This window comes from Lutimaribacter saemankumensis (assembly GCF_900100005.1).
Lineage (GTDB): Bacteria > Pseudomonadota > Alphaproteobacteria > Rhodobacterales > Rhodobacteraceae > Lutimaribacter > Lutimaribacter saemankumensis.
Map to the genome: position 1 here is coordinate 282,375 of NZ_FNEB01000002.1, position 54,141 is coordinate 336,515.

The following is a 54,141-nucleotide window of genomic DNA, read 5'->3' on the forward strand; positions in this document are numbered from 1 at the left end:
TGCCGTGGCCCAGCATGAATTCCCACACCACCACCCATGTGGGCGTCAGATAGGTATAGGCCATCACCTTGGCCGAGGGCAGGCGCAGCGTCGCGTATTGCAGCAGCACGAAAGTAGCGGATGACGCGAACACCGCCAGGTAGGCCAGCGCCACCCAGACCAGCGGCGGCAGCGCCATCCAGTCGGTTGCGCGTATGTCCTGCCACCCGACCACCCCGACCAGCAGACCGCCGGCCAGCAGCATGCCAAGGGTAAAGACGACCGCGGGTTCGCCACGGTTCAGAAGACGCACCAGCGGGGTATAGACCGCGTGCGCCACGCAGCCCGCGAAATAGATCATTTCGCCCCGGCCGACATGGAATTGCATGAGCAGATCCATGTCCGCACGAAAGATGACCCACAGCGCCCCGGCGGCGCCGATCACAAGCGCCAGCGCCATGCGCGGGGTCGTGACCTGGCGCAAAAGGAACCAGCCCGCGATCGCCGCGATGATCGGCGTCAGCGTGAACACGGCCGAGGCCGACACCGCGGGCGCGGTTTTCAAACCTTCGAACATCAGCACGAAATACGCGGCGAAAATCCCACCCAGCACCAGGTAGCGCCACGGTGCACGAAAGGCGCTGCGCGGGATGCCATGGGTGACAACCGCGGCCGTGCCGACGATCACCGCGGCCAGCGCGAAGCGCAACGCATTGAGCGCGGTCGGCGCGATGTCGTTCGCCACCAGAACGCCCAGGGAAAAAGAGCCGGCGACAAGCGCCGAGAACAACAGCATGGCCAGGTGGCCGCGGGCGGCCTCGCTCATGCGTGGAGACCCTCGCCGCCCCACGCGCGGGCCTTTTCCTTCAGATGCGTCAGAAGGGTCTGCACCTTGACCGTGCGATGCAGGTCGACATGGGTCACCAGCCACATCTGAACCACCCAATCGTCAAGCGGCGGCATCACCTCCAGAAGGTCGTCGTGCCTTGCGGCCTCCCATAGCGGCAGGAACCCGATTCCGGCGCCTTCCAGCACGGCAAGCTCCAGCGCGCGGGATTCGCTGCTGCGGAACCGGATCGAATCTTCGTCGACTGTCTGGCGCAGCCACTTGTTGAAAGGGGCGCGCATCGAAGGATCATCCGGGCCGACAAAGGCATGGCCCGCGAAATCGTCGGGGCCATCGGGCAGGCCCATCCGGTCGGCATAGGATTTGACGGCATAAAGCCCATAGGCCTGCTGAAAGAAGGGTTGCACGACATTGTCGGGCTCTTCCGGCGCGGCGCCGGCGCGGATGGCGACATGCGCCTCGCCGTATTCCAGGCGGAACAGGCGGTCCCCGGTCAGGTAGCGCAGAATCAAGTCTGGATGTTCCTGCTGAAACGCGGTCAGAGCCGGCGACAAAAGCGGCGCAAGCCCGGCAAGCGAGGTAATCACCAACTCGCCCGTCATGTCGTTGCCGCGTCCCTTGATGCGGCCTGCAAGCTGCTGGAACTGTTCGTCGGTGGCCTGCGCCACGCGCAACAGGTCTTCGCCGGCTTCGGTAGGGGTGTATCCGCGCGCGTGACGTTGGAACAGCTTGATTCCCAACCGCCCTTCGAGCGCGTCGATATGGCGGATCACCGTGGCATGGTGCACGCCAAGCACGTCCGCGGCCCCGCTGACCGTGCCGAGCCGCGCCACCTGATAGGCGGTGCGAATTTCGTCCCAGTTGTCCATGCGACCCTCCGATAGCCGACGCAGGGCGACTATGCTTGGCGCGGCGGCGAATTGCCAGAGCGCACGCTCAGTATCCCGCCACGAAATCCTCGAACGCTTTTTGCATGGGCACGAGGGCGTCAAGCGCCGCGTGGGCGCGGGCCAAATCGCCGCCCTTGGCGGCGGACTGGCAATCGCGCAGCTGCATGCCGATGGCGGTCAGGCCCAGCACGTCGGCGGCACCGGCGACATTGTGGGATTCCTTCTCCAGTTCCGCAGGCTCCAGCGTCCGCGCGTCCCTGAGAAAGTCGCTGAGTTGCCCGGACAGCTTCTCGAACTGCATCCGAAGAATGTCGGGGCCAAGGAGCTCTTCCAGTTCGTCAAGCGTTGCCTTCGCAGGGCGGCCTGCCGCGTGTGGTTGCCCGTCGGTCATCTGCGTATCACCCCAATTGGCGTTCAGCCGGTTTATGCCGGCAGCCCGGAATGCCGGCACGCAACGGGAGGGACAGGCCAGACCCTTTGCTCCCTTCTGGAAAGATGCACCGATCAAATGGCCGAAAACGATACCGCCCGCATGATGTCGCAGGCCCGCCCGGTCCGCAAGGCCGATGGCGCCACCGCAAGGCCTGTAGGGGGACGGCATGGGTTGACTCGGCGCGGCGCGCGGCCTAAACGCGGGCAACATCCCGGAAGGCCTGTGTTCTTCCGGTCCTTGGCCAAAAGGCAAGGATCGCCCCCCGTCAGCGCGTTGCGCCCACGGGGGCGCTTCTCGTTTCGCGGTCCAGGGGTTTGGAAATGACGCGCGCGCCCCCATCTGGGCAGGGAACGGAACAACGGCCGAAAAGGAGCCGACAGCATGTTTGAAAATCTGTCCGAACGCCTGTCCGGTGTATTCGACCGCCTGACCAAGCAGGGTGCGCTGTCCGAAGACGACGTCAAAACCGCCCTGCGCGAGGTGCGTGTCGCCCTGCTCGAGGCCGATGTGTCGTTGCCGGTCGCGCGCGAGTTCGTCAAGAAAGTGCAGGATCAGGCCACCGGCCAGGCGGTGACGCGTTCGGTCACGCCCGGCCAGCAGGTCGTCAAGATCGTGCATGACGCGCTGGTCGATACCCTGACCGGCGAAGAAGACCCCGGCAAGCTCAAGATCGACAACCCGCCCGCGCCCGTCCTGATGGTGGGCCTGCAGGGTGGCGGCAAGACGACCACCACCGCCAAGCTGGCCAAGCGCCTGAAAGAGAAAGAGGGCAAGCGGGTTCTCATGGCCTCGCTCGACGTCTACCGCCCGGCGGCCATGGATCAGCTTGCCGTCCTTGGCGCGCAGATCGGCGTCGATACCCTGCCGATCGTGCCGGGCCAGAAACCTGTCGATATCGCGAAACGCGCCAAGCAGCAGGCGACGATGGGCGGCTATGACGTCTACATGCTGGACACCGCCGGCCGTCTGCAGATCGACGAAGTGCTGATGCAGGAGGTCGAGGATGTCCGCGACGTCGTCAAGCCGCGCGAGACCCTGCTGGTCGTCGATGGCCTGACCGGCCAGGTCGCTGTCGAAGTCGCCGAAGAGTTCGACCGAAAGATCGGCATTTCCGGTGTCGTGCTGACCCGGATGGACGGCGACGGACGCGGCGGTGCGGCGCTGTCGATGCGCGCCGTGACGGGCAAGCCCATCCGCTTTGTCGGCCTGGGCGAAAAGATGGACGCGCTCGAAACCTTCGAGCCCGAGCGCATCGCCGGCCGTATCCTCGGCATGGGCGATATCGTCAGCCTGGTCGAAAAGGCGCAGGAAACCATCGAGGCCGAACAGGCCGAGCGCATGATGCGCCGGTTCAAGAAGGGTCAGTTCAACATGAACGACCTGAAGATGCAGCTTGAACAGATGATGAAGATGGGCGGGATGGAATCCATCATGTCCATGATGCCCGGCATGGGAAAGATGGCCAAGCAGGTGCAAGAGGCCGGTTTCGACGACAAGGTGATCCGCCAGCAGGTCGCGCTGATCAACTCGATGACGAAAAAAGAGCGCGCCAATCCCCAGATCCTGCAGGCCAGCCGCAAGAAACGGATCGCGGCAGGCGCCGGGATGGAGGTTTCCGACCTCAACAAGCTGCTCAAGATGCAGCGCCAGATGTCCGACGTGATGAAGAAAATGGGCAAGATGGGCAAGGGCGGCATGCTGAAACAGGCCATGCGCGGCATGTTCGGCAAGGGCGGCATGCCCGACATGAACGACCCCAAGGCGATGGAAGAGGCCGCAAAGGCGATGGGTGGCAAGCTGCCCGGCGGCATGGGCGGCCTGGGCGGTCCCGGCGGCATGCAGCTTCCCGGCGGGCTGAGCGGACTGGGCAAGAAAAAGTAATCCCATGCCGATGACCCCTGCCCCCACTCTTGAAACGCAGAACCTGATCCTGCGCAGTCACGAGAAACGCGACATCGAACCGATGATCACGTTCCTGACCGATCCGGTGCGCGCGGCCGGGTTCGGGGGCTATGGCAACCGCCACGACGCATGGCGCTGGTGCATGCTGTCGGTGGGTCACTGGCATTTCCACGGCTACGGCTACTTCACGATCGAGGACAAGGCCTCGGGCCAGCCTGCCGGCATCACCGGCATCTGGAACCCCGATGGCTGGCCCGAGCCGGAAATTGGCTGGGTCGTCTTCGACGGCTTCGAAGGCCGCGGCATCGCCTACGAGGCGGCGGCCCGTGCGCGCCAGTGGGCCTATGACGATCTGGGCATGACAACGCTTTGTTCGAACATCGTGCCGGGCAACACCCGTTCGATCGCGCTGGCCGAACGGCTGGGTGCCTGGTTCGAACGCGAATACACCAATGTCTACATGGGCGCCGAGCTGCTCTACCGGCATCCCGGCCCCGATGCGCTGGACAGCGATGGCAGCGTCGAGGCCTACGCATGACGCAGTACGCCTTCGATATCCCCACGGTCGATGCCGGACCGGTGATCCTGCGCGCCCCGCGCGAGGACGACTTGGACGCGCTGACCGCCTTCATGTCGGGCGAACGCAGCCATTTCGTCGGCGGCCCCGCCAGCCGCGCGGAATGCTGGGGCATCATCGCCCGCATCCTGGGCCACTGGGCGCTGCGCGGCTACGGCTATTGGTATATCGAAGACAAGCAAACCGGACAGCCGGTCGGCGGCTGCGGCTTCATCAACCGCGAAGGCTGGGAAGAACCGGAACTCGGCTGGCAGGTCTGGGACGGGTTCGAAGGCCGCGGCATCGCGCAGGCCGCTGCCCGCGCGGCCCGCACCCACGGCGCGCGCCATTTCGGCCTGAACGGCGTGATCTCTTATATCGTGCCGCAGAACACCCGCTCGATCGCGCTCGCCCGCCGGCTGGGTGCCAGCTTCGAACGCGAAAGCGTTCTGCTCGGTCACCAGTGCCACGTTTACCGGCACCCGCAAGAGGAGGCCGCCTGAGCCATGGCCACCCAGAACATTCCCACCCTCACCACCAAGCGCCTTGTCCTGCGCGGCCCCGAGCCGCAGGACTACCCCGATTTCAAGGCGACTTTTTCGTCCTACCGGTCGCGTTTCATGGGTGGTCCGCTCAACGCATACGAAGCCTGGATGCTCTATGCCGCCGAGATCGGCCACTGGCACATCCGCGGCTACGGCATGTGGATGATCCACGACCGGGCAACCGACAAGACCCTGGGCATGGCTGGTGGCTGGTTCCCGGCAAAATGGCCGGAACGCGAAATCGCATGGATCATCTGGCCGGACGTGGCCGGGCACGGCTATGCGCTCGAGGCGACGCATCGCGTGCGCCGCTATCTCTACGAGGAACAGGGCTGGGAAACGGCAGTCAGCTATATCGATCCGAAAAACCTCGACTCGATCCGCCTGGCCGAGCGCCTGGGCGCCAAGAAAGACCCCGAGGCCGCCACGATCGACGGCAACGACGCGGTCTATCGCCATCCGACGCCCGCGCAACTGCGCGGCACGCAACTGGCGCACGGGATCGAGATGGAAATCGCCAATTACGCCGATCCGCTTTTCAAACCGAAAGGGTTCGCCATTGACTGACGACACCACACAGCGCGCCGCCGAACTGCTCAAGGGGCACCGCGCCAGCATCGACCGGCTGGACGCAATCCTTGTCTACACGCTGGGCGAACGCTTCAAGCACACGCAGGCCGTGGGCAAGCTCAAGGCGCAGCACGACCTTCCCCCGTCCGATCCCGCGCGCGAGGCGCAGCAGATCGAACGGCTCGAAGACCTGGCAAAGCAGGCTGATCTCGATCCTGAATTCGCCAAGAAGTTTCTGAACTTCATCATCGCTGAAGTCATTCAGCACCACAGACAACACCAATCGTAGGGCGGGGTTCACCCCGCCGAACACCGCCATTCAAAGGAGAAACACAATGGCAATGAAAATCCGTCTGGCCCGTGGTGGCTCGAAGAAACGCCCCTTCTACCGCATCGTTGCCGCCGACTCGCGCATGCCGCGCGACGGCCGCTTCATCGAAAAGCTGGGCACCTACAACCCGCTTCTGCCCAAAGACAGCGAAGAGCGCGTCAAGATGGACATGGAGCGCGTTCAGTACTGGCTGGGCCAGGGCGCCACGCCGACCGACCGCGTAAGCCGCATGCTCGAAGCTGCCGGCGTTCTGGACAAGAAAGAGCGCAACAACCCCAACAAGGCGAAGCCGGGCAAGAAAGCCCAGGAACGCGCCGAGGAAAAGGCCGCCAAGGCAGCCGAGGCCAACGAAGCCCCGGCAGAAGCGCCCGCAGAAGAGGCCGCAGCCGAGGAGTAATCCCCGTCTGCGCGCGTGGCGGCCCCTTTCGCGGGGCCGCCGCCAACCCGACCCGCTTGCCAAGACCTGCGTGATCGGTGTTTTCTGACCCAAACCAACCCCTCTGCGTCAGGGAGGCAGGATGTCCGAACGGATCTGCGTCGGTGCCATCGCGGGCGCCTTTGGCGTGAAGGGCGAGGTGCGGCTGAAAAGCTTTACCTCCATTCCCGAAGATATCGCGCAATATGCGCCTCTCGAAACCGAGGACGGCGCCATGGAATTCGACGTGATCGTCGAGCGCGTGATCAAGAACGGCCTTGCCGTGCGCCTTTCGGGGATATCCACCAAGGAACAGGCCGATGCGCTGCGTGGCGTGCGCCTTTTCGTGCCGCGCGACCGTCTGCCCGCGCTGCCCGACGACGAGTTCTATCATGCCGACCTGATCGGCCTGCCGGTCTTTGATACCGGCGGCACCCAACTGGGCCGCGTCAAGGCCGTGCACGATCACGGCGCGGGCGATCTGCTGGAAATTCACGGTCCCGGCCTGAAGTCCACGGTCCTGCTGCCCTTCACGCGCGAGGTCGTGCCCACCGTCGATCTCGAGGCCGGCCGCATCGTCGCAGACCCGCCCGAAGGGCTGTTCTGATCCGATGCGCATCGTCGTGCATGCAGGGTTCCACAAGACCGGAACCACCAGCATCCAGCACATGATGCGCCGCAACGGCAAGCGCCTCGCCCGACACTTCCGCATCCTGACCCGCCGCCAGATCCCCGCCCTGTGCGAGGCCGCGCGCGCCTTTTCCCTGAAACAGGATCCGGCCGAGCTTGGCTTTTTCACCTATGAGGCCGCGCAGCTTTTCGAAACGCTCGACCCGGACGATCCCCGCCCGCTGGCCGTCAGCTCGGAAGATCTGTCGGGGCATATGCCGGGGCGCTTCGGGCTTACGGGCTATGACGCGGCGCCGCGCCTGATGGCGGTGCTGGAACAGGTCGCACGGGATTGCCTGCCCGACCCGCAGATCACGTTCTTCTTCACCACCCGTGACACAAAACCCTGGCTTCGCAGCACCTATGCCCAGCATGTGCGCGCCATCCGGTTCACCGAGGACCGCGAGGCATATCTTGCCCGAATGCAGCCCCACGGCGACCTGGCCGGGGCGGTCACCGCCATCGCCAACGCGGTGCGCGCGCCGGTCCGTCATGCCACGCTGGAAAGCTGCGCGGGCGATCCGCTGGGCCCGATGTCGCCGCTGCTCGACGTCATGCAGGCACCCGAAAAGCTGCGGGCACGCCTGACCGCGCTGCCGCCCTCGAACCCCTCCTTCCCGGATCATGTCCTCGACCGGATGCTGGCGCTCAACCGGTCGGACCTCGGCCATGACGCATGGGTTGCCGCGAAAAAGGCGGTGATGGAGGAATGGCGCGCGCAGGGCAGAAAATGACAGCCCCGATCGTCATCCATGCCGGTTTCCACAAAACCGGCACATCGACCGTGCAGGCATTCCTGAAAGCGAACCGGCCGCATCTCAAACCGCATATGGCCATCGTTCTGAAACCGCGCATCAGGGACGTCCTGCACGCCGCGCGCGGGTATTCGACATGGCGCGACCCTCTGACGCTGGCGAAATTCGCACACCGGATCGAAACCGTTTTCGCCGGGCTGCCAGGCGTCAGGCGGCGCGGCCTGATCCTGTCGGCCGAAGAGCTGTGCGGCCACATGCCGGGCCGGGACGGGATCGACGACTATTCCGCCGCACCCGTGCTGCTGACCGAGATCGCCCATGCGGCCGAACGGATCTGGGGTCGCCCGGATCTGCACTTCGTGCTGACGACCCGCGCGCGCGATGCCTGGCTGGAAAGCAGCTATTGGGAGCATGTCAAATCCTCGTCCATGACCGAAGATTTCGCCGACTATGCCGCCCGCATAGGCCCGGGCGCTGACCTGTCCGAAATCGCCGCGCGCGTGGCGCAGGCAGTAGCACCCTTCCCTGTCCACGACATCGCGCTGGACACAGGTCCGGCCGATCCGATCCTGGGCCTCTTCGATCTGCCCGACGCGACATGGGCGGCGTTGACGCCGGTCCCCGCGCGCAACGCGCGGCTCGCCCCGGAAACCCTGAAAAGGCTGCTTGAAATCAACCGCACGATCTCCGACCGCACGGCACGCAAACTGGCCAAACAGGCGCTACTGCAGCAAGGTTAGTTGCATGACGCGCAACTGGTTCCTGCTGATCGCGATCCTTCTGCCCTTCTATGGCGGGCCGGTGCTGGCCGGATGGGCGGGGCAGCCGCTTGCGACAATCCCGGTCTTCGCGGCCCTGTTTCTGGCGTTCCTGCTGGGCACCGGGCGCGACCTGCACAGCAAGGGCAACCTGCTTGCCGCCGGCGTGATCCAACTGGCACTCGCGGGCCTGTGCTATTGGCTGGGCCACTGGCTTGCCACGGCAGCAGAGCCACCGGCCCTGCCGATCTGGATGCCATTGCTTATTACCGCCTGCGCCACCGCCTGGGGCGTCTGGCGCTTGCGAGGTTGGGCCGCCCGCGCTCAACGGGTCGAGACCCTGTTGAACGAGGCACCGCACCGCATCGAGGATGCCGAACGGCGCGCACGCGACCGGAACGACGGCTGACACGCCCTCTGGCCCGCCCCCGGCTTTCATATTATAGCCACGCCCATGACCCAGACACCCCGATCCCACGGCCGGAAATCCATCGCCGCCTCGCTCAAGCCACGCGACCTGATGGAGGAAACCCGCCTCGCCCGCGCCTGGACGGCGCAGGTGATCACGCTTTTCCCGCAGGCATTTCCCGGCGTTCTGGGCGAAAGCCTGACCGGAAAGGCGCTGAAGGAAGGGATCTGGCAGCTCGAAACCGTCGATCTGCGCGACTTCGGAGAGGGCAAGCACCGCAATGTCGATGACACGCCCGCGGGCGGCGGGGCCGGCATGGTGTTGCGCCCGGACGTCATGGGCCGCGTGATCGACCATGCGCTGGGGCGCAATCCCGGACCGCTCGTCTATCTCTCGCCGCGCGGCCGCCGCTTCGACCAGCAGATGGCGCGCGACTGGGCGACGCTGCCGGGCGTCACGCTGATCTGCGGCCGCTTCGAAGGGCTCGATCAGCGCGTGCTCGATCATTACCGCATCGCCGAGGTGTCGCTTGGCGATTTCGTCCTGACCGGCGGTGAAATCGCGGCACAGGCGATGCTGGACGCCACCGTGCGCCTGCTGCCGGGCGTCCTGGGCAATGCCGACAGCACCGCCGAAGAAAGCCACTCCGACGGCCTGCTGGAACATCCGCAATACACCCGGCCCGCCGAATGGAAGGGGCTGCCGATCCCCGATGTGCTGATGTCCGGCCATCACGGCGAAATCGCGAAATGGCGGCGCCGCATGGCCGAGGATCTGACGCGCCAGCGCCGCCCCGATCTGTGGTCGGCCTACAAGGGCAGGACAGACGGAAAAAGCTGATCCACAGGCTTCATCTTGCCGGAAATACTCATTCCTGACGCGGCAAGGCAGAGCGCCGTCAGACAGGACCACTGCGCCCTCCACCCGCGGCCCGAGCCGGAGCCCGTAAGGGCGCAGGCGAGACAAGCCTGTGCGCGCTTGCGCGCTCATCCGCATCGGCCAAGCTTGACCCTTGCCAGACCGGGCCGCAGCCCCTATACACCGCCCGTCCGCGGCTCTTTCCGAGTCGCCGGGCATTTTTGCGTTTTGCGCCTGCTGTTTTCTTCGGCGGCGGGCTACGGCGCAGACAGACGAGACAAAGCAACGACGACCTGACCTCTGGCGGGCGGCACGGCCGGACCCGGAAGAAGACCAAGAGCTCTGAGGACGCGAGACACCTTTGCGGAACAAACCGCAAGCAGATCAGGAGACGGTCAGATGGATCTGATCAAGCAACTCGAGGCGGAACAGATCGCCTCGCTGGGGAAAACCATCCCCGACTTCAAGGCCGGCGACACCATTCGCGTCGGCTACAAGGTGACCGAAGGCACCCGTACCCGCGTTCAGAACTACGAAGGCGTCTGCATCAGCCGCAAGGGCGGCGAAGGCATCGACGCATCGTTCACCGTGCGCAAGATTTCCTTCGGCGAAGGCGTGGAACGTGTGTTCCCGCTCTATTCGACCAACATCGAACATATCGAGGTTGTGCGCCGTGGCCGTGTGCGCCGCGCCAAGCTCTACTACCTGCGTTCGCGCCGCGGCAAATCGGCCCGTATCGCGGAAGTTTCCAACTACAAGCCGAAGTCCGGCGCAGAAGCATAAGGATTGGCGAGATGAAAAAAGACACCCATCCCGACTACCACTTCATCGACGTCAAGATGACCGATGGCACCATCGTTCAGATGCGTTCGACCTGGGGCGCCGAAGGCGACACCCTGTCGCTCGACATCGACCCGTCGGTGCACCCGGCCTGGACCGGTGGCTCCTCGCGCCTGATGGATGCCGGCGGCCGCGTTTCCAAGTTCAAGAACAAGTACGCAGGCCTGGGCTTCTGATCCCGCGCCAAAGCGTGAAAACGAAAACGCCGCTCCTTTCGGGGCGGCGTTTTTCATTTCGGGGCCCGTCATGCGCATGCCCCCTTCCATATTTCTGCAACAGATGCGAAAGCAGCGCCAAGAACAGGCGATCCGTGCTTTGCAAAACGCTCCTTACACCATATCCTGTGGGGCAATTGCGACGCGCGGCAAGATAAGGGGCGAAGGCAGGCATGGCGCATATCATCGTGGTCGGCAACGAAAAGGGCGGCGCGGGAAAATCCACCGTGTCGATGCATGTGGCGACGGCGCTGGCGCGCCTGGGTCACAAGGTCGGCGCCCTGGATCTGGACCTGCGGCAGAAAACCTTTGGCCGCTATGCCCATAACCGCAAGAAATTCTGCGAAAGCGAGGGGCTCGATCTGCCGTCGGCCGAGTACCGCAACCTCCCCGAAGTCGACCAGGAAGCTCTGCGGCCGGGCGAGAACCCTTATGACCAGCGGCTTGCCGCGGCCGTGGCCAGCCTGGAACGTGACAAGGATTTCATCCTGATCGACTGCCCCGGCTCGCATACGCGGCTCAGCCAGGTGGCGCATTCGCTGGCCGACACGCTGATCACGCCGCTCAACGACAGCTTCATCGATTTCGACCTGCTGGCGCATGTCGACAGCGACGGGATGAAGATCATCGGCCCGTCGGTCTATTCCGAGATGGTGTGGAACGCCCGCCAGTTGCGCGCCCAGGCCGGGCTGCAGCCCATCGACTGGGTGGTGTTGCGCAACCGCGTGGGTGCGCAGCAGATGGTCAACAAGGAAAAGATGGGCAAGGCGCTCGACAACCTGGCCAAGCGTATCGGGTTCCGCGTCGCGCCGGGCTTCAACGAGCGGGTCATCTTCCGCGAGCTGTTCCCCCGCGGCCTGACCCTGCTCGACCTGCGCGATATCGGGGTAAAGCAGCTCAATATCTCGAACGTGGCCGCCCGGCAGGAATTGCGCGACCTGATGAAGGCGCTGAACCTGCCTGGCGTCAACGTCGACTTCTGATCCAGGCCCGGCTCTGGCCGGGGCGGGCATTGGGGGCGCTGCCCCCAAACCCCCGGAGTATTTCAGGCAAGATGAAGATCAGGCGCGTCGCCGCGTCAGAGCGATTGCGTTCGACACCGCCAGCGCACCGATCACCACCGCCCCGCCCAGCAGGGCATAGGGCCCCGGATCTTCGCCAATGACGGCCCAGGCCAAAAGCGGCGCCAGCACGGATTCCAGCAGAATCAGCAACCCCACCTCGGCCGACGGGATATAACGCGGCCCCAGCGCCAGGCCGATCGAACTGCCCGCGATGAACGCGCCGTGAAACAGCACGAGGTGCCACTGACCGTCGGCGATGCTCATCGGTGCGATGAAGGGCGACAGCAGCAGGCTTGCACCGAGATAACCGATGGGAACGGCCGCCACCATCGACACGTTGCGCACCTTGCGCGCGGCGGTCAGCCCGGCGGCAAACAGTGCCGCGACGCCCAGCGCGGTCACGTCGCCTGTCCAATGCGCACCTTTCGTTTCGCCAGAGCCGTAGGCCAGGATGCCAAGCCCCATCGCCACGGCGATCATCGTCAGCACCATCCGGCGCGAGATCCCTTCGCCCAGGAAAACCCAGGAATAGATCGCCGCGAAAACAGGAAGCGCGGCGATGATGAAGACGACATTCGCCACCGATGTCAGGCTGACCGCCAGCGGAAACATAACCCCCGCCCCGCCCACCGCGATCACGTAAATCAGCCCGTAGATACCGGTGCCCGGCAGCGCGCGGTAGGGCCGGGTGCCCTGCCAGATCAGAACGCCCAACAGGATCAGTATCCCCGACACCGCGTTGCGCCAGAAGGCGATGACCAGCGCATCGGCATCGATCAACCGCACGAAAAGGGAATCCGGCACGACCATGAGGACGCCCAGAGCGGTGATGATCAGGCCTTTGAGTTGGTCGGACATGGGCGCATCTGGCGTGGACGCCGTAAGAATGTAAAGCGGGTTTTCACCCCTGTTGCGCCAGCTTGCGCAACGCCTGCCGCAACACCGCGTTTTCCCGGTCGGTCAGTTTCTGCGACAAACCGGCATCGTATTGCATCGCGATCGCCCGCAGGTCGCGATAGGCCTTGCCGCCCTGTGTCGTCAGCTCGAGCCATTCCAGCCGCCGATCCTGATCGTCGGTCGTCCGGGTCAGAAATCGGCGTTCGGCCAGCTTCTGAACCGCGCGGCTGATCTTGGTCTTGTGCATCTTCGACCGCTGGCCGATTTCCTTGGCGCTCATCCGCCCGTAAATGCCCAGGTGGAACAGAACCCGCCATTCCGTGCGCAGCATGCCATAGCGATCCTTGTAGACTTGCTGAAACTCGAGGCTGCTGGCCTCGGCGGCCTGGTTCAGCAGGTAGGGCAGGAAGTCCTGCAGATCGAAATCGTCGTGTTGCATGTGCGCGCCTCCGCCTATCGGTTACACATACAACCATTTCAAGCGCAACGAAAGCGGACGGCTTCGATTCGTGTTAGAATGCGTCCAAGGATGCAGGCGAAAGACCTGCGATCACATCCTGCGGAGGGCGGTTGTTAGTTACAAAATCAACCATTAGCTCCGCAACGAAACAGGAGGACGCGCAATGAATCAGCAGACCAAATCCCATGGGCTGGTCCAGGCCCCGACGCCGGTCGGCACCACGCCCGGATACATGCCCGGCTTTGCCAACGACTTTGAAACCGAGGCGCTGCCCGGTGCCCTGCCACAGGGCATGAACAGCCCGCAGAAATGCAATTACGGCCTTTACGGCGAACAGCTTTCGGGTACGGCCTTCACGGCCAACCCGCCCGAACGCACCTGGACCTATCGCATCCGGCCCAGCGTCAAGCATTCGCACCGCTACCAGAAGATCGACCTGCCCTACTGGAAATCCGCGCCGCATGTGGACCCGGACGTGATTTCGCTTGGCCAGTACCGCTGGGATCCGGTGCCCCACACCGACGAGGGCCTGAACTGGCTGACGGGCATGCGCACCATGACCACGGCAGGCGACGTCAACACCCAGGTGGGCATGGCCAGCCATATCTACCTGGTGACCGAGTCGATGAAGGATGAATACTTCTTCTCGGCCGACAGCGAATTGCTGGTCGTCCCGCAGGAAGGCCGGCTGCGTTTCGCCACCGAGCTAGGGATCATCGACCTCGAGCCAAAGGAAATCGCCATCATCCCGCGCGGCCTCGTGTACCGTGTCGAGGTGCTCGAAGGGCCGTGCCGCGGGTTTGTCTGCGAAAACTACGGCCAGAAATTCGAGCTGCCCGGCCGTGGCCCGATCGGCGCCAACTGCCTGGCCAACCCGCGCGACTTCAAGGCCCCCGTTGCCGCCTACGAAGACCGCGAGGTGCCCTCGACCCTGACCGTCAAGTGGTGCGGGCAGTTCCATCGCACCGACATCCCGCAAAGCCCGCTGGACGTTGTCGCCTGGCACGGCAACTACGCGCCCTACAAGTACGACCTGCGCAACTACTGCCCGGTCGGCGCGATCCTGTTCGACCACCCCGATCCGTCGATCTTTACGGTGCTGACCGCGCCTTCGGGTGTGCCCGGCACGGCGAATATCGATTTCGTGCTGTTCCGCGAACGCTGGATGGTGGCCGAGGACACGTTCCGCCCGCCGTGGTACCACAAGAACATCATGTCCGAACTGATGGGCAACATTTATGGCCAGTACGACGCGAAACCGCAGGGCTTTGTTCCGGGCGGCATGTCGCTGCACAACATGATGCTGCCGCACGGGCCCGACAAGAACGCCTTCGAAGGTGCGTCGAACGCCGATCTCAAGGCGGAAAAGCTGGAAAACACGATGTCGTTCATGTTCGAAACCCGCTTCCCGCAGCACCTCACGGCATTTGCCGCGAACGAGGCGCCGCTGCAGGACGATTACATCGATTGCTGGACGGATCTCGAAAAGAAATTCGACGGCACCCCCGGCAAGAAATGAACGACAGCGCCATCGTCATCGTCGTCCTTGCGGTGATCGTCGCGGCCATCGCGATGCAGAACCGCAAGGGCCGGACGCGCCGCACCAGTCACCGCAGGGATGGCGACGGGTGGACGGGCGGCCGTTATGGGCATAGCGATGGGGATGGCGGCGGCCCTGCCGGACCGGATGGCGGGGACGGCGGCGACTGACCGCATATCCTGGGAGGATACATGAAACTTTACAGCTACTGGCGCTCGACCACCTCGGTGCGCGTCCGCATCGCGCTGAACCTAAAGGGCGTCGATTACGAGATCGAAACCATCGACCTGCCCAAGGGCGAGCAAAAGGCCGACAGCTATGCCGCGCTGAACCCGATGAAGGGCGTGCCGACTCTGGTTCTGGATGACGGCACCGCGCTGACGCAGTCGATGGCGATCCTCGATTACATCGACACGGTCTGGCCCGAACCGCCGCTCTATCCTGCCAACCCGAAAGAGCGTGCGCTGGTCGATGCGGCGGCCCACGCCATCGCGCTAGATATCCACCCGGTCAACAACCTCAAGGTTCTTGGCTATCTCAAGGGCACGCTGGGGCACAGCCAGGATGAAACCGTCGACTGGATGTGCCACTGGATGAACGAGGGCTTTACCGCCTTCCAGCAACTGATCCGGCCGGATACGCCCTTCTGTTTCGGTGACAGCATCGGCATGGCCGACCTTTGCCTGGTGGGGCAGATGGTCAACGCCCGCCGATGGGGGCTCGATCTGACGCCTTTCCAGCGGCTGGTCGAAATCGACGACCGCGCCCGCGAAATCGACGCGGCGCAGCGGGGCATGCCGGAAAACCAGCCCGACGCCCAACCCACCTGAAACGCGAACGCAGACATACAGACGAACAGGACACCATATGCCATTGATGAAAAGCTGGGTCGAAACGGCCAACGCGCCCGACCATCCCTTTCCGCTGAACAACCTGCCCTACGGCGTCTTTTCCGTGGGCGATGCCGACCCGCGCTGCGGGGTCGCGATCGGTGACATGATCCTCGACTGCCGCGAAGCCGAAGAGGCCGGCCTGATCGACATGGGCACAGGCCCGCTTTTCGACGTGCCGTTCTGGAACGAGGTGATGGAGGAAGGCCCGGAACTCTGGGCGAAACTGCGCGCCCGCCTGACAGAGCTGCTGGCCGAAGGTGCGGAAGAGCAGGCGCAGGTCGAACCGATGCTGGTCGCGGCAAAGGATGCCGTGATGCACCTGCCCTTCCTCGTGGCCGAATACACCGATTTCTACGCCGGGAAACATCACGCCTTCAATGTGGGCACGATGTTCCGCGGGCCGGAAAACGCGCTGCCGCCCAACTGGCTGCACATCCCGATCGGATATAACGGGCGCGCGTCTTCGGTGGTGGTTTCGGGCACGCCCGTGCGCCGCCCCTGGGGCCAGCTGAAATCGCCCGAGCACGAAAAACCCGCCTTCCTGCCCTGCCGCCGGTTCGATCTGGAGCTTGAAATGGGTGCCATCGTCGGCACTGGCAGCGATGGCCCGGTGACTGTGGACGAAGCCGACGACATGATCTTTGGCTACGTGCTGCTGAACGACTGGTCGGCGCGCGACATCCAGGCCTGGGAATACCAGCCGCTCGGCCCGTTCCAGGCCAAGGCGACCGCGACCACGATCAGCCCCTGGATCGTGACCAAGGCCGCGCTCGAACCGTTCCGCACGGATTGCCCCGAACGCGAGGTCGAGTTGCTGCCGCACCTGAAAGACACCGGGCCGATGCTGTATGACATCGACCTCTGGGTCAGCCTTGCCCCCGAGGGCAAGCCAGCCACGGTCATCTCGAACACCAACTATAACGAGATGTATTACAGCGCGGCCCAGCAACTCGCCCATCACACCACCAGCGGCTGCCCGATGAATCCCGGCGACCTTCTGGGGTCGGGCACCGTGTCGGGCCCCGAAAAGGGCAATCGCGGATCGCTGCTGGAACTCAGCTGGGGCGGCAAGGAGCCGCTGACGCTCGACAGCGGGGATCAGCGGTCATTCCTGGAAGACGGCGACACCCTGACCCTGCACGGCGCGGCGCGCGGCGAAGGCTACACGATCGGCTTCGGCGATTGCGTGGGCCAGATCCTGCCAGCACTGGAAAACCCCTACGAACGATGACGCGGGCGGCGGGGTGAACCCCGCCCTACCCACCGGCACACAAGGCCGGGCCATGGCCCGGCAGCGACGAAAAGGAACGAACACATGGCCAAGGCATTCGCATCGCAAGGCGACATGACCGAAAAGAACATCTCCTTCACCGAAGTCGGCGAGGGCCTCTGGGCCTTCACCGCCGAAGGCGACCCCAATTCCGGTGTCATCATCGGCGACGACAGCGTGATGATCGTCGAGGCACAGGCCACTCCGCGCCTTGCCAACAAGGTGATCGAAAAGGTGCGCGAGGTGACGGACAAGCCGATCAGCCACCTGGTGCTGACGCATTACCACGCCGTGCGCGTGCTGGGGGCCTCGGCCTATGGCGCCGAACAGGTCATCATGTCCGACACCGCCCGCGCGATGGTCGTCGAACGCGGGCAAGAGGACTGGGACAGCGAATTCCAGCGCTTCCCCCGCCTGTTCGAAGGCCATGAAAGCATCCCCGGCCTGACCTACCCGACCACGACGTTCTCCGACAGCATGACGGTCTATCTCGGCAACCGCCGCGTCGACATCATGCACCTGGGCCGCGCTCATACGGCGGGCGATGCGGTGATCCACGTCCCCGACCAGAACGTGATGTTCACCGGCGATATCGTGGAATACCACTCGGCCTGCTATTGCGGCGACGGGCATTTCGCCGATTGGGGCGACACGCTGGACGCGATCAAGTGGTTCGACGTGGATGCCATCGCACCGGGCCGCGGTGACGCACTGGTGGGCCGCGAGATGGTCAACGCCGCGATCAAGAACACCCGCGATTTCGTCGAAAGCACTTACAAGCCCGCCGCGCGCGTGGCGGCCAAGGGCGGTTCGCTCAAGGATGCGTGGGACGCGGTGCGCGAAGCCTGCGACCCCAAATTCGCCGACTATGCGATCTATGAACACTGCCTGCCCTTCAACGTCGCCCGCGCCTATGACGAGGCCCGCGGCATCGACACGCCCCGCATCTGGACCGCCCAGCGCGACCTGGAAATGTGGGAAGCGCTGCAAGGCTGAGCATGAGCAAGTACGGCCCCACACGCGGCGAATTGAAATTCCGCCTCGGCTTTTCCGCCGCGGGGCTGGTGCTGATGGCGGTCGCCCTTTCCCTGCACGGGGTCAAGGGCATCGCCTGGGCCGAAATCGTGATGATCGCCGGGGGGTTCTTCGGCGGCACCTTCATCTGGACGCTTTGGAAACTCATTCGGGAGGAGCCGGAATGAACAAGATCTTCGAAATCCCCCTTTACCCCTACACCCGCAGCCCCGACCAGGACGCGCAAACGCCTGCCCGCCGCAAGGTGGTGATCGTGGGCGCGGGTCCGATCGGGCTGGCCGCCGCCATCGACCTGGCCCAGCAGGGGATCGAGGCCATCGTTCTGGATGACAATGACAAGGTCAGCTTCGGCAGCCGCGCGATCTGCTTTGCCAAGCGTCCGCTGGAAATCCTCGACAGGCTCGGCTGCGGGCAGGAGATGGTCGACAAGGGCGTCGTGTGGAACCTCGGCAAGGTCTTTTTCGGTGATCGCAAGGTCTATGAGTTCAACCTCCTGCCCGAAGAAGGCCACCAGCGCCCCGCCTTCATCAACCTGCAGCAATACTATTTCGAGGAATACCTCGTGAACCGCGCCCGCGCGCTGGAATCCGAGGGCGCGCCGATCGAACTGCGCGGCCAGAACAAGGTGCTCAAGGTCACGGACCGCGGCGACCATACCGAGCTGCTGATCGACACGCCCGAAGGGCAATACACGCTGGAGGCCGACTGGCTGATCGCCTGCGACGGCGCAGGCAGCCCGATCCGCGCGATGATGGGGCTCGATTTCGTGGGCCGCGTGTTCGAAGACAACTTCCTGATCGCCGACGTGATCATGGACGCCGATTTCCCGACCGAACGCTGGTTCTGGTTCGACCCGCCCTTCAACAAGGGCCAGTCGGCGCTGCTGCACAAGCAGCCCGATGGCGTCTGGCGGATCGACCTGCAGCTTGGCTGGGACATCGACAAGGAAGAGGAAAAGAAACCCGAGAACGTCATCCCCCGCCTCAAGGCGATGCTGGGCGAGGACGTGAAATTCGATCTCGAATGGGTGTCGATCTACACGTTCCAGTGCCGCCGGATGGAGAAATTCCGCCATAACCGCGTGATCTTTGCCGGCGACAGCGCGCACCAGGTTTCGCCCTTCGGCGCGCGCGGCGCAAATTCGGGGCTGCAGGACACCGACAACCTCGTTTGGAAGCTGAAGATGGTGATCGACGGCACCGCCCCCGACAGCCTGCTGGACAGCTATGATGCCGAACGCGTCCACGGCGCCGACGAAAACATCCTCAACTCCTCGCGCTCGACCGATTTCATCACGCCGAAATCCGAAACCAGCCGGATCTTCCGCGATGCGGTGCTGGACTTGTCCGAGAAATACGAATTCGCCCGCCCGCTGGTAAACTCGGGGCGGCTGTCGGTGCCCTGCACCTATGACGGCTCGCCGCTGAACACGCCCGACGCGCTGCCGGGCGGTCCCGCGCGCACGCGCCCCGGCGCGCCCTGCCCCGATGCGCCGCTTGGCAACGGGTTCCTGCTGGGCGATCTGGGCGACCGGTTCACCCTGCTGACGATCGACGCCGAGGCCCCCGATACGCTGGACGAATCCGGCATCACCGTTATCCGCCTCGCCCTATCGGGCGCGGATGACGCCACGGGCGCGCTGGCTGCGCGCTACCTGGGCGACGCGAAATCGGCCGTCTACCTGATCCGCCCCGATCAGCACGTCGCCGCCCGCTGGGACAGCTTCGACGAAACCGCCACCCGCGCCGCGATCCGCCGCGCCACAGGGCAGGAGTAAGACCCATGGCAGACCTGATCCTGAAACCGAACCTTGCCCAGGCCGACGATGTCTATGCCGACCTGCTGGCCGCGCATGAAGGGCTGAGCAAGGAAGACAGCGACGCGCTCAACGCCCGGCTGATCCTGATCCTGGCGAACCATATCGGTGACCGCGCGGTTCTGCGTGCCGCGCTCGATGCCGCCAGGACCGCAGCGCCCGCCGGGTGACACGGGCGGTCAACAGGGGGGCTTTGCCCCCCGCCGCCGCAAGCGGCGACTCCCCCCAGGGATATTTGTGGAAAGAGAAAACACGCGCATGTCCGCGTGCACCCCGCGCTTGCCATCCCTAACCGCCTCGGCAAATCCTGTTGCCCGGAGCGGAAACATGATTTACTTACCATGTTAACAAAAGGGAGGGCGGGATGCGCTGGGGCGATTTTCCGAAATGGGGCCATTGGCTGGCCGACTGGGCCGCACAGTATCACGCAGGCTTGCGCGACCGTCCGGTGCGTGCACAGGTCAAACCGGGCAGCACCCTTGCCGCCTTGCCCGACGCGCCCCCCGACACCGCCCAACCGATCGAAGACGTGATCGCCGATTTCGAGCGGATCGTGATGCCGGGCATCACCCATTGGCAGCATCCCCGGTTCTTCGCCTATTTCCCGTCGAACGCCTCGCCCGCTGCGGTGCTGGCCGACCAGCTGGTCACGGTGATGGCGCCGCAATGCATGCTGTGGCAGACCTCGCCAGCCGCGACCGAGATGGAAACCAGGATGATGGACTGGCTGCGCCAGGCCATCGGCCTGCCGGGCGATTTCGCGGGCGTGATCCAGGACAGCGCGTCCTCGGCCACGCTGGCCGCCGTTCTGACGATGCGCGAACGCGCGCTGGACTGGGACGGCAACGCAAGCGGCCTGGCCGGCCAGAAGCCGCTGCGCATCTATTGCTCGGGCGAGGCGCATACCTCGATCGACCGCGCGATCTGGGTCGCGGGGATCGGGCAGGCCAACCTGGTGCGCATCCCGCTGGCGCCGGGGCCGATGCGGGGCATGGACCCCGCCGCGCTCGACGCCGCGATCCGCGCGGACCTCGAAGCCGGGTATCTGCCTGCGGGTGTCATCGCCTGCACCGGCGCGACCGGCATGGGCGCCTGCGACGACATCGCGGCGGTCTGCAAGGTTGCCCAGGCGCACGGGCTTTACACCCATGTCGACGCGGCCTGGGCCGGCAGCGCCATGATCTGCCCCGAATACCGCGACCTGTGGCGGGGGGTGGAGATGGCCGACAGCGTGGTCTTCAACCCGCATAAATGGCTGGGCACCCAGTTCGACCTGTCGGCGCATTTCATCCGCTCGCCCGAGGCGCTGACCCGGACCCTCGCGATCCAGCCGGAATACCTGAAAACCCATGGCGCTGACGGGATCATCAACTATTCGGAGTGGTCCGTGCCCCTGGGCCGGCGGTTCCGGGCACTGAAGCTGTGGTTCCTGATCCGCGCCTACGGGCTGGATGGGCTGCGCCAGATGATCCGCAACCATGTGGCATGGTCGCAAGCGCTGTGTGAGCGGTTGCGCGCCACCCCCGATTTCGAGATCGTGACGGACCCGATCCTGTCGCTTTTCACCTTCCGGTTCGTGCCGCCCGGACAAGACCCGGAACAGGCCACGCTGGACATGATCACCCGGATCAACGACGACGGGCGCATCTACCTGACACAGACCCGCGTCGACGGCACCTTCGTGATCCGGTTCCAGGCCGGGCAGTTCGATTGCACCGCCGACGATATCGACACCGCCTATGACGTGATCACCGAAATCGCAGACGATATCAGGAAAGGATAACCCGATGCCCGCGCCCACCAACACCTTCAAGCAGCGCCTCGCCCGTGGCGAGCGCGTGATCGGCTGCTGGGCCGGTTTCGCCGACCCTTACGCGACCGAGATTCTGGGCACCGCCGGTTTCGACTGGCTGGTGATCGACGGGGAACACGCCCCCAACGACCTGCGTTCGATCATGGCGCAGCTTGTCGCGCTCAAGGGCGCGCACAGCCATCCGGTGGTGCGCCTGCCGATGGGCGAGACTTGGGCGATCAAGCAGGTGCTCGACGCCGGCGCCCAGACATTGCTGATCCCGCTGATCGAAAGCGCGGACCAGGCCCGCGACCTCGTGCGCGCCATGCGGTATCCGCCCGAAGGCATCCGCGGCGCAGGTGCGGCACTGGCCCGCGCGTCCGAGTTTTCCGGCATCCCCGATTACGTCGCCACCGCCAACGACCAGATGTGCCTGCTGGTGCAGGTCGAAACCCGCGCGGGAATGGAAGCGCTGGACGAAATCCTGGCAGTCGAAGGCGTCGACGGCGTGTTCATCGGACCAGCCGACCTTGCAGCCGACATGGGGCACCCGGGCAATTCCGGTGCCCCCGAGGTGGTTGAGGCGATCCGTGACGGGCTGGGCCGCATCGCGGCTTCGGACAAGGCGGCGGGCATCCTGGCGGTCGACGACAAGGTGGCGCAGGACTATGCCGCCTGGGGGGCGCAGTTCCTGGCCGTGGGCATCGATGTCGTGATGCTGGCCAAGGCCGCGCGTCAGACGGTCAAGCTCTGGTCCGGGCGGGATTGAACGGGAACCGCGCGGTTTCCCCGGCAAACCGCGCGGATTTTGCATATTTTTGCAACTTTTAAATATACATACGGCTTTACAAATCGGCGAATTCCAGTCCAAATTCGGCCATGCCAAACCAGACCGACACCATCATCACCGCCATTCTCGACCAGATCGAAGCCGGCCGGTTGAGCCCCGGCGACCTGATCGACGAGGCCCCATTGATCCGCGACCACAACGTGTCGCGCACTCCTGTGCGCGAGGCGCTGATACAACTGGAAACGGCGGGGTTGATCAAGCGCCTGTCGCGCAAGGGCGCGGTGGTGTTCAAACCCACGCTGGAAGAATTCCTGGCCATTCTCGAAGTGCACGCCAAGCTGGAAGGCCAGGCCGCGGGGCTGGCGGCACGACGGCTTTCGACCTCTTTCGCCGCCAAGCTGGAACAGGTCACGAAGGCTTGCGAGGACCACGCTGCCACCCTGGGCGATGCGGAACCTGACCGGTATTACCAACTGAACATGGCCTATCACGCCCGCGTGGCCGAGGCAGCGGGCAACCCATTCCTGCTGGAAATGATAAAGACGAATGCGCGCAAACTGATGGCGTATTACCGCGCGCGCTATCACTACAAGGGGGCGATCGCCGACAGCGCCCGTGATCACCGGGCAATCACGACACTGATCCTGAACCGCGACGCCGAAGCCGCCGAGGCGGCCATGGCGCGGCATGTGCAGTTCGACCAGGTCACCGCGATGGATCTTCTGGCGGCCCTGGGTTAGGAGCGGGCCTGTTCGAAAAACCGGGCGATCGTTTCGGCAAAAGCCTTTTGATCCGGCAGCTTATCCAAGGAATGCCTGCCCCTGTCCACCACGTCGCCAGGCAGTTCGTCGGCCAGTTCGTCCAGCAGATCGGCCATGAATTCCGGCTCGATCTCGGGGTGATATTGCGTGGTGTAGACATGCCCGCCGATGGCGAAACCACCCACGGGGCAGCCCGGTGTTTGCGTCAGGATGCGCACCCCCGCGGGCGGCTCGATCACCTGTTCCTTGTGCGCGGCATAAAGGCCCATCTTTGCGGGCGCATCCTGCATCCATGGCGCGGGATCGACCACTTCGGTTTCGATGCGGCCCATTTCCCAACCGTCGGGATTGTAGCCGACCGTGCCGCCCAGCGCCTTTGCGATCGCCTGATGCCCAAAGCAGGCACCGAACACCGGGATACCGCGCCCGACCATCTGCCGGATCAGCTCTTCCAAACGCGCGATCCAGGGCTCTCCGTCGTGGACCGAGGCCGGGCTGCCGGTGATCATCACGCCATCGAAGCCATCGAGGCTTTCGGGGAATTCCCCGTCCTTCACGCTGAATGCCTCGACCGTCCAGTCGGGGCGGACCATCGCGATCAGCTTGGCGAACTTCACATCGTCCATGTCCCGTGCATGGGCGAAATCGCTTTCGTCGGTGTTGGTGACAAGCGTGGCCAGGCGCATGAGGAATCCTCTTTACATATTTATAAGCCCGTATAATATACCTAACAAGTTAAGGAAAGAGGTTTCCCCATGACCGTCTGGACCCCAACCGACAACGGCCACGCCGATTTGACGAGTCATGACACCTTTGTGCAGGGCGCACCCCACAACACGTTTGCACGTCTGCGTGCCGAAGATCCGGTTCACTGGACGGATTACGCCGACGGACAGGGGTTCTGGTCGATCACGCGGATGGCCGACATCGTGGAGATGAATCGTAACCCAAAGGTTTTCTCATCGGCCCGCGGTATCCGCATGGAAGATCAGACTTACGAGGAATACCTGGCCCGCCGCACGTTCCAGGAAACCGACCCGCCCGAACATATGCAGACGCGCATCAAGGTCGCAAAGGCGTTTTCCAAACCCGTGATCGCCGAGTTCGAAAACGATATCAAACTGCTGTGCGATGAAATCCTCGATGTCGCGGTCGAAAAGGGCACGTTCGACGCCACCAAGGAAATCGCCCGGCAACTGCCGATGCGGATGCTGGGCCGGATCATCGGCACGCCTGACGAAGACCTGCCCTGGCTGGTTGAAAAGGGCGACGCGCTGATTGCCAATACCGACCCGGATTTCACCGATCACGTCCTCGACAAGATGACGACCGATGAATTCCGCATGATGCCCTTCAACTCGCCCGCGGGGGCGGAGCTTTATCAATATGCCAAGGAACTGATGGCGAAAAAGGATGCCGCAGGCGACACGTCTGGTGTGCTGCACCTGATCCTGCAGCCGGGCAAGGATGGCAGCCGGATCACCGAGGAAGAGTTCAGGAACTTCTTTTGCCTGCTGGTCGCCGCGGGCAACGACACGACGCGCTATTCCATCGCCGCAGGGCTGCAGGCGCTGACCCACGACCCCAGGTTCCTGCACCAGATGCAGACCGAGGATGTCTGGGAAACCGCGCCTGATGAAATCATCCGCTGGGCCAGCCCGGCCATGTATTTCCGCCGCACCGCGACCGAGGATTTCGACCTGCACGGCAAGACGATCAAGGCGGGCGACAAGGTGCTTTATTGGTTCGTGTCCGCCAACCGGGACGACGCGGCATTCGACGAACCGTTCAGGTTCGACCTGCACCGCACGCCCAACCGGCACGTCGCGTTCGGGCAGGGCGGGCCGCATGTCTGCCTGGGGATGTGGCTGGCGCGGCTTGAAGTGCGGGTACTGTTCCAGGAACTGGCGAAACGCATAAAATCCATCGAACCCGCCGGAGAGCCGAAATTCCTCCGCTCGAATTTTGTCGGCGGGTACAAGAACTTGCCGGTGCACGTCGTGCCGGCCTGACCCTTCGGACCGGGGCGACAAAGACCCCGGCCGCCCCAACAGGAGAGACCCCGATGAACACCCGCCTGCGCGCGCTTTTCTGCGATCACCTGTCGATCATGCGGGGCAAGTACCTGCCCGGCTCAAAGATCGGCGACGGTTCGACCCGGTTCTGCCGGTCGAATTTCGGCGTGCATTACGACAAGGATCTGCTGGACGCGCCGGGCGCGATGATGATGCAGGGCCTGCCCGACATGGAACTGCACTGGGAAGGCGAACAGATCCGCGACAGCTGGGACCGGGCCACCAAGATCGTCGTGGGCGACCTGTACGATACCGAGGGCGCGCCGCTGGCAATGTGCGGACGTGGCGCGTTGAAACGCGCCGTGGCCGATTGGCAGGCGCGCGGGCTGACGCCGAAGGTCGGCATCGAGCTTGAGGCCTTTGCCCTGGTGTCGGATGAAAACGGACGGTTGGTACCTTACGACACACCCGGTGCGCATGTTTATGGCACGGGGCCGTTTTCCGATCCTCTGCGCTTCAACGATGCGATCTGGGAAAAGGCCGACGAGCTTGGGTTCCGGCTCGACATGATCACGACAGAATATGACAGCCCGCAGTTCGAATACACGCTGACCTTCGACGAGGCGGTGAAGGCGGTGGACGATATCGTGCTGTTCCGGCTGATGGCACGCGAGATCGCGCTGGAGCATGGGATTGTCCTGTCGTTCCTTCCCAAGCCGATCGCCGAGGCCGGCGGATCGGGCATGCATATCAATTTTTCCTTCGTCGATGGCGATGGCGGCAACGCGCTGTCATCCGGGCCACGGGGCGGCCCCGATCACATGAACGACCTGGCAAAGGGCTGTATCGCGGGGATGATCCGCCATCACCGCGGGTTGGCCGGGCTGATCGCGCCCACCGCCAATTCCTATCAGCGGCTGCAACCGGGGTCTTTGTCCGGGTTCCTTTGCAACTGGGGCGGCGATCATCGAAACGTGACCACCCGTATTTCGACCGAGGGCGGGCCAAAGGCACGCCTGGAACACCGGATGGCAGACGCCTCGTCCAACCCTTACGTGGCCGTGGCGGCGGTACTGCAGTCCGCAAGGCTGGGGGTCGAAAACGGATATACCCTGCCGCCGATGGAAACCGGGGACGGGTTCGAGAAATGGGATGCCAAGGACAGCACGGCGATTGACCTGAAAGGCGCGATTGCCGATCTCAAGGCGGATACCGCGCTTCAGGCGGCCGTGGGCCAGCTATTGTGCGACAACCACATCTTCATGAAGGAAAAAGAGGTCAAGAAAACCCGCGACCTCGAAGGCGACCAGCTGCGCGACTTCTACGTATGGTTCGTCTGACCCCGCCACAGCAAAGGAACCGGAAATGAAAGTCACTTGGAAATTGCCCGATGGCCAAGAGATCACCGCAGAGGTGGCAAATGGCGTGAACATGATGGAAGCTGCCGTTGCCAACAACGTGCCCAACGTGATCGGGGAATGCGGCGGCAACCTGTCTTGCGCCACCTGTCACGTCTATGTCGACGATGCCTGGGCGGACAGAACCGGCGAGGTGGACGATTTCGAAGACGCTATGCTGGATGTGGCCGAAGCCGAGCGCCGGGGCACCTCGCGTCTTTCGTGCCAGATCGAGGCCAGCGACGACCTGGACGGCCTTGTCCTGATTGTCCCCCAACCATAATCCGCCCCAATGGCGGAACCGGAAGGGTGCCGGCAAAGCAGGGCGCCTTTTTCATTTTAAATCAATAATTTAAATTGTCTCGCGACCTGCGATTTGACATCTGCGCTCAGCATGTCATCGTAAACGGGTAGCGATGATCGCGGGTTGAGGCGCCGACTTGGGCGCCTGCTTGCCCCAACGACATCGGTGTATGCGCGTGGTCGGATGACCCGTATGCACACCCGGGACGGACGCCAGAGCCACCCGGTAGAGAATCGAAGAGCTTTCACGTTTTCCGGCGCAATCCGCGCCGGCCAATTCGTGTGTTTTTGCAACCTGAAGGGGGTAACCTATGACATTTATGAAACGCATCCTTGCCGGAACCGCCGCCACCGTGGCGCTGGCCGCGAGCATGACCGCAGCGCAGGCCGATACGTGGCGCTATGCCTTCGAAGAGGCGATCACCGACGTGCAGGGTGTGTTCGCCACCAAGTTCAAGGAAGAGGTCGAGGCGAATTCCGACCACGAAATTCAGCTGTTCCCATACGGCACGCTGGGTGAATCCGCCGATATCATGGAGCAGACCCAGGCGGGCATTCTGCAGTTCGTGAACCAGTCGCCGGGCTTTACCGGTTCGCTGATCCCCGAAGCGCAGGTTTTCTTTGTGCCCTACCTGCTGCCGCAGGACGAAAAAGAGCTGAACGAGTTCTTCCGCACCTCGAAAGCCATCAACGAGATGTTCCCCGAGCTCTACGCGGAACAGGGTCTTGAATTGCTGACCATGTACCCCGAAGGCGAGGTCGTCATGACGACCAAGGAGCCCGTTGCCGGTCCTGCCGATCTGAACGAGGTGAAGTTCCGGGTGATGACGAACCCGCTGCTGGTCGAAAGCTACAAGGCATTCGGCGCGACGCCGACACCTCTGCCCTGGGGCGAGGTCTATGGCGGTCTGCAGACGAACATCATTCAGGGTCAGGAAAACCCGATGTTCTTCGTCGAGTCGACCAAGATGTACGAGGTAACCGATTACATCACCTTCGCCGGGCACAACAACTTCACCACGGCGATCATGGCCAACCAGGACTTCTTCGAAGGCCTGAGCGAGGAAGATCAGAAGATGATCAATGACGCGATCGACGTCGCGTTCGAATACATCCTCGACTACCAGCAGGGCCTGACCGAAGAGTCGCTGGCCGCCATCAAGGAAGCCAAGCCGTCGATCACCGTCACGCGCCTGAGCGACGAACAGCGCGCCCCCTTCATGGAGGCAGCCAAGGACGTCGAAGCGCAGTTCATCGAGATGACGGGCGATTCCGGCAAGGAGATCCTCGAGCAGATGAAGGCCGACCTGGCCAATGTAAGCGACTGATTTAACAGCGCCTATTTCCGGGATGCGCCCAAGCGGGGCGCATCCCCTTTTGTCCATTTTCATCCCAGAACGGGGACAGGTCGGTGTCAGAAGAAAAAGAACGCAGTCAGCTGCAATCCCAGACCGATACGACCGGCACGGACGACGCGCCGCTTCAAGATTACCAATCCTCGCTGCCCGGTTTCCTGGGCACGATAGACACCGCCATCAGCCGGATCGAAAGCGTACTGCTTGCGGCGGGCGTGCTGTTGATGGCCCTGAACACGATATCGAATGTCGTGGGGCGTTTCGTATTTCAAAGCTCGATCTTCTTTTCCGAAGAACTGAACCGGATATTGATCATCCTGATCACATTTGCCGGCATTTCCTATGCCGCCCGCCAGGGGCGTCACATCCGCATGTCCGCGATTTTCGACGCCTTGCCCCCCAGACCGCGCAAGGTTCTTATGGTGATCATCGCCATCGTGACCGCGATCTTCATGCTCGGGCTGGCGTGGTATTCGCTGCAATACATCCTGACGCAGGCCGGGCGCGGGCGTGTTCTGCCCTCTCTGCAGATCCCGGTCTGGATCATCCTTGTCTGGGTACCGGTCGGATTCTTCATGACCGGGCTGCAATACGCCCTGACCGCGATCAAGAACCTGATCGAAAAGGACATCTACCTCTCGACCAGCGTGCTCGAAGGGTATGACGACGGCGAGATGGAGGTCTGAGCGATGGCACTGACAATCTTTTCGATCATGATCGTGCTGCTTCTTCTGGGCTTTCCCATGATGATTCCGCTGATCGTCGGAGCCTTTGTCGGGTTCTATTCGCTGTTCGGCGGGATGGGCCAGATGGAAACCATGGTGCAGCAGATGATGGCGGGGATCCGTCCTGCATCGCTGATCGCGGTTCCGATGTTCATCTTTGCCGCCGACATCATGACACGCGGGCAATCGGCCGGGCGCCTGATCGACCTGGTGATGTCATTCGTGGGGCACCTGCGCGGCGGGCTGGCTGTTTCGACAGCAGCGGCCTGCACCATGTTCGGCGCGGTATCGGGTTCGACCCAGGCGACGGTCGTCGCGATCGGTGGCCCGCTGCGCCCGCGCATGCAGAAGGCGGGTTACAATGACAGCTTCATCCTGGCGCTAATCGTGAACTCGTCGGACATCGCGTTCCTGATCCCGCCATCCATCGGCATGATCATCTATGGCGTGGTATCGAACACCTCGATTGCCGAGCTGTTCATCGCCGGGGTCGGCCCCGGCCTGCTGATCCTGCTGCTGTTTTCGATCTATTCCTGGATCTACGCGGTTCGCAACAACGTCCCGACCGAGGAAAAGGCCACCTGGGGCGAACGCGCCCTTGCCCTTCAAAAGGCGCTCTGGCCGCTGGGCTTTCCGCTGATCATCATCGGCGGCATCTATGGCGGCATCTTTTCCCCGACCGAGGCTGCGGCCGCTTGTGTGCTTTATGCGATCATCCTGGAAATGTTCGTGTTCCGCGAACTGGATTTCAACGGTCTCTACGACACCGCGAAATCCACCGGGCTCATCACCGCGGTGGTGTTCATCCTTGTAGGCGCGGGCGCTGCGTTTTCCTGGGTGATCTCGTTCGCGCAGATTCCGCAGGCGATCCTGGCGGGTATCGGGATCGACCAGATGGGCCAGATCGGTGTTCTGTTCGTGATCTCGATCGCGTTCTTCATCGGCTGCATGTTCGTGGACCCGATCGTGGTGATCCTGGTGCTGGTGCCGATCTTTGCCCCGGTGGTGAATTCCGTCGGGCTGGACCCGGTTCTGGTGGGCACGATCATCACGCTGCAGGTGGCGATCGGATCGGCCACGCCACCTTTCGGATGCGATATCTTCACGGCCATCGCCGTTTTCAAACGCCCCTATATCGAGGTGATCCGCGGCACACCGCCCTTTATCTTCATCCTGCTTTGCGTATCGGCATTGCTGATCTTCTTTCCGCAGATCGCTCTGTTCCTGCGTGATCTGGCATTCGCCAAGTAATCGAAAAGGAGGACGCGGATGTTCAAAAGGATTCTTGTGCCCTTCGACGGCTCGAAAGGCGGGGAACAGGCGCTGAAGAAAGCCGCCGAGCTGGCCGCGCTTTGCGATGCCGAGATCAATATCCTGACGGTCTATCGCCACCACTCGATGCTGGAAGCGTCGTTTTCAATGGTGCGCGCCACGACGCCGGGCAACATGGATGATGCCATGCGCGATCACGCGCGCGAGGTCGCGGAATACGCCAAGAAACAAGCCACCGAAGAAGGCGCCCCGACGGTTCGCGCCTTCGTCAAGGCGGGTCAACCCGCCCGCACCATCGTGCGCTTCGCGACCGAGCATGATTGCGACCTGATCGTGCTGGGCGCTCGGGGCATGGGTTCGGTCGAGGGGTATCTGCTGGGCTCGGTCTCGCACAAGGTGACCGGGCTGGCGCATGTGCCGGTTCTGGTCGTCTGAACGGCACATGCGCGGCGGTCTTGTCAGACCGCTGCAAACCCCTTGTCCAGCGCCGACAGGATCGTCTGCACATCGTCCGCAGTCAGAACCAGCGGCGGCGACAGGATGATGTTCGGCCCCGAAACGCGCACCATCGCGCCTGATTGATAGGCGACCTCCTGGATCTTGCCGATGGTGCCCTTGTCAATGGGCGTCTTGGCGGCGCGGTCGCTGACCAGTTCCAGCGCGCACATCAGGCCGTGCCCACCGCGCACATCGCCGATCAGGTCATATGTGGCCGCCAGTTTCTGCAACCCGGCAAACAGTTCGGCCCCGCGCGCCGCGGCGTTTTCCGGCACGTTGAGCCGCTTTGTCTCGGCAAGGCAGGCCAGTGCCGCGGCGGCGCCGACCGGATGGCCCGAATAGGTGTAGCCGTGCCCGATCGCGGCGCGGCCGGTTTCGTCCTGTTCGAACACCTGCGCCACGTCTTCGGAAATCATCACGGCGCCGAAGGGGAAGTAACCGTTGGTGATCGCCTTGGCGGTGCACATCAGGTCGGGCTGAACGCCCCAGTGGCGGCTGCCGGTCCAGCTTCCGGTGCGGCCGAACGCGGTGATCACCTCGTCGGCGATCAGCAGTATCCCGTGTTTCGAGCAGATGTCGCGCACACCAGGCATGAAGCTTTCGTGGGGCGGTATCACACCACCCGCCCCCAGGACGGGCTCCATGATGAAGGCCGCAATGGTCCCTGCCCCCTGAAAGGCGATCTCGTCCTCCAGCGCGGCGAGGCACAACTGGGCCAGCCGCTCGGGGTCGGTTTCGTTGAACGGGTTGCGATAGGTGTAAGGCGCGGGAATATGCGTGCAGCCCGGCAAGAGCGGCTCGTACTGCGTGCGGAAATTGGCGTTGCCGTTCACGCTGGCCCCACCGAAATGCGTGCCGTGATAGCCCTTTTTCAGGCTCAGGTATTTGACGCGCCCGGCCTCGCCCCGGATCTTGTGATACTGACGCGCCAGACGCAGGGCGGTTTCCACGCTGTCGGACCCGCCGCTGGTATAGAACGCACGGGTCAGGCCATCGGGCGCGAAGAAATCGCGCAGTTCCTCGGACAGTTCGATCACGCAATCGTTCGTCGTGCCCCGGAAGGTCGAATAATACGGCAGGCGGTCCAACTGCGCGGCGATGGCGTCCTTGACCGGCTGGCACGAAAACCCGAGGTTCACGTTCCACAGCCCGCCCACGGCATCGACAACCTCGTGGCCGTCGACATCGGTGATGCAGACCCCCTGCGCCCCGGTGACGATGGTCGGCGGATTGGCCAGGCTGTCGGCGGGGTGCGCCATCGGGTGCCACATCGAGCGCGCGTTGTGCTCTTTCAGAAAGTTGCCGTCCTTCATCTGTCCTATCTCCTCATGCTTGGGCAGACATGCCATCTGCCGCTATCGCGTTGGCTGCCGCGTCCTGCGGCGCATCGTCCTTGGGGTAATCTCGTGGTGTCAGCCCGCCCAGCATCGCGGTCAGGCGCAGGCCTTCGGCTTTCACGGCCCGGCGGATAAGCGCAGCCAGCCCGGCATCCATGCGCGCCGTGGGCGCGGCAACGGCGATTGCGCCCATGGCAACGCCTTCGGCGTCGAATACCGGGGCGGCGTGCGAATGCACGTCCTCTTCGAAGCCGCTGACGGATTCAGCCACGCCGACCGCGCGGATTTCATCCAGAATCGCGCGGATTCTGTCCGGGTCCGTGATGGTCTGATCCGTGCGGGCCGCAAGCGGGGCGGACAACACGCGCTCGACCACTTCGGGCGCGCTGTAGGCCAGAACCGCCAGCCCCGAGCTTGTCGCATGAAGCATCAGAACCTCGGCATCCTCCATCGTGACGCGGGTGCCGTGAACGGGGCTGTAAGCGAAGGCGACAGTCGACAATGTCTGCCCCTGCATGAGCGAGAAATGCGCGGTTTCCTGGGTCGCATCGCTCAGATCCCGCAGAACGGACGCCGCGACATCGCGCATCGGCACCGCGTGTTCGCGCAACGCCGCAAGCCGCATCACCGCCGGACCCAGCCGGTATTCGCGCCCCGTACCGGCCTGCTCGACGAATCCCGCCTCGGCCAGTTCACCCATCAGGCGGTGCACGGTCGCCTTGTTGAGCCCCGACAGGCGCGCCATGTCGCTAAGCCCGATCAAAGGACGGGCGCGGCTGAAATAGTTCAGCAATGACAAGGCTTTGGTCGTCGTGCCCATGGGTGGGAAAGGCCCCTCTCTGTGCCGCGTTTTCGGGCGATGCACCGCGATGGCGCAGCGCTGTTGCCAAATTTGTTGACAGAAAGTCGCAGCGTCTGTCAATGTAAAACAGAACCATCGGTTCAAATAATGAACCAACCACAGGGAGACAAATATGAAACTCAACACCCTTCTTGGCGGCGCCCTGACGCTGGCCATGGCGACGGTGGGCGGCATGGCCGCTGCCGAATATCCCGAAAAGCCGGTCAGCTTTGTCGTGCCGTGGCCTCCGGGCGATCTCGAAGACGTGCTGACCCGCATGATCGCCGAGGATTTCCAGAACGAATACGGTGTCTCGGCAGCCGTGGTGAACAAGCCCGGCGGCGGCGGCGGCCCCTTCCCCGGCGCGATCGAGGTGGCGAACGCCCCGGCGGATGGCTACACGGTCGGGTCTTTCGTGATCGGCGTGCCCGTGGTGGGCCACCAGATCGGCATCGACGACCTGACGCCCGAGAAGTTCGACCCGCTGGGCATCTTCCTGACCTATCCGTTCGTCATCGCCACCAGCGCCGACGCGCCGTATTCGACGATGGACGAGCTGGCGGCCTATGCCAAGGAAAACGACGTGGCGCTCGGTCATTTCGGCGACCCGCTGACACCCACGCAGGTGACCAAGGCGCTGGCCGTGAACAAGGGCTTCGAATGGGGCAGCGATGCCGCGTTCGACGCGCTGGATTGCAACACGCTGGCCTCGGGCGACGCAGATGTGATCAACACCACGCTGCAGTTGATCCTGCCCTGCCTGGACGATGTGAAGGTTCTGGTGTCGATCACCGACGAACGTATCAGCCTTGTCCCCGACGCACCCACCGCCGGTGAGGTCGACCCGTCGCTGGACATCGCGCTGTGGAACGGTCTGTTCGTCCACAAGGACACCCCGCAGGACGTGCGCGACAAGATCATCGCGGTGGCCGAGAAAACCGTGATGAGCGACCGCGCACAGGCCGTGGCCAAGGAAACCGGGGCGCTGGTCTACTGGCAGAACGCCGAAGACAGTGCCGCCCGCATCGCGCGCGACATCGACACCGTGGCGCGCATCCAGGGCCTGCTGGAATAACATCAGACGCCAGGGGCCGGGCCGAGTGCCCGGCCCCTTTCCTTTGCCAAGGGATATCCCGGAATGAGCACCCCCGAAGAACGCCGATGGGTCGGACGCCTGCAGGGCCAGGTGATCTTTGCCATCGCATTCGTGGTCTTTTCGCTGCTGCTGCTCAGCCAGATCGGTGACCAGACCAAATGGGTCAAGCGCACCGCGTTCTTCGCGCAGCCCCGGTTCTGGCCCGCGGTGGGTCTGGGCGGCATGGTGGTGTTCGGGGCGTTGCATTTCTGGCGCCTGCCGCGCCGGCGTGTGCGGCGCACCGACGTGATCGAGGCACGGATATGGGCGCAGCCGCTGGAATACGCGCTGTGGTTCATGGCCTATGTGCTGATGGTGCCGGTCATCGGCTACCTGCCGGTCACGATGGCCTTTGTCCCGGCGATGGTCTGGCGCATGGGATATCGCTCGAAGAAACTGCTTTGGGCGGGTGCCGCTTTCGGTGCGATTGTCGTGGTGGTGTTCAAGGCCTTTCTGCAGGTCAAGATCCCCGGCGCGATGCTGTATGAATACCTGCCGGGCGCGCTGCGCTCGTTCTTCATCCTGAATTTCTGACGGGCGCGACATGGATCTCATCTTTGCCAGCCTCGAAATCCTCGCCCGCTGGGACGTGGTCCTGGCCCTGCTCGTGGGGTCGGTCGGCGGCGTTCTGATCGGCGCCATTCCCGGCGTGGGCCCGGCTGTGGCCATCGCCATCCTGCTGCCAGCGACCTTCAGCATGGACCCGATCGTCGGGCTGACCGTGCTTTTGGGTATTTACGGCAGTTCGATGTATGGCGGGGCGATCCCGGCGATCCTGATCAACACGCCCGGCACCGCCGTAAACGCGCTGACCACCTATGACGGCTTTCCGATGACCGCGCGCGGCGAGGCGCGGCGCGCATTGAGCCTGGCGTATTCGTCATCGTTCTTCGGCGGGGTTTTCTCGGTCATCTGCCTGATCTTGTTCGCCCCGGTCCTTGCCAGGATCGCGCCGCTGTTCGGCAGCCGGGAAATCTTTCTGGCGGCGCTTTTGGGTATCATCCTCGTCGTCGTGGCCCATCGGGGCCAATCGCTGATCGCGGCGGCCTTGGCGTGTTTCGGCATCTTCCTGAACACCGTCGGCCTTGAGGCGGTGAAGTATTCCAAGCGGTACACGTTCGACCAATCCTTCCTGTCCTCGGGCATCGACCTGATCGTGGTGGTGCTTGGCCTTTTCGCGCTGAGCCAGGCGTTCTTTTTGCTGCAGGGCGAGGACGAGAAAACCCGCATCACAAAGCTGAAGGGCGGGTTGTTCCAGGGCCTGCGCGAACTGGGGCGCCATCCGCGCGTCGCGGGCGTTTCGGCCAGTTTCGGTGTGCTGATGGGCATGATCCCTGGCGTGGGCGAATTCACCGCGCAATTCCTGTCCTACACCTATGCGCAGAAATCATCGAAACGCCCCGACGATTTCGGCCACGGATCGAGCGAGGGGCTGATCGCCGCCGAAACCTCGAACAACGCGGTGCCCGCCGCCGCGATGGTGCCATTGCTTGCGCTCGGGATTCCCGGCGAGGCGCTGACCGCCATGATGCTGAGCGTCTTTTACGTCCACAACGTCGTGCCGGGCCCCCAGCTTTTCCAGAATGATATGCCGTTCGTCGTGGCGCTTTACCTTGCGCTGCTGATCCTGAACGTGATCGTGCTGGTGTTCCTGCTGTTTGCGACGAACCAGCTCATCAAGGTGGTGAAGATCCCCAACCGCTTCCTGGGTGTTTGCATCCTGACGCTGTCTTTCGTCGGGGTCTATTCGCTGCGCAACTCGGCCACGGATTGCATCATCGCCGCTGTATTCGGGCTGATCGGGTTCGTCCTGAAACGCCTGTCGCTTCCGGCGGTGCCGATCATCCTCGGGATGGTTCTGGGCGGCATCATGGAGGTCAAGCTGCGGGCCGGCATGGCGCGCGTCAAAACCCCCTTCGACTTTATCGAACGCCCGGTGTCCATGATCCTGTTCCTGATGATCCTGGGCGTTCTCTTCATTCATTTCCGCCGCGTCTGGCTGGACCGCAAGGAGCTTAAGCAGGAAAAATGGTCGACCAAGCACTCATCGACGACCTTCGGCGCGCACCTGTCGCGCCGCAGAGACTACTTGTTGACGGAGCGTGGGAAAAAGCTTCGGGCGAAGCGCTCGATGTTGTCTCGCCGATCGACGGACAAAAACTGACAACGATCGAACGGGCCAGCGCCGACGATGTCGCCCGCGCCTGCGCCGCAGCGCGCCGCGCCTTTGACGATGGGCGCTGGTCGCGCATGGCACCGGCAGCGCGCAAGAAGGTGCTGCACAAGGTCGCCGACCGGATCGAGGCCGAGGCGCTGGAACTGGCCGTTCTGGGCGTGCGCGACAACGGGACCGAACTGAACATGGCGCTCAAGGCCGAGCCGGGATCGGCTGCCGGCACCTTCCGCTATTATGCCGAGGCGCTCGACAAGGTTTATGGCGAGATCGCCCCGACCGCGCCCGATGTGCTGGGCCTTGTGCATCGCGAGCCCGTGGGGGTCGTGGGCGCCATCGTGCCGTGGAACTTCCCGCTGATGATCGGAGCGTGGAAACTGGCGCCGGCGCTGGCGGCGGGCAACTCGGTGGTTCTGAAACCGGCTGAAACCGCTTCGCTGTCGCTGCTGCGCCTGGCCGAGATCTGCATGGAATGCGGGTTGCCCGACGGTGTGCTGAACGTGGTGACGGGCCAGGGCTCGGTCGCGGGCGAGGCGCTGGCGCTGTCGCATGACGTGGATGTGCTGGTGTTCACCGGGTCGGGGGCCACCGGGCGTCGGCTGCTGCAATATTCCGCCGCATCGAACCTGAAACGCGTCTACCTGGAACTGGGCGGCAAATCCCCGAATGTCGTCTTTGCCGATGCGCCCGACCTGGCGCAGGCGGCCAAGGTCAGCGCGATGGGCATTTTCCGCAATTCCGGTCAGGTCTGCGTGGCCGGCTCGCGGCTTCTGGTCGAACGCTCGATCCACGACGACTTCGTGTCGATGCTGGCGGACGAGGCGAAAAAGCTGCGCGTGGGCGACCCTCTGGACCTGTCGAGCCAGGTCGGCGCGATCAATTCCGAAACGCAACTGATGGGCAATCTCGGCTTTGTCGAGGACGCGATCAAAGAGGGCAACACCATCGCGCTCGGCGGTAGCCGCATCCTGGAATCGACGGGCGGCTATTACATGGAGCCCACGATCATCACCGATGTCGCCCCCGGCCACCGCGTCGCCCGCGAAGAGGTGTTCGGCCCGGTGCTGGCCGTCACCGCCTTTGACAGCGACGAAGACGCGCTGCGGATCGCCAACTCCACCGATTACGGGCTGGCGGCAGGGGTCTGGACGTCGAACCTGTCGCGCGCGCACCGCATGGTGGCGGGCATCCGCGCGGGTGTGGTGCATGTGAACACTTATGGCGGGTCCGACAACACGGTGCCCCTTGGCGGCGTCAAGCAATCGGGCAATGGTCATGACAAGTCGATGCATGCCTTCGACAAGTATTTCGACCTCAAGACCGCGTGGATGCAACTGTGACCGAAACCCTGCTGGACCGCCGCGCCCGCCTGTTGGGCCCCAACATGTCGACCTTTTACGACGAACCCGTGCATCTTGTGCGGGGCGAAGGTGTGCGTCTGTGGGACGCGGACGGGCGCGAATACCTGGATTGCTACAACAACGTGCCGCATGTCGGGCATTGCCACCCACGCGTGGTGCAGGCGATCTGCGAACAGGCGGGCACGCTGAACACGCATACCCGTTACCTGCACGAGGGCATCCTGGATTATGTCGAGGCGCTGACCGCGACGTTCGGGCCGACATTCGACACCGCGCTGATGTGCTGCACGGGGTCCGAGGCGAACGACGTCGCGCTGCGCATGGCGCAGGCGCTGACCGGCAAGACCGGCGTGATCGCGACCGACCACACCTATCACGGCAACACCACGGCGGTGCATCAGCTGTCGCGCTCGAACCCTCCGCCTGGGGGGTATTGGGACAATGTGGGTTTCGTGCCCGCGCCGGACAGCTACCGCCCGCTGGGTGGCGAGGCCGGCATGGCCCATGCCCGCGCCTTTGCCGCCGAGGTGGAAAAACAGATCTCCGTGCTCGAGGAAAAGGGATACGGCTTTTCGACCCTGATCCTCTGCCCCTTTTTCGCGAACGAGGGCTTTCCCGACCTGCCCGAGGGCTGGCTCGACCCCACGGTCGAGGTGGTGCGCCGCGCGGGCGGCGTCATCATCGCGGACGAGGTGCAGCCCGGTTTCGGGCGCCTTGGCAGTCATTTCTGGGGGCATGAGAAGATCGGATTCACCCCCGATATCGTCACGATCGGCAAGCCGATGGCCAACGGCCACCCGGTTGCCGCGGTCATCGCACCGCGCGACACGATGTACGAGTTCCGCAACAATTTCCGCTATTTCAACACGTTCGGCGGCAACCCCGTGTCCTGTGCGGCGGCCATGGCCACCTTGCGCGTGGTGCAGGAGGACCGGTTGCAGGACAATGCCGCCGATGTGGGCGCCTATGCCAAGGCCGGCCTGCAGGAACTGGCCGGCCGGCATGACTGCATCGGGGATGTGCGCGGCTCGGGCCTGTTTTTCGGGGCTGAAATGGTGCTGGACCGTGCGACCAAGGAACCCGCCACCGCCTTCACCAAGCGCGTGGCCAATGGCATGCGCCAGCGCGGCGTTCTGCTGAACTTCCTGGGGCGGCATTACAACGTGCTCAAGATGCGGCCACCGATGGTCTTTTCACGCGCCAATGTCGATCAGGTGATCGAAACGCTGGACGCCGTGCTTACGGAAACGCCGCTGGCATGACGGATGCGCGCGCCCGATCCGCCGCCCGGCTGTGGGGCTTTGACCCGGACGGGGTGACGCTGGCCGCGCGCCGCGAAAACGCGGTCTACAAGGTGGCGGACCCGCGCGGGCCCTTTGCCCTGCGCCTGCACCGTGCAGGATACCGCAGCGAGGCGGAATTGCTGTCGGAACTGCAATGGATGGCGGCCCTTGCCGAGGGCGGAATGGCCGTGCCGCGTCCGGTGCCCCTGCCCGATGGCAGGCTCGCCACCGATGTGGATGGCAAGCTGGTCGACGTGCTGACCTGGCTGCCGGGCCAGATGGTGGGTGCGGGTGGCGCGATGGACGGGGTGGCCGACCGCCCGGCGCTGGCCCACCGGTTGGGCGGGGTGCTGGCGCAGTTGCATGACCTGTCGGACGCGTGGACGCCGCCGGCCGATTTCACCCGCCCCGCATGGGACCGGGCGGGGCTGCTGGGCGATGCACCCCTGTGGGGCCGGTTCTGGGAACATCCGGGGCTTGAACCTGGCGAACGCGCCCTGTTCGAAGCGGCGCGGGCGACGGCCACCGCGGATCTTGCGGCGCGCGAGGCCGGTCTGGATTATGGCCTGATCCACGCCGACGCGATCACCGAAAACATCATGCGCGATGGCGATGCGCTGTACCTGATCGATTTCGACGATGGCGGCTGGGGTTTTCGCGATTTCGAACTGGCGACCTTCCTGATGCGGCAACTCGATGCGCCGGACTATGCGGATATCCGGGCCGCGCTGATCGAAGGCTATGCCACGCGCCGCAAGGTGGACGGCGCGGCGCTTGACCTTTTCCTGGTGCTGCGCGCGCTGACCTATCCGGGCTGGATCATCCCGCGCCTGCACGAACCTGGCGGTGCGGAACGCTCGGCCCGCGCCATTGCGACCGCCCTGCCGCTCGCCGAAAGATACCTGAACGGAGGATAATCATGACCGCCGACAAGACCATTCTGATCGTGGGCACCTACGACACCAAGGATGACGAGCTGACTTATCTTGCCGAACGGATCAAGGCACAGGGTGGTGGCGTGATGACGATGGATGTCAGCGTTCTTGGCGACCCAAGCCAGCCCTGCGACATCTCCAAGCATCAGGTGGCCGAGGCGGGCGGCAGCACGATCCAGGCAGCGATCGACAGCGGCGACGAAAACGTCGCCATGCAGATCATGGCCGAAGGCGCCGCGACCGAGGCGCTGCGCCTTTACCGCGAGGGCGCCATTCACGGCGTGATCGTGCTGGGCGGCACGATGGGCACCGACCTTGCGCTGGATGTCTGCGCGGCGCTGCCGCTGGGCGTTCCGAAATATGTCGTTTCGACCGTCAGCTTTTCGGCCATGCTGCCGCCCGAGCGGCTGGCTGCGGATATCCAGATGATCCTGTGGGCCGGCGGGCTGTATGGTCTGAACTCGGTCTGCAAATCCTCGCTTTCGCAGGCGGCGGGCGCCGTACTGGGCGCCGCGCGCGCGGTCGAACCGCCCAAGCGCGACCGCCCGCTGATCGGCATGACCAGTTTCGGCAAGACGATCCTGCACTACATGGTCAAACTCAAGCCCGAGCTGGAAAAGCGCGGCTACGAGGTGGCGGTTTTCCATGCCACCGGCATGGGCGGGCGTGCCTTCGAAAGCCTTGCCGCGGAAGGTGCCTTTGCCTGCGTGATGGATTTCGCCACGCAAGAGGTGGTCAACCATCACATGGGATCGGGCATTTCGGCCGGCGCCGACCGGGTCACCAATGCCGGCAAACAGGGCATCCCGCAGATCGTGTCATCGGCCTGCTATGACCTTGTCGACCTGATCGGATGGCAACCCATCCCCGAACGCCTCCAAGGCCGGCCGACACATGCGCATAACCGGCTGCTGACCTCGGTCATCCTGGACACCGACGAGCGGCGCGAAATCGCGGGCGTTCTGGGCGGCAAGCTGGCCGAGGCAAAGGGCCCGTCCATCTTCGTGCTGCCCAAGGGTGGCGGCAATGAATGGGACCGGCCCGGCGCACCGCTGCATGACGCCGAAGGGCTTGCCGCCTTCAACGACGCGATGCAGCAGGCGGTGCCGGACACGACGGACCTGCGGGTTATGGAGTGCCACATCAACGACGACGCGTTCAGCGAAACCGTGCTTGAGATTTTCGACGAGTGGGTGGCGCAGGGCGTGGTGCCGAAGGGTGTGGCCTGATCGCGCGGTTGTGGCCTGAAACCGCGCGGTTTCAGCGTCCGTCGGGGCGGTCGAGCTGATCCAGCTCGTTCAGCAGATCGAGCAGCGCATCCAGTTTCTCCGACCCGAAGCTGTCACGCAGCCAGGCATTCAGCCGCTGGCTTTCCTTCAGGTTGTCAGCGATCAGGGTCTGACCGTCCTCGGTGATCGTCACCACCTGTTTGCGCCGGTCGGTGGGATGCGCCGCGCGGCTGACCAGCGCCTTGCCTTCGAGCGTCTGCAAAATCCGCGTCAAGCTGGGCAGCAACAGGCAGGACCGGTCGGCGATTTCGGTCGGGTCGAGCGGCCCGCGTTCGTCCAGAACACGCAGAACGCGCCATTGCTGTTCCGTCACCCCGACATCGGCCAGCATCGCCCGGATCGGGCCCATCACCTTTTCACGCGCACGCAAGAGCGCGATGGGCAGGGAGCGGTTGGTTTCTGGCGCATGCGGGTTCGTCATGGCGCATTCTTTGCCCCGAAACGCGCCCCTGCGCAACATGCAGGCTTGACGCAGGGCCTGTAATATATTTAACATGTTAATGGAAAGAGGAGGAATCGCCCGATGCCCCACATCACCGTGGATTACTCGGCCAACCTGGAGGATGCGGTCGACATGGCCGCTTTTTGCGATCTTCTGCGCCGCGCGGCGATCGACACCGGCGTTCTGCCCCTGGCCGGGGTTCGCGTGCGGGCCTTCAAGGCCGACCATGTCTCGATTGCCGATGGCGATCCAAAGCACGGCTATATCGACATCTCGGTGCGTCTGCGTGGCGGCCGCGACCTCGACACGCGCAAGCGCGCCACAGCACGGATTTTCGAAACCGCGCGCGATTTTCTGGCGCCGCTGATGGCCAGGCGCCCGATCGCCCTGTCTTTTGAAATGCGTGATATCGACCCGGAACTGTCACCCAAGACGGGTACGATCCGTGACCACCTGCCCGACGATCTGAAAGGCTGATCCATGTCCGACCTGGAAAACAACATCGCCAAGCTGCAACCGATTTTGGCCCGCCTGCGTGAAACGGGTGTGATGAACCGGATCGGCGGGCAGGACGCGCCTGCGCAATCCGGCGCGATCTTCGCCAACCATTCGCCGGTGGACGAAAGTCACATTTGCGACGTCGCGAAATCGGGCGCCGCCGATATCGACGCGGCAGCGCAGGCCGCCAAGGCCGCGTTCCCGGCCTGGCGCGATTTTCCCGCGGCCGAGCGGAAAAAGGTGCTGCATGCCATCGCCGATGGCATTGTCGCCCGTGCCGAGGAAATCGCCCTTGCGGAATGCTGGGACACCGGCCAGGCGCTGCGCTTCATGTCCAAGGCGGCGCTGCGCGGGGCCGAGAATTTCCGCTTTTTCGCGGACCGCGCCGCCGCCGCGCGGGACGGACAACACCTGCCTTCGCCCACGCTGATGAACGTCACCACGCGGGTGCCCATCGGCCCGGTTGGCGTGATCACCCCGTGGAACACGCCTTTCATGCTGTCCACATGGAAAATCGCGCCGGCTTTGGCCGCGGGCTGCACGGTCGTGCACAAACCCGCCGAGTTCAGCCCGGTGACCGCGCGCATCCTGATGGAAATCGCCGAAGAGGCCGGATTGCCGGCGGGCGTGTGGAACCTTGTGAACGGCTTTGGCGAGGATGCCGGCCGGGCGCTGACCGAACATCCCGACATTCGCGCCATCGCCTTTGTCGGCGAATCCAGAACCGGCAGCATGATCATGAAACAGGGTGCCGACACGCTGAAACGGGTGCATTTCGAATTGGGCGGCAAGAACCCGGTGATCGTGTTCGACGATGCCGATATGGACCGGGCGCTGGATGCGGCGATCTTCATGATCTATTCGCTGAACGGTGAGCGCTGCACCTCGTCCTCGCGCCTGCTGGTGCAGGAAAGCGCAGCACCCGAATTCATCGCCAAGCTGACCGAACGGGTGAACAATATCCGCGTCGGCCATCCGCTGGACCCGGCAACCGAGGTAGGCCCGCTGATCCACAAGGTGCATTTCGACAAGGTGTGCAGCTATTTCGACGTGGCCCGGCAGGACGGCGCGACCATCGCCGCCGGGGGCGCGCCGCTGGATCAGCCCGGCCACTACGTGCGCCCGACGCTTTTCACCCATGCCACCAACCGGATGCGCATCGCGCAGGAGGAAATCTTTGGCCCTGTCCTGACGGCGATCCAGTTCGGAACCGAGGACGAGGCGCTGCAGATCGCCAACGACGTGGCCTATGGCCTGACCGCCTATGTCTGGACAAACGACCTGACACGCGCCCTGCGGTTTACCAACGCTCTCGAGGCGGGCATGATCTGGGTAAACAGCGAAAACGTCCGCCACCTGCCCACGCCCTTTGGCGGGGTCAAGGCCAGCGGCATCGGCCGCGACGGCGGCGACTGGTCGTTCGAATTCTACATGGAGCAAAAGCACATCGGCTTTGCCACCGGTCAGCACAAGATCCCACGGCTGGGCGCCTGACGGCCCCAGGGAAACGCGCGAAACATCCCGAGGGAGGAGTCCACGATGGGTGAGTTAGTTCTGGCAGCCAAGATGACCCATGTTCCGACGATGCTGATGTCGGAACAGCCGGGCCCCGTCGAAGGCACCCGCCAGCCCGCGATCGACGGGCATTACGCGATTGCGGAACGCGCGAAAAAGCTGGGCGCGGATACCGTGGTGATCTGCGACACGCATTGGGTGGTGAACGCAGGCTACCACGTGAACGCCAATCACCGGTTTCACGGGCTGTTCACCTCGAACGAGTTTCCGCAGTTCATCCAGGACTTGCCCTATGACTACCAGGGCAACCCCGAACTGGGCGACCTGATCGCCCAAAAGGCGCAGGACAAGGGCGTTTACACCCTGTCGCATCACCTAGACTCGCTGGAACTGGAATACGGAACGCTGGTGCCGATGCGGTTCATGGCGCGCAAGCACGAGATGAAGGTGGTATCCGTCGCCGCCTGGTGCACGGTGCACTCCTATGAAACCTCGCGCAAGCTGGGCGAGGCGATCCGCGAGGCGATCGAGGCGTCGGGATCGAAAGTTCTGCTGGTGGCGTCCGGGTCGCTGTCGCACCGCATCTGGCCCAATGACGACTATGCCGCCAACAACGGCACCTTCACGATCTCCAAGGAGTTCAACCGCCAGGTCGATCTGCGCGTGCTGGAGCTTTGGCAAAAGGGCGATTGGCCCACCTTTATCGGCATGCTGCCGGAATACTCCGAATATTGCTGCGGCGAAGGGTCGATGCATGACACGGTGATGCTGCTTGGGGCGCTTGGCTGGGACACCTATACCGGCCGGGGCGAGGTGGTGACCGAGTATTTCCCCAGTTCCGGCACCGGCCAGACAAACGTGATTTTCCCGGTCAACTGACCGGCCCGAAGAGGATAACCAGATGCCAGTTCCCGCTCCGAACCTTTATCCCGCCTTCAATATCGTGCGGCTGTCCCATGTCGAACTGACGGTCACCGATCTTGCGAAATCGCGCGCCTTCTATGTCGATACACTGGGCCTGCAGGTCACAGACGAAGACAGCGAGGCGATCTATCTTCGCGCGATGGAAGAACGCGGCCATCACTGCATCGTGTTGCGCAAGGGCGATGCGGCCTGCGCACGCGATCTGGGCTTCAAGCTTTATGACGAGGCGTCGCTGGACGCGGCCGAGGCGTTTTTCAAGGAAAAGGGCCTGCCCGTCGAATGGGTCGACCGTCCCTACCAGTCGCGCACGTTCCGCACGCGCGATCCGCATGGCATCCCGCTGGAATTCTACGTCAAGATGGACCGCCTGCCGCCGATCCACCAGCAATACAAGCTCTATCGCGGGGTCAAGCCGCTGCGCATCGACCATTTCAACGTGTTCTCGCCGGACGTGGACGAAAGCGTCGCGTTCTATAACGAGCTTGGCTTTCGCGTGACAGAATACACCGAGGACGAGGAAAGCGGCCGGCTCTGGGCGGCGTGGACGCACCGCAAGGGCGGGGTGCATGACATCGCGTTCACGAATGGAACAGGACCACGCCTGCATCACACCGCGTTCTGGGTGCCGACGCCGCTCAACATCATCGACCTGCTCGATCTGATGAGCACGTCGGGCTGGGTCGACAACATCGAACGCGGTCCGGGCCGGCACGGAATCTCCAACGCCTTTTTCCTGTATATCCGCGACCCCGATGGCCACCGGATCGAGATCTACTGTTCGGATTACCAGACGGTCGACCCGGACCTGGAACCGATCAAGTGGGATCTGAAAGATCCGCAGCGCCAGACGCTTTGGGGTGCGCCCGCGCCGCGCTCCTGGTTCGAGGAAGGATCGCTGTTCGACGGCATCGCCCCGAAAGAGGCTGTGCTGAAGGCACAGCCGATCATCGCGCCCTGACCATGACCAAAGAGGTTTCGACCATGACCCGCATCGCCACCGTTCAAACCGATACCGGCCCGCTTTACGGTGCCGTGACCGACGCGGGCTTTGTGGCGCTGTCGCCCGATTTTCCGCAATGGCCCACGCTGCGCGAAGTGATCGAGGCAGACGCCCTGAACCAGGTGGCCGATGCCGCACAGGGCCGCGCGCCCACGCACATGGTCAGCGAATTCCGCTATCTTCCGCCGATCCCGGCGCCCGAAAAGATCATCTGCGTCGGCGTAAACTTTCCCGACCGGAATGCGGAATACAAGGATGGCAGCGACCAGCCGAAATACATGTCGCTGTTCCCACGCTTTCCGCGCAGTTTCACCGGCCATGACCGGCCGCTGATCCGCCCGCCTGAAAACCACACCCTCGACTACGAGGGCGAGGTCGCCATCGTGATCGGCAAGGGCGGGCGCCGGATCGCCGCCGGGGACGCGTATGACCATATCGCCGCGCTGACGCTGGCCAACGAAGGCACGATCCGCGATTGGGTCCGCCACGCGAAATTCAACGTCACGCAAGGCAAGAACTGGGACAATTCCGGCGCGCTGGGGCCGTGGCTCGTGCCGTTCACGGATGCCGCGCAACTGGACGACGCACGCATCGTGACACGGGTCAACGGCGAGGTCCGGCAGGACGACACGCTGAACCGCATGATGTTCCCCATCCGCGAGGAAATCGCCTATATCAGCACCTTCACCACGCTGGTTCCGGGCGACATCATCATCACCGGCACGCCCACCGGCGCCGGCGCGCGGTTCGACCCGCCGCGATACCTGAAACCGGGCGACGTGGTCGAAGTGACGGTCGACGGCATCGGCACCCTGCGCAACACGGTCGAGGACGAAGCATGACACCGCTGGAACATCAGGAAGCCGCCGAGACGCTGTGGCAGGCCGAACAGACGGGCGTTCAGTGCCCGCTTTTGTCGGTCAGCTATCCCGGCATGACGATGGATGACGCCTATGCCGTGCAGGCGGCGCTGATCGAACGGCGCCAACGTGCCGGGCACAAGGTGATCGGCTGGAAGATCGGGTTGACGTCAAAGGCGATGCAATACGCGCTGAACATCGACATACCCGACAGCGGCATGCTGATGGATGACATGGAATTCGCCGACGGCGGCACGGTACCCGCCGGCCGGTTCATCCAGCCCCGGATCGAGGCGGAAATCGCCTTTGTGATGAAAGCCCCGCTTGGCGGCGGCAGTATCACGCGCGACGATGTGATCGCGGCCACCGATTACGTCGCCCCGTCGATCGAGATACTCGACACGCGGGTGCAGCGCAGCGATCCGGCGACAGGCAAGTCCCGCGTCATCGTCGACACGATCAGCGACAATGCCGCCAATGCCGGGATCGTTCTGGGCGAGGCCCGCCATCCGGTCGATGCCCACGACCTGCGCTGGGTCGGCGCCATCGTCAGCCGCAACGGCGAGGTCGAGGAAACCGGCCTTGGCGCAGGCGTGCTGAACGATCCGGTGGAAAGCGTGGTCTGGCTGGCCCGCCGGATGGAGCAATACGGCCAGAAGATCGAGGCCGGCCAGGTGATCCTGTCGGGGTCTTTCATCCGCCCGGTCGAATGCCCGTCCGGCGCCCGGATCGACGCCGATTTCGGCGCCTTCGGGCAGGTACGGATCAACTTTGCCTGATCAGCCGCGCAGCGCCGGAAGGCCCACGCCGGTGCTTTCGAACCCGCCATCCACGGCCAGCGTCTGGCCGGTGATGTAACTGGCCTTGTCCGAACATAGGAACACGATCGCCTCGGCGATCTCGCGCTCGGTGCCGTAGCGATTCAACGGGATGGCATCGTGATAGGCGTCGATGATTTCCTTGGTGTGGACGGCCATCGCCAGCTTTGTGCGCACCGGGCCGGGGCAGATGCAGTTGGCCCGGATACCGTATTCGCCCAGCTCGGCAGCCTGCTGTTCGGTCAGGGCGATCACGCCCGCCTTTGACGTGCCGTAAGCCACCCGCAGGGTCGAGGCGCGCAGACCGCTGATCGACGCGATGTTGACGATCGCGCCTTTCGCCTGTTTCAGCGCGGGCGTCAGCGACTGGCTGACAAGGAACACGCCATCCAGGTTCGTGGCCATCACCGTGCGCCAACGTTCGAAATCCGTCTGTTCGATGGGGCCGAAATCGGCAACGCCGGCATTGTTCACCAGCGCATCGACATGGCCCAGCGCGTCGAGCGCCGCCGGAACCATGACCGCGACCTGTTCGGGGTCTGATACATCGCACAGGATGGGCGTGATATTTGTCAGGCCATTCGCGGCCTCGGCCAGGGCGGCTTCGTCGCGGTCGATCATGACGACGCGGCGGCCCTCTTCGAGAAAGAGTTTCGTGGTGGCAAGGCCGATGCCGCGCGCGGCCCCCGTGACGATGGCGGTTGATCTGGTCATTGGCGTCCCTTCCTTGTGCGGGTCAGGATTGTCCGATCATGTCCAAAAGGGCAAGCGACAGCGCGGTCCGGTCACTGCACAAATCCAGCACCACGTCGAAATGGTTTCGCCCTTCGATCACCATATGCGGCGTCGGACGACCCGAGGCCGCCCATGCGTCCGCATATGCCTGCGATTGTCTTTTGAAACCGTCCGCCTCGGTTTCGGCCAGCGCCACGACCATCGGGCAGCCGATTTCGGGTACATGGCGCAGCGGGCTGGTCGCGGCGACATCGTCCGACGACAGGTTCAGCCAGTCCTGCGGATGGCTGCGCGCAATCGGGGCGAGGTCGAACAGGCCGCTGACCGGCATGCAACCCGCGAGCGCCTGATCGGGAAGGCCGAAACCCTCCTGCCAGCCACGCGAGGCAAGACAGGCGGCAAGATGCCCGCCCGCCGAACTGCCAACGGCAAAAATCCGGTCGCGGTCGATACCCAGGGCATCCGCTTCGCGCCAGGCACAGGCCATCGCGGCGCGCATCTGGCGCACGATCTCGGGCAGCGACGCGTCGGGGGCCAGCGTATAGTCCGGCACCAGCGTCGCGATGCCATGCGCAGCCAGCATCGGCGCCATGAACCGCGAATGCCGCCGTGACAGTGCGCGCCAGTATCCGCCATGGATAAAGATCACCGCCGCCCTGCCCGTGCCGCCCGCACCGAGCAGGTCCATCCTCTCGCCGCATGGATCATAGACGATGCCTTCGCGCTCCATGAACAGGTCCGCGGCCTGGTCGGAATAGCGCAGGTAATCGGCGATGATGTCGTCGAACTCCGTTTCGCTGACGGTCGCACGGGCGTTATAGTCCGCGTCGATCTGCGCGCGGGTCAGGTCGGCGTCGAACGTCATATCACCAGCCTCTGCACCCGGTTTTCGATCAGGCGGACAAGGTTCAGTGCGGTCATGGCGCTGGATTTCGGGTTGTCGGGCAGCGGGTGGTTCTCGATCTCGACCGCCATCCGTCCGAAATCGCCTTCTGCCACGATCTTGTGGGTGTTGTGCTGCGCGCCCGGATCGGCCACCAGTGCGATGCGCGTCCGGTCGAGTCCCATCGCCGCGAGCGAGGAAATGACCGCCACGTTCGCGTTCTTGGGAAAGCGGTCGGCGGCGTCCCGTGCGCTGCCTTGGAAAAAGGTGAACGGTGCGGTCAGGCTATGCAGATCGCACAGGGCTTCGGCCTCGGTGCTGGCCCAGGCGGCGGCGGGTTTCGTGACGATATGCGTGACCTGCGTCATTGCCATACGGGCGGCGGCCGACAGCGCATCTATCCCGCCCAGCGCACCGGGCGGGATCAGGATGCGCGCGTCATGCGTGTCGGCCAGCGCCAGCATCCGCGCCAAGAGCGCGTCATCCACGAAGGCCGAGGTCGAGGAAACGGCAAAATCCGCGCCCATCTCCAATGCGGCGGTGCCCCATGGCTCGACGCTGGCGCGGCCTGCCGCCTCGACCACGAGGGTCGCCCCTGTCGCGGCCAGCGCGGCGGGGTCGTCGATCACGACGGCGCTGGCCGGAACAGAACGGGTGCGGGTCGCGTCCGACACGCCGACAGCGACGATTTCCACAGGCGTTCCGCGTTCCCGCAGCAGGCGGGCCACCTGCCCGCCAATCGCCCCCGCACCGACAAGCGCGATGCGCTCAGACGCCGACATAGGCATGCACCTGTTCGGAGTCGTGGTCGAGATCCGCACCGGAACCCGACCAGACGACATTACCCTTTTCCAGGATATAGTGACGGTCGGCCAGCCGCTTGAGCACGGCGATATTCTTGTCGATCAGTAGGATCGACTGTCCCTGCGCCTTGAGCTGTTCGATAACGTGCCAGATTTCGGCCCGGATCACGGGGGCCAGCCCCTCGGTCGCCTCGTCCAGGATCAGCAGTTTGGGATTGGTCATCAGCGCACGGCCCACCGCAAGCATCTGCTGTTCGCCGCCGGATAGCGTTCCGGCCATCTGGCCCGCGCGTTCCTTCATCCGTGGAAACAGCGCATAGACCTTGTCCAGCGTCCAGGGATCGGGGCGGTTCAGGCGATTGGCAGCGGTGGCCACCAGGTTTTCGCGGACGGTGAGCGTCGGGAAAACCTGCCGCCCTTCGGGCACCAGCCCCGCGCCCAGCCGCGCCACGCGTTCGGGCGCCGCGCCGTGAATGTCCTTGCCATCGAAAAAGATCCGGCCGCCACGCGGCCCGAGCAGGCCCATGATCGACCGCACGGTCGTGGTCTTGCCCATGCCGTTGCGGCCCATCAGCGTGACAAGCTCGCCGTCGTTCACCTGCAACGACACATCGAACAGCACCTGCGCATGGCCGTATCCCGCCTGCAATCCGTCAACCGTCAGCATCAGGCGTCCTCCGTTCCCAGGTAAGCCTCGCGCACGCGCGGGTCGTTGCGCACTTCGTCGGCGGTGCCGGTCATGATGATCTGACCATAGACCAGAACCGAAATTCGGTCCGCCAGGGCGAACACCGCCTCCATGTCATGTTCGACCAGCAGCATCGAGATTTCGCCACGCAGACCGTTCAGCGTGTCGATCATCTGTTGCGATTCCAGGTGTCCCAGCCCTGCCATCGGTTCATCCAACAGCAAAAGGCGCGGCTGCGTCGCCAGCGCCATCACCAGTTCCAGCTGTTTCTTTTCGCCATGGCTCAGGTCCGCGACACGGGCATCGCGCCGGTCGTCCAGCAGGCTTCCCGCCAGTAGGTGTCCGGCCTCTTCCCAGATCGAGCTGCGGCCCGAGACCCTGTCGAAGATGCGGAAATTGCCACCGTCGCGCGCCTGCACGGCAAGGCCCACGTTTTCGACAACGGTGAAATCTTCCAGCAGGCTGGTCACCTGAAAGGTCCGGCCAAGCCCAAGGTCCACACGTTCGGGGGCAGGCATGTGGCTGATGTCGCGCCCCGCCAGGTGGATCACGCCCGCATCCTGGCGCAGCTCTCCGCATAGCTGGTTGATCAGCGTGGACTTGCCCGCTCCGTTCGGCCCGATAAGCGCGTGGATTTCACCGGTATGCACGTCCAGTGTGACGTTGTCGGTGGCCACCAGCCCGCCGAACCGCTTCTGCAGGTTTTCGATGCGCAGGATCTCGGTCATTCGCGGCCTCCTTTCAGGCGCGCGATCACGCCCATGATGCCACCCTTGGTGAACAGCACCACGACCAGCAGGATCAGGCCAAGGGCAAGCTGCCAATGCTCGGTCCAGTCGGCGAGGTAGAATTCGAGAATGAGGAAAGCCGCCGCACCCAGGATCGGCCCGAAGAAGGTGCCAAGCCCGCCAAGGATCACCATGATGATCATCTCGCCCGACTTGGTCCAGTGCATCATGTCGGGGCTGGTGAAGCGCAGGAAATTCGCCATCAGCGCCCCGGCCAGACCCGCACCCGTGCCCGCCAGCACGAAGGCATAGAGCTTGTAGCGATAGGTGGCGACGCCCATCGCCTCCATCCGGCGTTCGTTCTGGCGGATACCTTTCAGCACCTGGCCAAAGGACGAATTCACCACGCGCCACATCCAGGCGAAATACAGCACGGCAACGACAAGGATCACGTAATAGACGGTGGTCTTGTCGCGCATGTTCAGGCCGGGCACCTCGTTCGCGCGGCGGATGATGATCCCGTCTTCGCCACCATAGGCCGTCAGCGACACGAACAGGAAAAAGATCATCTGCGCAAAGGCCAGCGTGATCATGATGAACTGCACGCCCCCGGTGCGCAGCGACAAGGCCCCGATCAAAAGCGCGGCAAGGCCGGATACGATCATTGCGATCGGCAGGGTCACAAGCAGCTGGTTGCTGCCGGGGAACAGGCCGAAGACCGGCACCTCGGACATCCAGTGGGAATAGAGGATGCCGACGACATAGGCACCGACCCCGAAATAGGCGGCGTGCCCGAAGGATACCATGCCGCCGTAGCCCAGGATCAGGTTCAGGCTGGCCGCCGCCATCGCATACATCAGGATGCGTGCCGACAGTGTCATCAGGGCATTCTTGCCGACAAGCTCGGCAATGAGCGGCATCAGAGCGAAGATCGCGATCAGCAGGACCGGAAGGATCAGTTTGCGCATATCCTCAGCCCCCTGCCGCAAAGAGGCCCTTGGGCCGGATAAGAAGAACGATTGCCATCAGCAGGAAAATCCCCATCGACGACACCGACGCGCCGATCGCATCCGCATCGGACGGCGCCATGAAGCCGCGCAGGATCGTGGGCAGAAACGCGCGCAGCATCGTATCGACCACGCCCAGCCCGATCCCCGCGACGAAGGCGCCCTTGATCGACCCGACACCGCCGATCACGACCACGACGAAGGTGGCCAGCAGGATGTCCTCACCCATGCCGACCTGAACGGCCAGTATCGGGCCGGTCATATAGCCCGCCAACCCGGCCAGCAGCGCGCCAAGCCCGAAGACGACGGTGTAAAGCAGCCGCACATCGACACCCAGCGCGCGCACCATGTCGCGGTTGGTCGATCCGGCGCGGACAAGCATGCCCACGCGGGTGCGGTTGATCAGGAAATACAGACCGACGGCCACCAGCAGGCCCACCGCGATGATAAGCAGCCGGTAAGGTGGGTAGAACAGGCCCGGTATGATCTCGATCGAGCCATAGAACACCTCGGGCAGCGGGGTGAAAATCGGCTGACGGCCGAAGATCAGTATGATCATCTGGTTGAAGATCAGGATCAGGGCGAAGGTCGCCAGAACCTGGTCCAGGTGGTCGCGGGCATAAAGCTTGCGGATTACAGTCGCCTCGACCAGGAAACCGACCAGCGCCGCCGCGATCAGCCCGGCGGGAATGCCCAGCCAGAAACTGCCCGTGGTCGTGGCCACCCATGTGCCGGCAAAGGCCCCGATCATGTAGAGCGAGCCATGGGCCAGGTTGATCACGCCCATGATCCCGAAGATCAGCGTCAGACCGGCGGCCAGCAGAAACAGCATGACACCGTATTGCAGCCCGTTCAGAAGCTGCTCGAGGATCAGGATCATGCCTGCCTCCCGCGTGTGGACTGGTGGAAAGGGTCAGGCCCCGGCCGCAAGGGCCGGGGCCAGCGTGCTTACATTTCGCACTGATCGGCGTAGGAGTCGCCGTAGTTTTCAAGCAGCACTTCCTTGGTCACGGCCACTGGCTTGCCGTCATCGCCTGCGACGATATCGAGCTGGTACCAGTTATGCACGGGGTGCTGGTTCTTGCCGAACTTGAACTCGCCGCGGACCGACGCGAAATCGGCCTTGCGGATGGCTTCGCGCAGGGCGTCGATATCGTCCACGCCACCTGTCTGACGCAGCGCCGAGGCGATCAGCAGGCCGGTGTCATAGCCTTGCGACGCGTAATAGGTGATCGGACGGTCGTATTTTTCGTCCCATGCGGCAACGAAGGCCTTGTTCGACTCGTTGTCGAAGTCACGGTTCCAATGCGCGGTGGCGGTGATGCCGACAGCGGCCTCGCCCACGGCGTTCAGAACGACGGCGTCGGTCGAGGGTTCGGACAGGACCATCGGGATCGTGCCCAGAAGGCCCGCTTGCTGGTACTGGCGCAGGAACGCGATGCCCATGCCGCCGGGGTGGAACTGGAACACGACTTCGGGGTTCGCGGCGCGGATCTGCGCCATTTCAGCCGAGTAATCGGTCTGGCCCAACTGGGTATAGACCTCGCCCAGGATTTCGCCGCCGAAGGTGCGCTTGAAGCCCGCGATCGCGTCCTTGCCCGCCTGATAGTTGGGCGCCAGAGCGAAGGCCTTGGTATAGCCCAGCTTCTTGGCTGCGGCACCCGCGGCTTCGTGCAGGGCGTCGTTCTGCCAGCTGACCACGAAATAGTTCTCGTGGCAGCCCTTGCCGGCCAGGTTCGACGGACCCGCGTTGGGGCTGATATAGATGGCGCCATTATCGACGATGTCGGGCACGGTCGCACCGGCCACGTTCGAGAAGATGATGCCGGTCAGCAGCTTGATGCCTTCGTCATTCATGTACTTCTCGGCGATCTGGCGACCGTTGCCGGGCTTGAGCCCGTCATCTTCGACCACCAGTTCCACGGGCACGCCGCCCAGCTTGCCGCCTTCCATGTCGATGGCCAGCTGCAGGCCGTCGCGCACGTCCTGCCCAAGATACCCTGCGGGCCCGGACAGCGTGGTGATCACGCC

At 63.9% G+C, this 54,141-nt stretch carries 62 protein-coding genes (2 of these 62 running past the window's edge); 45 read left to right on the forward strand and 17 right to left on the reverse strand.

The features are described from left to right. From BLT50_RS06035 to BLT50_RS18980, 3 genes are all read right to left on the reverse strand, one after another. Positions 1-805: the 5' portion of a DMT family transporter gene (locus tag BLT50_RS06035; protein WP_090027598.1), read on the reverse strand. It extends 80 nt beyond the left edge of the window; the window shows 805 of its 885 coding nt (coding positions 1-805); the start codon lies at positions 803-805; its stop codon lies beyond the left edge, outside the window. Further along, positions 802-1,695 (reverse strand): LysR family transcriptional regulator, encoded by an 894-nt coding sequence (locus BLT50_RS06040; RefSeq protein WP_090027601.1) that lies wholly within the window; start codon positions 1,693-1,695, stop codon positions 802-804. The genes BLT50_RS06035 and BLT50_RS06040 overlap by 4 nt, the downstream gene beginning before the upstream one ends. Before the next feature lie 67 nt (positions 1,696-1,762). Beyond that, positions 1,763-2,107: a hypothetical protein gene (locus tag BLT50_RS18980; protein ID WP_139170477.1), complete on the reverse strand. Its 345-nt coding sequence runs from the start codon at positions 2,105-2,107 to the stop codon at positions 1,763-1,765. 423 nt (positions 2,108-2,530) lie between these two features. On the opposite strand from BLT50_RS18980, the gene ffh reads away from it, so the two are divergent. From ffh to BLT50_RS06115, 14 genes are all read left to right on the forward strand, one after another. Beyond that, positions 2,531-4,030, forward strand: coding sequence for a signal recognition particle protein (gene ffh / locus BLT50_RS06050; protein WP_090027607.1), 1,500 nt, complete (start codon positions 2,531-2,533; stop codon positions 4,028-4,030). Between the two features lie 4 nt (positions 4,031-4,034). Beyond that, a complete protein-coding gene (locus BLT50_RS06055; RefSeq protein ID WP_090027609.1) occupies positions 4,035-4,589 on the forward strand; it encodes a GNAT family N-acetyltransferase in 555 nt (184 codons plus the stop codon). Next, entirely contained in the window at positions 4,586-5,110 is a 525-nt protein-coding gene (locus BLT50_RS06060; RefSeq protein WP_090027611.1) for a GNAT family N-acetyltransferase, read from the forward strand. Before BLT50_RS06055 ends, BLT50_RS06060 begins: the two co-directional genes overlap by 4 nt. 3 nt (positions 5,111-5,113) lie before the next feature. Continuing rightward, positions 5,114-5,719, forward strand: a complete 606-nt coding sequence (locus tag BLT50_RS06065) for a GNAT family N-acetyltransferase (RefSeq protein ID WP_090027614.1) — start codon at positions 5,114-5,116, stop codon at positions 5,717-5,719. Further along, on the forward strand, positions 5,712-6,011 hold the full coding sequence (locus BLT50_RS06070; protein WP_090027617.1) for a chorismate mutase: 300 nt from the start codon (positions 5,712-5,714) through the stop codon (positions 6,009-6,011). The genes BLT50_RS06065 and BLT50_RS06070 overlap by 8 nt, the downstream gene beginning before the upstream one ends. Positions 6,012-6,057: 46 nt before the next feature. Next, the gene (rpsP, locus tag BLT50_RS06075) at positions 6,058-6,450 is read left to right on the forward strand and encodes a 30S ribosomal protein S16 (protein ID WP_090027619.1); all 393 of its coding nucleotides are present in this window, start codon (positions 6,058-6,060) and stop codon (positions 6,448-6,450) included. 121 nt (positions 6,451-6,571) lie between these two features. Continuing rightward, positions 6,572-7,075 (forward strand): ribosome maturation factor RimM, encoded by a 504-nt coding sequence (gene rimM / locus BLT50_RS06080; RefSeq protein WP_090027622.1) that lies wholly within the window; start codon positions 6,572-6,574, stop codon positions 7,073-7,075. Between the two features lie 4 nt (positions 7,076-7,079). After that, the gene (locus BLT50_RS06085) at positions 7,080-7,871 is read left to right on the forward strand and encodes a hypothetical protein (RefSeq protein WP_090027625.1); all 792 of its coding nucleotides are present in this window, start codon (positions 7,080-7,082) and stop codon (positions 7,869-7,871) included. Continuing rightward, complete coding sequence (locus BLT50_RS06090) at positions 7,868-8,632, forward strand: sulfotransferase (RefSeq protein ID WP_139170478.1); 765 nt, start codon at positions 7,868-7,870, stop codon at positions 8,630-8,632. Before BLT50_RS06085 ends, BLT50_RS06090 begins: the two co-directional genes overlap by 4 nt. Before the next feature lie 4 nt (positions 8,633-8,636). Then, positions 8,637-9,059 carry a hypothetical protein gene (locus tag BLT50_RS06095; RefSeq protein ID WP_090027630.1) on the forward strand — a complete coding sequence of 141 codons (423 nt, stop codon included), beginning with the start codon at positions 8,637-8,639 and terminating at the stop codon, positions 9,057-9,059. 45 nt (positions 9,060-9,104) lie between these two features. Beyond that, positions 9,105-9,899: a tRNA (guanosine(37)-N1)-methyltransferase TrmD gene (gene trmD, locus BLT50_RS06100; protein WP_090027635.1), complete on the forward strand. Its 795-nt coding sequence runs from the start codon at positions 9,105-9,107 to the stop codon at positions 9,897-9,899. Positions 9,900-10,316: 417 nt separating this feature from the next. Beyond that, a complete protein-coding gene (gene rplS / locus BLT50_RS06105) occupies positions 10,317-10,700 on the forward strand; it encodes a 50S ribosomal protein L19 (protein WP_090027638.1) in 384 nt (127 codons plus the stop codon). 11 nt (positions 10,701-10,711) lie between these two features. Further along, positions 10,712-10,933, forward strand: coding sequence for a 50S ribosomal protein L31 (gene rpmE / locus BLT50_RS06110; RefSeq protein WP_090027640.1), 222 nt, complete (start codon positions 10,712-10,714; stop codon positions 10,931-10,933). 212 nt (positions 10,934-11,145) lie between these two features. Then, a complete protein-coding gene (locus BLT50_RS06115) occupies positions 11,146-11,955 on the forward strand; it encodes a division plane positioning ATPase MipZ (protein ID WP_090027643.1) in 810 nt (269 codons plus the stop codon). Between the two features lie 78 nt (positions 11,956-12,033). Here BLT50_RS06115 and BLT50_RS06120 read toward each other — a convergent pair whose 3' ends face one another. Together BLT50_RS06120 and BLT50_RS06125 are read right to left on the reverse strand one after the other, a co-directional pair. Next, positions 12,034-12,894 carry a DMT family transporter gene (locus BLT50_RS06120; protein WP_090027645.1) on the reverse strand — a complete coding sequence of 287 codons (861 nt, stop codon included), beginning with the start codon at positions 12,892-12,894 and terminating at the stop codon, positions 12,034-12,036. 43 nt (positions 12,895-12,937) lie between these two features. Then, complete coding sequence (locus BLT50_RS06125) at positions 12,938-13,372, reverse strand: MarR family winged helix-turn-helix transcriptional regulator (RefSeq protein WP_090027648.1); 435 nt, start codon at positions 13,370-13,372, stop codon at positions 12,938-12,940. A 184-nt stretch (positions 13,373-13,556) separates the two neighbouring features. Here BLT50_RS06125 and hmgA point away from each other — a divergent pair, with 184 nt between their 5' ends. From hmgA to BLT50_RS06180, 11 genes are all read left to right on the forward strand, one after another. After that, complete coding sequence (hmgA, locus tag BLT50_RS06130; RefSeq protein WP_090027650.1) at positions 13,557-14,912, forward strand: homogentisate 1,2-dioxygenase; 1,356 nt, start codon at positions 13,557-13,559, stop codon at positions 14,910-14,912. Then, positions 14,909-15,103: a hypothetical protein gene (locus tag BLT50_RS06135; protein ID WP_090027652.1), complete on the forward strand. Its 195-nt coding sequence runs from the start codon at positions 14,909-14,911 to the stop codon at positions 15,101-15,103. Before hmgA ends, BLT50_RS06135 begins: the two co-directional genes overlap by 4 nt. 21 nt (positions 15,104-15,124) lie before the next feature. Further along, the gene (gene maiA, locus BLT50_RS06140; protein ID WP_090027655.1) at positions 15,125-15,763 is read left to right on the forward strand and encodes a maleylacetoacetate isomerase; all 639 of its coding nucleotides are present in this window, start codon (positions 15,125-15,127) and stop codon (positions 15,761-15,763) included. Positions 15,764-15,800: 37 nt separating this feature from the next. Continuing rightward, a complete protein-coding gene (fahA, locus tag BLT50_RS06145; RefSeq protein ID WP_090027657.1) occupies positions 15,801-17,057 on the forward strand; it encodes a fumarylacetoacetase in 1,257 nt (418 codons plus the stop codon). A gap of 84 nt (positions 17,058-17,141) precedes the next feature. Further along, positions 17,142-18,092: an MBL fold metallo-hydrolase gene (locus BLT50_RS06150; RefSeq protein WP_090027659.1), complete on the forward strand. Its 951-nt coding sequence runs from the start codon at positions 17,142-17,144 to the stop codon at positions 18,090-18,092. Between the two features lie 2 nt (positions 18,093-18,094). Continuing rightward, positions 18,095-18,298: a hypothetical protein gene (locus BLT50_RS06155; protein ID WP_090027661.1), complete on the forward strand. Its 204-nt coding sequence runs from the start codon at positions 18,095-18,097 to the stop codon at positions 18,296-18,298. Beyond that, the gene (locus tag BLT50_RS06160; RefSeq protein ID WP_090027664.1) at positions 18,295-19,908 is read left to right on the forward strand and encodes an FAD-dependent oxidoreductase; all 1,614 of its coding nucleotides are present in this window, start codon (positions 18,295-18,297) and stop codon (positions 19,906-19,908) included. Before BLT50_RS06155 ends, BLT50_RS06160 begins: the two co-directional genes overlap by 4 nt. Positions 19,909-19,913: 5 nt before the next feature. Continuing rightward, complete coding sequence (locus BLT50_RS06165; protein ID WP_090027667.1) at positions 19,914-20,117, forward strand: DUF2783 domain-containing protein; 204 nt, start codon at positions 19,914-19,916, stop codon at positions 20,115-20,117. Positions 20,118-20,311: 194 nt separating this feature from the next. After that, complete coding sequence (locus BLT50_RS06170) at positions 20,312-21,730, forward strand: pyridoxal phosphate-dependent decarboxylase family protein (RefSeq protein WP_090027669.1); 1,419 nt, start codon at positions 20,312-20,314, stop codon at positions 21,728-21,730. Between the two features lie 4 nt (positions 21,731-21,734). After that, positions 21,735-22,508 (forward strand): aldolase/citrate lyase family protein, encoded by a 774-nt coding sequence (locus tag BLT50_RS06175; protein WP_090027671.1) that lies wholly within the window; start codon positions 21,735-21,737, stop codon positions 22,506-22,508. Positions 22,509-22,618: 110 nt separating this feature from the next. Beyond that, positions 22,619-23,269, forward strand: coding sequence for a GntR family transcriptional regulator (locus BLT50_RS06180; protein WP_090027673.1), 651 nt, complete (start codon positions 22,619-22,621; stop codon positions 23,267-23,269). Here BLT50_RS06180 and BLT50_RS06185 read toward each other — a convergent pair. Next, positions 23,266-23,976: a type 1 glutamine amidotransferase gene (locus BLT50_RS06185; protein ID WP_090027675.1), complete on the reverse strand. Its 711-nt coding sequence runs from the start codon at positions 23,974-23,976 to the stop codon at positions 23,266-23,268. The genes BLT50_RS06180 and BLT50_RS06185 overlap by 4 nt on opposite strands. Before the next feature lie 69 nt (positions 23,977-24,045). Here BLT50_RS06185 and BLT50_RS06190 point away from each other — a divergent pair, with 69 nt between their 5' ends. The 7 genes from BLT50_RS06190 to BLT50_RS06220 all read left to right on the forward strand — a co-directional run bounded on the left by BLT50_RS06190 (position 24,046) and on the right by BLT50_RS06220 (position 30,792). After that, entirely contained in the window at positions 24,046-25,302 is a 1,257-nt protein-coding gene (locus tag BLT50_RS06190; protein WP_090027678.1) for a cytochrome P450, read from the forward strand. A gap of 53 nt (positions 25,303-25,355) precedes the next feature. Next, entirely contained in the window at positions 25,356-26,645 is a 1,290-nt protein-coding gene (locus tag BLT50_RS06195) for a type I glutamate--ammonia ligase (RefSeq protein WP_090027681.1), read from the forward strand. Positions 26,646-26,670: 25 nt separating this feature from the next. Then, positions 26,671-26,985: a 2Fe-2S iron-sulfur cluster-binding protein gene (locus BLT50_RS06200; protein WP_090027683.1), complete on the forward strand. Its 315-nt coding sequence runs from the start codon at positions 26,671-26,673 to the stop codon at positions 26,983-26,985. Between the two features lie 340 nt (positions 26,986-27,325). Next, on the forward strand, positions 27,326-28,333 hold the full coding sequence (locus tag BLT50_RS06205; protein WP_425433939.1) for a TRAP transporter substrate-binding protein: 1,008 nt from the start codon (positions 27,326-27,328) through the stop codon (positions 28,331-28,333). 110 nt (positions 28,334-28,443) lie between these two features. Beyond that, positions 28,444-29,046 carry a TRAP transporter small permease gene (locus tag BLT50_RS06210; RefSeq protein ID WP_090027955.1) on the forward strand — a complete coding sequence of 201 codons (603 nt, stop codon included), beginning with the start codon at positions 28,444-28,446 and terminating at the stop codon, positions 29,044-29,046. 3 nt (positions 29,047-29,049) lie between these two features. After that, positions 29,050-30,336: a TRAP transporter large permease gene (locus BLT50_RS06215; RefSeq protein ID WP_090027688.1), complete on the forward strand. Its 1,287-nt coding sequence runs from the start codon at positions 29,050-29,052 to the stop codon at positions 30,334-30,336. 18 nt (positions 30,337-30,354) lie between these two features. Continuing rightward, positions 30,355-30,792 (forward strand): universal stress protein, encoded by a 438-nt coding sequence (locus BLT50_RS06220; RefSeq protein ID WP_090027690.1) that lies wholly within the window; start codon positions 30,355-30,357, stop codon positions 30,790-30,792. Between the two features lie 23 nt (positions 30,793-30,815). On the opposite strand, the gene BLT50_RS06225 is transcribed toward BLT50_RS06220, so the two are convergent. Further along, entirely contained in the window at positions 30,816-32,168 is a 1,353-nt protein-coding gene (locus BLT50_RS06225; RefSeq protein ID WP_090027693.1) for an aspartate aminotransferase family protein, read from the reverse strand. A 13-nt stretch (positions 32,169-32,181) separates the two neighbouring features. Continuing rightward, on the reverse strand, positions 32,182-33,012 hold the full coding sequence (locus BLT50_RS06230) for an IclR family transcriptional regulator (protein ID WP_090027695.1): 831 nt from the start codon (positions 33,010-33,012) through the stop codon (positions 32,182-32,184). 154 nt (positions 33,013-33,166) lie between these two features. Between BLT50_RS06230 and BLT50_RS06235 the strand changes: the two genes are divergently transcribed. The 7 genes from BLT50_RS06235 to BLT50_RS06265 all read left to right on the forward strand — a co-directional run bounded on the left by BLT50_RS06235 (position 33,167) and on the right by BLT50_RS06265 (position 41,149). Continuing rightward, positions 33,167-34,108, forward strand: coding sequence for a tripartite tricarboxylate transporter substrate-binding protein (locus BLT50_RS06235; protein WP_090027697.1), 942 nt, complete (start codon positions 33,167-33,169; stop codon positions 34,106-34,108). A 63-nt stretch (positions 34,109-34,171) separates the two neighbouring features. Beyond that, on the forward strand, positions 34,172-34,702 hold the full coding sequence (locus BLT50_RS06240) for a tripartite tricarboxylate transporter TctB family protein (RefSeq protein WP_090027699.1): 531 nt from the start codon (positions 34,172-34,174) through the stop codon (positions 34,700-34,702). A 10-nt stretch (positions 34,703-34,712) separates the two neighbouring features. Beyond that, positions 34,713-36,332, forward strand: coding sequence for a tripartite tricarboxylate transporter permease (locus BLT50_RS06245; protein WP_090027703.1), 1,620 nt, complete (start codon positions 34,713-34,715; stop codon positions 36,330-36,332). Then, positions 36,215-37,681, forward strand: coding sequence for an aldehyde dehydrogenase (locus BLT50_RS06250; protein ID WP_139170486.1), 1,467 nt, complete (start codon positions 36,215-36,217; stop codon positions 37,679-37,681). Before BLT50_RS06245 ends, BLT50_RS06250 begins: the two co-directional genes overlap by 118 nt. Before the next feature lie 44 nt (positions 37,682-37,725). Continuing rightward, positions 37,726-38,964 carry an aspartate aminotransferase family protein gene (locus BLT50_RS06255; RefSeq protein WP_090027957.1) on the forward strand — a complete coding sequence of 413 codons (1,239 nt, stop codon included), beginning with the start codon at positions 37,726-37,728 and terminating at the stop codon, positions 38,962-38,964. Next, positions 38,961-39,902: a phosphotransferase enzyme family protein gene (locus BLT50_RS06260; RefSeq protein ID WP_090027706.1), complete on the forward strand. Its 942-nt coding sequence runs from the start codon at positions 38,961-38,963 to the stop codon at positions 39,900-39,902. The genes BLT50_RS06255 and BLT50_RS06260 overlap by 4 nt, the downstream gene beginning before the upstream one ends. A 2-nt stretch (positions 39,903-39,904) precedes the next feature. After that, on the forward strand, positions 39,905-41,149 hold the full coding sequence (locus tag BLT50_RS06265) for a Tm-1-like ATP-binding domain-containing protein (RefSeq protein WP_090027708.1): 1,245 nt from the start codon (positions 39,905-39,907) through the stop codon (positions 41,147-41,149). A gap of 31 nt (positions 41,150-41,180) precedes the next feature. Here BLT50_RS06265 and hpaR read toward each other — a convergent pair whose 3' ends face one another. Then, positions 41,181-41,630 carry a homoprotocatechuate degradation operon regulator HpaR gene (gene hpaR / locus BLT50_RS06270; RefSeq protein WP_090027958.1) on the reverse strand — a complete coding sequence of 150 codons (450 nt, stop codon included), beginning with the start codon at positions 41,628-41,630 and terminating at the stop codon, positions 41,181-41,183. A gap of 102 nt (positions 41,631-41,732) precedes the next feature. On the opposite strand from hpaR, the gene BLT50_RS06275 reads away from it, so the two are divergent. The 6 genes from BLT50_RS06275 to hpaH are packed head-to-tail and all read left to right on the forward strand — an operon-like array spanning position 41,733 to position 47,227. Continuing rightward, positions 41,733-42,128 carry a 5-carboxymethyl-2-hydroxymuconate Delta-isomerase gene (locus tag BLT50_RS06275; protein ID WP_090027711.1) on the forward strand — a complete coding sequence of 132 codons (396 nt, stop codon included), beginning with the start codon at positions 41,733-41,735 and terminating at the stop codon, positions 42,126-42,128. A gap of 3 nt (positions 42,129-42,131) precedes the next feature. Further along, positions 42,132-43,643, forward strand: coding sequence for a 5-carboxymethyl-2-hydroxymuconate semialdehyde dehydrogenase (gene hpaE, locus BLT50_RS06280; protein ID WP_090027713.1), 1,512 nt, complete (start codon positions 42,132-42,134; stop codon positions 43,641-43,643). Positions 43,644-43,688: 45 nt separating this feature from the next. Beyond that, positions 43,689-44,543 (forward strand): 3,4-dihydroxyphenylacetate 2,3-dioxygenase, encoded by an 855-nt coding sequence (gene hpaD, locus BLT50_RS06285; protein WP_090027715.1) that lies wholly within the window; start codon positions 43,689-43,691, stop codon positions 44,541-44,543. A gap of 22 nt (positions 44,544-44,565) precedes the next feature. After that, positions 44,566-45,546, forward strand: coding sequence for a 3,4-dihydroxyphenylacetate 2,3-dioxygenase (gene hpaD / locus BLT50_RS06290; protein WP_090027717.1), 981 nt, complete (start codon positions 44,566-44,568; stop codon positions 45,544-45,546). 23 nt (positions 45,547-45,569) lie between these two features. Next, the gene (locus BLT50_RS06295) at positions 45,570-46,430 is read left to right on the forward strand and encodes a fumarylacetoacetate hydrolase family protein (RefSeq protein WP_090027959.1); all 861 of its coding nucleotides are present in this window, start codon (positions 45,570-45,572) and stop codon (positions 46,428-46,430) included. Further along, positions 46,427-47,227: a 2-oxo-hept-4-ene-1,7-dioate hydratase gene (gene hpaH, locus BLT50_RS06300; RefSeq protein ID WP_090027719.1), complete on the forward strand. Its 801-nt coding sequence runs from the start codon at positions 46,427-46,429 to the stop codon at positions 47,225-47,227. The genes BLT50_RS06295 and hpaH overlap by 4 nt, the downstream gene beginning before the upstream one ends. Here hpaH and BLT50_RS06305 read toward each other — a convergent pair whose 3' ends face one another. From BLT50_RS06305 to BLT50_RS06340, 8 genes are all read right to left on the reverse strand, one after another. Continuing rightward, positions 47,228-47,980, reverse strand: a complete 753-nt coding sequence (locus BLT50_RS06305) for an SDR family NAD(P)-dependent oxidoreductase (RefSeq protein ID WP_090027722.1) — start codon at positions 47,978-47,980, stop codon at positions 47,228-47,230. Positions 47,981-48,002: 22 nt separating this feature from the next. Beyond that, positions 48,003-48,866, reverse strand: coding sequence for an alpha/beta hydrolase (locus BLT50_RS06310; RefSeq protein WP_090027724.1), 864 nt, complete (start codon positions 48,864-48,866; stop codon positions 48,003-48,005). Then, on the reverse strand, positions 48,863-49,666 hold the full coding sequence (locus BLT50_RS06315) for an aspartate dehydrogenase (RefSeq protein WP_090027726.1): 804 nt from the start codon (positions 49,664-49,666) through the stop codon (positions 48,863-48,865). The genes BLT50_RS06310 and BLT50_RS06315 overlap by 4 nt, the downstream gene beginning before the upstream one ends. Beyond that, entirely contained in the window at positions 49,653-50,354 is a 702-nt protein-coding gene (locus BLT50_RS06320; RefSeq protein ID WP_090027728.1) for an ABC transporter ATP-binding protein, read from the reverse strand. Before BLT50_RS06320 ends, BLT50_RS06315 begins: the two co-directional genes overlap by 14 nt. Then, a complete protein-coding gene (locus tag BLT50_RS06325) occupies positions 50,354-51,103 on the reverse strand; it encodes an ABC transporter ATP-binding protein (protein ID WP_090027730.1) in 750 nt (249 codons plus the stop codon). The genes BLT50_RS06320 and BLT50_RS06325 overlap by 1 nt, the downstream gene beginning before the upstream one ends. Continuing rightward, on the reverse strand, positions 51,100-52,071 hold the full coding sequence (locus BLT50_RS06330) for a branched-chain amino acid ABC transporter permease (RefSeq protein WP_090027732.1): 972 nt from the start codon (positions 52,069-52,071) through the stop codon (positions 51,100-51,102). The genes BLT50_RS06325 and BLT50_RS06330 overlap by 4 nt, the downstream gene beginning before the upstream one ends. A 4-nt stretch (positions 52,072-52,075) precedes the next feature. Then, entirely contained in the window at positions 52,076-52,990 is a 915-nt protein-coding gene (locus tag BLT50_RS06335) for a branched-chain amino acid ABC transporter permease (RefSeq protein ID WP_090027735.1), read from the reverse strand. Between the two features lie 68 nt (positions 52,991-53,058). Beyond that, positions 53,059-54,141, reverse strand: partial view of an ABC transporter substrate-binding protein gene (locus BLT50_RS06340; RefSeq protein WP_090027960.1) — the 3' portion only. Its footprint extends 87 nt past the window's final position; the window shows 1,083 of its 1,170 coding nt (coding positions 88-1,170); the start codon falls outside the window, past its right edge; its stop codon occupies positions 53,059-53,061.

What these genes read in the sequence shown, in the direction of transcription:
- BLT50_RS06325 (WP_090027730.1), bottom strand. Translation starts at nt 51,103, where the DNA reads ATGACCGAGATCCTGCGCATCGAAAACCTGCAGAAGCGGTTCGGCGGG.
- hpaD (WP_090027717.1), top strand. Translation starts at nt 44,566, where the DNA reads ATGCCAGTTCCCGCTCCGAACCTTTATCCCGCCTTCAATATCGTGCGG.
- BLT50_RS06305 (WP_090027722.1), bottom strand. Translation starts at nt 47,980, where the DNA reads ATGACCAGATCAACCGCCATCGTCACGGGGGCCGCGCGCGGCATCGGC.
- BLT50_RS18980 (WP_139170477.1), bottom strand. Translation starts at nt 2,107, where the DNA reads ATGACCGACGGGCAACCACACGCGGCAGGCCGCCCTGCGAAGGCAACG.
- BLT50_RS06255 (WP_090027957.1), top strand. Translation starts at nt 37,726, where the DNA reads ATGTCGACCTTTTACGACGAACCCGTGCATCTTGTGCGGGGCGAAGGT.
- BLT50_RS06155 (WP_090027661.1), top strand. Translation starts at nt 18,095, where the DNA reads ATGAGCAAGTACGGCCCCACACGCGGCGAATTGAAATTCCGCCTCGGC.
- BLT50_RS06265 (WP_090027708.1), top strand. Translation starts at nt 39,905, where the DNA reads ATGACCGCCGACAAGACCATTCTGATCGTGGGCACCTACGACACCAAG.
- BLT50_RS06135 (WP_090027652.1), top strand. Translation starts at nt 14,909, where the DNA reads ATGAACGACAGCGCCATCGTCATCGTCGTCCTTGCGGTGATCGTCGCG.
- BLT50_RS06315 (WP_090027726.1), bottom strand. Translation starts at nt 49,666, where the DNA reads ATGTCGGCGTCTGAGCGCATCGCGCTTGTCGGTGCGGGGGCGATTGGC.
- trmD (WP_090027635.1), top strand. Translation starts at nt 9,105, where the DNA reads ATGACCCAGACACCCCGATCCCACGGCCGGAAATCCATCGCCGCCTCG.
- BLT50_RS06115 (WP_090027643.1), top strand. Translation starts at nt 11,146, where the DNA reads ATGGCGCATATCATCGTGGTCGGCAACGAAAAGGGCGGCGCGGGAAAA.
- BLT50_RS06095 (WP_090027630.1), top strand. Translation starts at nt 8,637, where the DNA reads ATGACGCGCAACTGGTTCCTGCTGATCGCGATCCTTCTGCCCTTCTAT.
- hpaR (WP_090027958.1), bottom strand. Translation starts at nt 41,630, where the DNA reads ATGACGAACCCGCATGCGCCAGAAACCAACCGCTCCCTGCCCATCGCG.
- BLT50_RS06330 (WP_090027732.1), bottom strand. Translation starts at nt 52,071, where the DNA reads ATGCGCAAACTGATCCTTCCGGTCCTGCTGATCGCGATCTTCGCTCTG.
- BLT50_RS06170 (WP_090027669.1), top strand. Translation starts at nt 20,312, where the DNA reads ATGCGCTGGGGCGATTTTCCGAAATGGGGCCATTGGCTGGCCGACTGG.
- BLT50_RS06190 (WP_090027678.1), top strand. Translation starts at nt 24,046, where the DNA reads ATGACCGTCTGGACCCCAACCGACAACGGCCACGCCGATTTGACGAGT.
- rpsP (WP_090027619.1), top strand. Translation starts at nt 6,058, where the DNA reads ATGGCAATGAAAATCCGTCTGGCCCGTGGTGGCTCGAAGAAACGCCCC.
- BLT50_RS06125 (WP_090027648.1), bottom strand. Translation starts at nt 13,372, where the DNA reads ATGCAACACGACGATTTCGATCTGCAGGACTTCCTGCCCTACCTGCTG.
- rimM (WP_090027622.1), top strand. Translation starts at nt 6,572, where the DNA reads ATGTCCGAACGGATCTGCGTCGGTGCCATCGCGGGCGCCTTTGGCGTG.
- BLT50_RS06245 (WP_090027703.1), top strand. Translation starts at nt 34,713, where the DNA reads ATGGATCTCATCTTTGCCAGCCTCGAAATCCTCGCCCGCTGGGACGTG.
- hpaD (WP_090027715.1), top strand. Translation starts at nt 43,689, where the DNA reads ATGGGTGAGTTAGTTCTGGCAGCCAAGATGACCCATGTTCCGACGATG.
- BLT50_RS06195 (WP_090027681.1), top strand. Translation starts at nt 25,356, where the DNA reads ATGAACACCCGCCTGCGCGCGCTTTTCTGCGATCACCTGTCGATCATG.
- BLT50_RS06060 (WP_090027611.1), top strand. Translation starts at nt 4,586, where the DNA reads ATGACGCAGTACGCCTTCGATATCCCCACGGTCGATGCCGGACCGGTG.
- BLT50_RS06310 (WP_090027724.1), bottom strand. Translation starts at nt 48,866, where the DNA reads ATGACGTTCGACGCCGACCTGACCCGCGCGCAGATCGACGCGGACTAT.
- hmgA (WP_090027650.1), top strand. Translation starts at nt 13,557, where the DNA reads ATGAATCAGCAGACCAAATCCCATGGGCTGGTCCAGGCCCCGACGCCG.
- BLT50_RS06150 (WP_090027659.1), top strand. Translation starts at nt 17,142, where the DNA reads ATGGCCAAGGCATTCGCATCGCAAGGCGACATGACCGAAAAGAACATC.
- BLT50_RS06205 (WP_425433939.1), top strand. Translation starts at nt 27,326, where the DNA reads ATGAAACGCATCCTTGCCGGAACCGCCGCCACCGTGGCGCTGGCCGCG.
- rplS (WP_090027638.1), top strand. Translation starts at nt 10,317, where the DNA reads ATGGATCTGATCAAGCAACTCGAGGCGGAACAGATCGCCTCGCTGGGG.
- maiA (WP_090027655.1), top strand. Translation starts at nt 15,125, where the DNA reads ATGAAACTTTACAGCTACTGGCGCTCGACCACCTCGGTGCGCGTCCGC.
- BLT50_RS06235 (WP_090027697.1), top strand. Translation starts at nt 33,167, where the DNA reads ATGAAACTCAACACCCTTCTTGGCGGCGCCCTGACGCTGGCCATGGCG.
- BLT50_RS06225 (WP_090027693.1), bottom strand. Translation starts at nt 32,168, where the DNA reads ATGAAGGACGGCAACTTTCTGAAAGAGCACAACGCGCGCTCGATGTGG.
- BLT50_RS06175 (WP_090027671.1), top strand. Translation starts at nt 21,735, where the DNA reads ATGCCCGCGCCCACCAACACCTTCAAGCAGCGCCTCGCCCGTGGCGAG.
- BLT50_RS06165 (WP_090027667.1), top strand. Translation starts at nt 19,914, where the DNA reads ATGGCAGACCTGATCCTGAAACCGAACCTTGCCCAGGCCGACGATGTC.
- rpmE (WP_090027640.1), top strand. Translation starts at nt 10,712, where the DNA reads ATGAAAAAAGACACCCATCCCGACTACCACTTCATCGACGTCAAGATG.
- BLT50_RS06215 (WP_090027688.1), top strand. Translation starts at nt 29,050, where the DNA reads ATGGCACTGACAATCTTTTCGATCATGATCGTGCTGCTTCTTCTGGGC.
- BLT50_RS06295 (WP_090027959.1), top strand. Translation starts at nt 45,570, where the DNA reads ATGACCCGCATCGCCACCGTTCAAACCGATACCGGCCCGCTTTACGGT.
- fahA (WP_090027657.1), top strand. Translation starts at nt 15,801, where the DNA reads ATGCCATTGATGAAAAGCTGGGTCGAAACGGCCAACGCGCCCGACCAT.
- BLT50_RS06275 (WP_090027711.1), top strand. Translation starts at nt 41,733, where the DNA reads ATGCCCCACATCACCGTGGATTACTCGGCCAACCTGGAGGATGCGGTC.
- hpaE (WP_090027713.1), top strand. Translation starts at nt 42,132, where the DNA reads ATGTCCGACCTGGAAAACAACATCGCCAAGCTGCAACCGATTTTGGCC.
- BLT50_RS06320 (WP_090027728.1), bottom strand. Translation starts at nt 50,354, where the DNA reads ATGCTGACGGTTGACGGATTGCAGGCGGGATACGGCCATGCGCAGGTG.
- BLT50_RS06160 (WP_090027664.1), top strand. Translation starts at nt 18,295, where the DNA reads ATGAACAAGATCTTCGAAATCCCCCTTTACCCCTACACCCGCAGCCCC.
- hpaH (WP_090027719.1), top strand. Translation starts at nt 46,427, where the DNA reads ATGACACCGCTGGAACATCAGGAAGCCGCCGAGACGCTGTGGCAGGCC.
- BLT50_RS06085 (WP_090027625.1), top strand. Translation starts at nt 7,080, where the DNA reads ATGCGCATCGTCGTGCATGCAGGGTTCCACAAGACCGGAACCACCAGC.
- BLT50_RS06055 (WP_090027609.1), top strand. Translation starts at nt 4,035, where the DNA reads ATGCCGATGACCCCTGCCCCCACTCTTGAAACGCAGAACCTGATCCTG.
- BLT50_RS06335 (WP_090027735.1), bottom strand. Translation starts at nt 52,990, where the DNA reads ATGATCCTGATCCTCGAGCAGCTTCTGAACGGGCTGCAATACGGTGTC.
- BLT50_RS06180 (WP_090027673.1), top strand. Translation starts at nt 22,619, where the DNA reads ATGCCAAACCAGACCGACACCATCATCACCGCCATTCTCGACCAGATC.
- BLT50_RS06200 (WP_090027683.1), top strand. Translation starts at nt 26,671, where the DNA reads ATGAAAGTCACTTGGAAATTGCCCGATGGCCAAGAGATCACCGCAGAG.
- BLT50_RS06065 (WP_090027614.1), top strand. Translation starts at nt 5,114, where the DNA reads ATGGCCACCCAGAACATTCCCACCCTCACCACCAAGCGCCTTGTCCTG.
- BLT50_RS06040 (WP_090027601.1), bottom strand. Translation starts at nt 1,695, where the DNA reads ATGGACAACTGGGACGAAATTCGCACCGCCTATCAGGTGGCGCGGCTC.
- BLT50_RS06260 (WP_090027706.1), top strand. Translation starts at nt 38,961, where the DNA reads ATGACGGATGCGCGCGCCCGATCCGCCGCCCGGCTGTGGGGCTTTGAC.
- BLT50_RS06220 (WP_090027690.1), top strand. Translation starts at nt 30,355, where the DNA reads ATGTTCAAAAGGATTCTTGTGCCCTTCGACGGCTCGAAAGGCGGGGAA.
- BLT50_RS06090 (WP_139170478.1), top strand. Translation starts at nt 7,868, where the DNA reads ATGACAGCCCCGATCGTCATCCATGCCGGTTTCCACAAAACCGGCACA.
- BLT50_RS06230 (WP_090027695.1), bottom strand. Translation starts at nt 33,012, where the DNA reads ATGGGCACGACGACCAAAGCCTTGTCATTGCTGAACTATTTCAGCCGC.
- BLT50_RS06240 (WP_090027699.1), top strand. Translation starts at nt 34,172, where the DNA reads ATGAGCACCCCCGAAGAACGCCGATGGGTCGGACGCCTGCAGGGCCAG.
- BLT50_RS06185 (WP_090027675.1), bottom strand. Translation starts at nt 23,976, where the DNA reads ATGCGCCTGGCCACGCTTGTCACCAACACCGACGAAAGCGATTTCGCC.
- ffh (WP_090027607.1), top strand. Translation starts at nt 2,531, where the DNA reads ATGTTTGAAAATCTGTCCGAACGCCTGTCCGGTGTATTCGACCGCCTG.
- BLT50_RS06120 (WP_090027645.1), bottom strand. Translation starts at nt 12,894, where the DNA reads ATGTCCGACCAACTCAAAGGCCTGATCATCACCGCTCTGGGCGTCCTC.